The organism is Pseudomonas sp. MDT2-39-1 (genome assembly GCF_054898085.1).
This window is the reverse complement of sequence record NZ_CM142716.1, coordinates 2948291-3005511: the sequence shown is the minus strand read 5'-3', so window position 1 is coordinate 3005511 and position 57221 is coordinate 2948291. Positions and strand designations below refer to the sequence as shown.

General features: G+C 60.0%; 49 protein-coding genes and 1 pseudogene (2 of these 50 running past the window's edge). 22 read left to right on the top strand and 28 right to left on the bottom strand.

Annotated elements, in window-relative coordinates; translation table 11 throughout:
- Positions 1 to 531, top strand: the 3' portion of a protein-coding gene (gene radC, locus ACYZTM_RS14400) for a RadC family protein (protein WP_131060692.1). 144 nt of this gene lie to the left of the window's left edge; only the last 531 of its 675 coding nucleotides appear in the window; its start codon lies beyond the left edge, outside the window; it ends in the stop codon at positions 529 to 531.
- Between the two features lie 129 nt (positions 532 to 660).
- On the opposite strand, the gene ACYZTM_RS14395 is transcribed toward radC, so the two are convergent.
- Positions 661 to 2247: an ABC transporter substrate-binding protein gene (locus ACYZTM_RS14395; RefSeq protein ID WP_461989017.1), complete on the bottom strand. Its 1587-nt coding sequence runs from the start codon at positions 2245 to 2247 to the stop codon at positions 661 to 663.
- A 446-nt stretch (positions 2248 to 2693) separates the two neighbouring features.
- Here ACYZTM_RS14395 and rpmB point away from each other — a divergent pair, with 446 nt between their 5' ends.
- Complete coding sequence (rpmB, locus tag ACYZTM_RS14390) at positions 2694 to 2927, top strand: 50S ribosomal protein L28 (RefSeq protein ID WP_007894701.1); 234 nt, start codon at positions 2694 to 2696, stop codon at positions 2925 to 2927.
- Between the two features lie 11 nt (positions 2928 to 2938).
- Positions 2939 to 3094: a 50S ribosomal protein L33 gene (gene rpmG / locus ACYZTM_RS14385; RefSeq protein ID WP_007894709.1), complete on the top strand. Its 156-nt coding sequence runs from the start codon at positions 2939 to 2941 to the stop codon at positions 3092 to 3094.
- A gap of 191 nt (positions 3095 to 3285) precedes the next feature.
- Here the strand turns inward: rpmG and ACYZTM_RS14380 are convergent, their stop codons facing one another.
- Positions 3286 to 3648, bottom strand: a complete 363-nt coding sequence (locus tag ACYZTM_RS14380; RefSeq protein ID WP_131060694.1) for a cupin domain-containing protein — start codon at positions 3646 to 3648, stop codon at positions 3286 to 3288.
- Positions 3649 to 3885: 237 nt separating this feature from the next.
- On the opposite strand from ACYZTM_RS14380, the gene ACYZTM_RS14375 reads away from it, so the two are divergent.
- Entirely contained in the window at positions 3886 to 5379 is a 1494-nt protein-coding gene (locus ACYZTM_RS14375; protein WP_131060695.1) for an aldehyde dehydrogenase, read from the top strand.
- A 190-nt stretch (positions 5380 to 5569) separates the two neighbouring features.
- The gene (locus ACYZTM_RS14370; protein ID WP_461989016.1) at positions 5570 to 6715 is read left to right on the top strand and encodes an MFS transporter; all 1146 of its coding nucleotides are present in this window, start codon (positions 5570 to 5572) and stop codon (positions 6713 to 6715) included.
- Between the two features lie 136 nt (positions 6716 to 6851).
- Here ACYZTM_RS14370 and ACYZTM_RS14365 read toward each other — a convergent pair whose 3' ends face one another.
- Together ACYZTM_RS14365 and ACYZTM_RS14360 are read right to left on the bottom strand one after the other, a co-directional pair.
- Positions 6852 to 8420 carry a phospholipase D family protein gene (locus tag ACYZTM_RS14365; protein WP_461989015.1) on the bottom strand — a complete coding sequence of 523 codons (1569 nt, stop codon included), beginning with the start codon at positions 8418 to 8420 and terminating at the stop codon, positions 6852 to 6854.
- A 60-nt stretch (positions 8421 to 8480) separates the two neighbouring features.
- Positions 8481 to 9914 carry an aminotransferase-like domain-containing protein gene (locus tag ACYZTM_RS14360; protein ID WP_131060698.1) on the bottom strand — a complete coding sequence of 478 codons (1434 nt, stop codon included), beginning with the start codon at positions 9912 to 9914 and terminating at the stop codon, positions 8481 to 8483.
- 179 nt (positions 9915 to 10093) lie between these two features.
- Between ACYZTM_RS14360 and ACYZTM_RS14355 the strand changes: the two genes are divergently transcribed.
- Positions 10094 to 10339, top strand: coding sequence for a DUF1127 domain-containing protein (locus tag ACYZTM_RS14355; protein WP_131060699.1), 246 nt, complete (start codon positions 10094 to 10096; stop codon positions 10337 to 10339).
- Between the two features lie 144 nt (positions 10340 to 10483).
- Here ACYZTM_RS14355 and ACYZTM_RS14350 read toward each other — a convergent pair whose 3' ends face one another.
- Complete coding sequence (locus ACYZTM_RS14350) at positions 10484 to 11776, bottom strand: NAD(P)/FAD-dependent oxidoreductase (RefSeq protein WP_461989014.1); 1293 nt, start codon at positions 11774 to 11776, stop codon at positions 10484 to 10486.
- A 146-nt stretch (positions 11777 to 11922) separates the two neighbouring features.
- On the opposite strand from ACYZTM_RS14350, the gene ACYZTM_RS14345 reads away from it, so the two are divergent.
- Entirely contained in the window at positions 11923 to 12276 is a 354-nt protein-coding gene (locus tag ACYZTM_RS14345; RefSeq protein ID WP_131060700.1) for a YkgJ family cysteine cluster protein, read from the top strand.
- Between the two features lie 123 nt (positions 12277 to 12399).
- Here ACYZTM_RS14345 and ACYZTM_RS14340 read toward each other — a convergent pair whose 3' ends face one another.
- Positions 12400 to 12888: an Lrp/AsnC ligand binding domain-containing protein gene (locus ACYZTM_RS14340; protein WP_003177284.1), complete on the bottom strand. Its 489-nt coding sequence runs from the start codon at positions 12886 to 12888 to the stop codon at positions 12400 to 12402.
- Between the two features lie 157 nt (positions 12889 to 13045).
- Here ACYZTM_RS14340 and dadA point away from each other — a divergent pair, with 157 nt between their 5' ends.
- The 6 genes from dadA (at position 13046) to ACYZTM_RS14310 (ending at position 19175) form a co-directional block, all read left to right on the top strand.
- The gene (dadA, locus tag ACYZTM_RS14335) at positions 13046 to 14350 is read left to right on the top strand and encodes a D-amino acid dehydrogenase (RefSeq protein ID WP_131060701.1); all 1305 of its coding nucleotides are present in this window, start codon (positions 13046 to 13048) and stop codon (positions 14348 to 14350) included.
- Entirely contained in the window at positions 14322 to 14675 is a 354-nt protein-coding gene (locus ACYZTM_RS14330) for a RidA family protein (protein ID WP_131060702.1), read from the top strand. The genes dadA and ACYZTM_RS14330 overlap by 29 nt, the downstream gene beginning before the upstream one ends.
- A gap of 97 nt (positions 14676 to 14772) precedes the next feature.
- Positions 14773 to 15846, top strand: a complete 1074-nt coding sequence (gene alr, locus ACYZTM_RS14325) for an alanine racemase (RefSeq protein ID WP_131060703.1) — start codon at positions 14773 to 14775, stop codon at positions 15844 to 15846.
- A 126-nt stretch (positions 15847 to 15972) separates the two neighbouring features.
- Entirely contained in the window at positions 15973 to 16521 is a 549-nt protein-coding gene (locus tag ACYZTM_RS14320; RefSeq protein WP_007947433.1) for a cupin domain-containing protein, read from the top strand.
- 181 nt (positions 16522 to 16702) lie between these two features.
- On the top strand, positions 16703 to 17116 hold the full coding sequence (locus ACYZTM_RS14315) for a c-type cytochrome (RefSeq protein WP_461989013.1): 414 nt from the start codon (positions 16703 to 16705) through the stop codon (positions 17114 to 17116).
- Between the two features lie 136 nt (positions 17117 to 17252).
- Positions 17253 to 19175, top strand: a complete 1923-nt coding sequence (locus tag ACYZTM_RS14310; protein ID WP_131060705.1) for an acetyl-CoA hydrolase/transferase C-terminal domain-containing protein — start codon at positions 17253 to 17255, stop codon at positions 19173 to 19175.
- Between the two features lie 130 nt (positions 19176 to 19305).
- On the opposite strand, the gene ACYZTM_RS14305 is transcribed toward ACYZTM_RS14310, so the two are convergent.
- Together ACYZTM_RS14305 and rep are read right to left on the bottom strand one after the other, a co-directional pair.
- Complete coding sequence (locus ACYZTM_RS14305) at positions 19306 to 19878, bottom strand: xanthine phosphoribosyltransferase (protein WP_010465159.1); 573 nt, start codon at positions 19876 to 19878, stop codon at positions 19306 to 19308.
- A 69-nt stretch (positions 19879 to 19947) separates the two neighbouring features.
- Complete coding sequence (gene rep, locus ACYZTM_RS14300; protein ID WP_461989012.1) at positions 19948 to 21957, bottom strand: DNA helicase Rep; 2010 nt, start codon at positions 21955 to 21957, stop codon at positions 19948 to 19950.
- Positions 21958 to 22219: 262 nt separating this feature from the next.
- On the opposite strand from rep, the gene ACYZTM_RS14295 reads away from it, so the two are divergent.
- A complete protein-coding gene (locus ACYZTM_RS14295; protein ID WP_461989011.1) occupies positions 22220 to 23893 on the top strand; it encodes a putative bifunctional diguanylate cyclase/phosphodiesterase in 1674 nt (557 codons plus the stop codon).
- A gap of 110 nt (positions 23894 to 24003) precedes the next feature.
- On the opposite strand, the gene ACYZTM_RS14290 is transcribed toward ACYZTM_RS14295, so the two are convergent.
- A complete protein-coding gene (locus tag ACYZTM_RS14290) occupies positions 24004 to 25398 on the bottom strand; it encodes a NorM family multidrug efflux MATE transporter (RefSeq protein WP_461989010.1) in 1395 nt (464 codons plus the stop codon).
- 159 nt (positions 25399 to 25557) lie between these two features.
- On the opposite strand from ACYZTM_RS14290, the gene ACYZTM_RS14285 reads away from it, so the two are divergent.
- On the top strand, positions 25558 to 26478 hold the full coding sequence (locus ACYZTM_RS14285) for a LysR substrate-binding domain-containing protein (protein ID WP_461989009.1): 921 nt from the start codon (positions 25558 to 25560) through the stop codon (positions 26476 to 26478).
- 184 nt (positions 26479 to 26662) lie between these two features.
- The gene (locus tag ACYZTM_RS14280) at positions 26663 to 28639 is read left to right on the top strand and encodes a methyl-accepting chemotaxis protein (protein WP_461989008.1); all 1977 of its coding nucleotides are present in this window, start codon (positions 26663 to 26665) and stop codon (positions 28637 to 28639) included.
- A gap of 97 nt (positions 28640 to 28736) precedes the next feature.
- Here ACYZTM_RS14280 and ACYZTM_RS14275 read toward each other — a convergent pair whose 3' ends face one another.
- From ACYZTM_RS14275 to ACYZTM_RS14215, 13 genes are all read right to left on the bottom strand, one after another.
- Entirely contained in the window at positions 28737 to 29462 is a 726-nt protein-coding gene (locus tag ACYZTM_RS14275; protein WP_461989007.1) for a retron system putative HNH endonuclease, read from the bottom strand.
- A complete protein-coding gene (locus tag ACYZTM_RS14270; protein ID WP_461989006.1) occupies positions 29459 to 30835 on the bottom strand; it encodes an AAA family ATPase in 1377 nt (458 codons plus the stop codon). The genes ACYZTM_RS14275 and ACYZTM_RS14270 overlap by 4 nt, the downstream gene beginning before the upstream one ends.
- Before the next feature lie 206 nt (positions 30836 to 31041).
- The gene (locus ACYZTM_RS14265) at positions 31042 to 32454 is read right to left on the bottom strand and encodes a vWA domain-containing protein (RefSeq protein WP_461989005.1); all 1413 of its coding nucleotides are present in this window, start codon (positions 32452 to 32454) and stop codon (positions 31042 to 31044) included.
- Between the two features lie 57 nt (positions 32455 to 32511).
- A complete protein-coding gene (locus tag ACYZTM_RS14260; RefSeq protein ID WP_461989004.1) occupies positions 32512 to 33018 on the bottom strand; it encodes a hypothetical protein in 507 nt (168 codons plus the stop codon).
- A gap of 4 nt (positions 33019 to 33022) precedes the next feature.
- On the bottom strand, positions 33023 to 33754 hold the full coding sequence (locus ACYZTM_RS14255) for a hypothetical protein (protein WP_131060713.1): 732 nt from the start codon (positions 33752 to 33754) through the stop codon (positions 33023 to 33025).
- Between the two features lie 59 nt (positions 33755 to 33813).
- Entirely contained in the window at positions 33814 to 35358 is a 1545-nt protein-coding gene (locus ACYZTM_RS14250; protein WP_461989003.1) for an SUMF1/EgtB/PvdO family nonheme iron enzyme, read from the bottom strand.
- The gene (locus ACYZTM_RS14245) at positions 35348 to 36571 is read right to left on the bottom strand and encodes an ABC transporter permease (protein ID WP_461989002.1); all 1224 of its coding nucleotides are present in this window, start codon (positions 36569 to 36571) and stop codon (positions 35348 to 35350) included. The genes ACYZTM_RS14250 and ACYZTM_RS14245 overlap by 11 nt, the downstream gene beginning before the upstream one ends.
- Positions 36555 to 37256 carry an ABC transporter ATP-binding protein gene (locus tag ACYZTM_RS14240; RefSeq protein WP_461989001.1) on the bottom strand — a complete coding sequence of 234 codons (702 nt, stop codon included), beginning with the start codon at positions 37254 to 37256 and terminating at the stop codon, positions 36555 to 36557. Before ACYZTM_RS14240 ends, ACYZTM_RS14245 begins: the two co-directional genes overlap by 17 nt.
- A gap of 10 nt (positions 37257 to 37266) precedes the next feature.
- Positions 37267 to 39261 (bottom strand): vWA domain-containing protein, encoded by a 1995-nt coding sequence (locus ACYZTM_RS14235; protein ID WP_461989000.1) that lies wholly within the window; start codon positions 39259 to 39261, stop codon positions 37267 to 37269.
- Positions 39258 to 40274 (bottom strand): hypothetical protein, encoded by a 1017-nt coding sequence (locus ACYZTM_RS14230; RefSeq protein WP_461988999.1) that lies wholly within the window; start codon positions 40272 to 40274, stop codon positions 39258 to 39260. The genes ACYZTM_RS14235 and ACYZTM_RS14230 overlap by 4 nt, the downstream gene beginning before the upstream one ends.
- 3 nt (positions 40275 to 40277) lie before the next feature.
- Positions 40278 to 42989, bottom strand: coding sequence for a putative virulence factor (locus ACYZTM_RS14225; RefSeq protein ID WP_131060717.1), 2712 nt, complete (start codon positions 42987 to 42989; stop codon positions 40278 to 40280).
- Positions 42986 to 46051 carry a virulence factor SrfB gene (locus ACYZTM_RS14220; RefSeq protein ID WP_461988998.1) on the bottom strand — a complete coding sequence of 1022 codons (3066 nt, stop codon included), beginning with the start codon at positions 46049 to 46051 and terminating at the stop codon, positions 42986 to 42988. Before ACYZTM_RS14220 ends, ACYZTM_RS14225 begins: the two co-directional genes overlap by 4 nt.
- Before the next feature lie 17 nt (positions 46052 to 46068).
- Positions 46069 to 47442 (bottom strand): SrfA family protein, encoded by a 1374-nt coding sequence (locus ACYZTM_RS14215; RefSeq protein WP_461988997.1) that lies wholly within the window; start codon positions 47440 to 47442, stop codon positions 46069 to 46071.
- A 266-nt stretch (positions 47443 to 47708) separates the two neighbouring features.
- Here ACYZTM_RS14215 and ACYZTM_RS14210 point away from each other — a divergent pair, with 266 nt between their 5' ends.
- A complete protein-coding gene (locus tag ACYZTM_RS14210; RefSeq protein ID WP_461988996.1) occupies positions 47709 to 48923 on the top strand; it encodes an aldose 1-epimerase family protein in 1215 nt (404 codons plus the stop codon).
- A 52-nt stretch (positions 48924 to 48975) separates the two neighbouring features.
- Here the strand turns inward: ACYZTM_RS14210 and ACYZTM_RS14205 are convergent, their stop codons facing one another.
- The 3 genes and pseudogenes from ACYZTM_RS14205 to ACYZTM_RS14195 form a co-directional block, all read right to left on the bottom strand.
- A complete protein-coding gene (locus tag ACYZTM_RS14205) occupies positions 48976 to 49182 on the bottom strand; it encodes a hypothetical protein (RefSeq protein WP_178083835.1) in 207 nt (68 codons plus the stop codon).
- Positions 49183 to 49264: 82 nt separating this feature from the next.
- On the bottom strand, positions 49265 to 49843 hold the full coding sequence (locus ACYZTM_RS14200; protein ID WP_461988995.1) for a hypothetical protein: 579 nt from the start codon (positions 49841 to 49843) through the stop codon (positions 49265 to 49267).
- Positions 49844 to 49900: 57 nt separating this feature from the next.
- Positions 49901 to 51395 (bottom strand): annotated as a pseudogene (locus tag ACYZTM_RS14195) (YifB family Mg chelatase-like AAA ATPase).
- Between the two features lie 293 nt (positions 51396 to 51688).
- Between ACYZTM_RS14195 and ACYZTM_RS14190 the strand changes: the two are divergent.
- The gene (locus ACYZTM_RS14190; RefSeq protein ID WP_461988994.1) at positions 51689 to 51967 is read left to right on the top strand and encodes a HigA family addiction module antitoxin; all 279 of its coding nucleotides are present in this window, start codon (positions 51689 to 51691) and stop codon (positions 51965 to 51967) included.
- On the opposite strand, the gene ACYZTM_RS14185 is transcribed toward ACYZTM_RS14190, so the two are convergent.
- Complete coding sequence (locus ACYZTM_RS14185; RefSeq protein ID WP_461988993.1) at positions 51964 to 52491, bottom strand: BRO-N domain-containing protein; 528 nt, start codon at positions 52489 to 52491, stop codon at positions 51964 to 51966. The genes ACYZTM_RS14190 and ACYZTM_RS14185 overlap by 4 nt on opposite strands.
- A gap of 426 nt (positions 52492 to 52917) precedes the next feature.
- Positions 52918 to 53178: an accessory factor UbiK family protein gene (locus ACYZTM_RS14180; protein WP_461988992.1), complete on the bottom strand. Its 261-nt coding sequence runs from the start codon at positions 53176 to 53178 to the stop codon at positions 52918 to 52920.
- 419 nt (positions 53179 to 53597) lie between these two features.
- On the opposite strand from ACYZTM_RS14180, the gene glnK reads away from it, so the two are divergent.
- The 4 genes from glnK (at position 53598) to sutA (ending at position 56377) form a co-directional block, all read left to right on the top strand.
- Positions 53598 to 53936 carry a P-II family nitrogen regulator gene (gene glnK, locus ACYZTM_RS14175; protein WP_002555808.1) on the top strand — a complete coding sequence of 113 codons (339 nt, stop codon included), beginning with the start codon at positions 53598 to 53600 and terminating at the stop codon, positions 53934 to 53936.
- A 37-nt stretch (positions 53937 to 53973) separates the two neighbouring features.
- Complete coding sequence (locus ACYZTM_RS14170) at positions 53974 to 55311, top strand: ammonium transporter (RefSeq protein ID WP_131060727.1); 1338 nt, start codon at positions 53974 to 53976, stop codon at positions 55309 to 55311.
- A gap of 212 nt (positions 55312 to 55523) precedes the next feature.
- Entirely contained in the window at positions 55524 to 55949 is a 426-nt protein-coding gene (locus ACYZTM_RS14165) for a secondary thiamine-phosphate synthase enzyme YjbQ (protein ID WP_131060728.1), read from the top strand.
- Between the two features lie 101 nt (positions 55950 to 56050).
- The gene (gene sutA / locus ACYZTM_RS14160) at positions 56051 to 56377 is read left to right on the top strand and encodes a transcriptional regulator SutA (protein WP_131060729.1); all 327 of its coding nucleotides are present in this window, start codon (positions 56051 to 56053) and stop codon (positions 56375 to 56377) included.
- Positions 56378 to 56571: 194 nt separating this feature from the next.
- Here sutA and ACYZTM_RS14155 read toward each other — a convergent pair whose 3' ends face one another.
- Positions 56572 to 57221: the 3' portion of an HAD family hydrolase gene (locus tag ACYZTM_RS14155; RefSeq protein ID WP_461988991.1), read on the bottom strand. The gene runs 52 nt beyond the window's last position; only the last 650 of its 702 coding nucleotides appear in the window; its start codon lies beyond the right edge, outside the window; the stop codon is at positions 56572 to 56574.

Sequence of the window (57221 nt, the reverse complement as noted above, 5' to 3'; positions counted from 1 at the left end):
CACCTGTTGCAGCAATTTGGCAGCCTGCGCACGTTGCTCGAGGCCGACCTTCGGACCTTCAGCGGTGAGCTCGGGCTTGGACCGGCAAAGTTTGCGCAGTTGCAGGCGGTACTGGAAATGGCCCGCCGGCATCTGGCAGAACGGCTGCGGCGTGATTCGGTGATGGAGAGCCCGCTGGCGGTGCGTGACTATCTCAAGTCGATGCTGCGTCACGAGCCGCATGAGGTCTTCGGCTGCCTGTTTCTGGATTCCAAACACCGGGTGCTGACATTTGAGGTGCTGTTTCGCGGCTCCATCGACAACACCAGCGTGTACCCGCGACAGGTGGTCAAGCGCGCATTGGCCCACAACGCCGCCGCATTGATCCTCTGCCATAACCACCCGTCGGGCAATCCCGATCCCAGTCAGGCCGATCGGCTGCTGACCAAGCGTCTGCAAGAGGCGCTCGAGCTGGTTGATGTGCGGGTGCTCGACCATTTCATCATCGGCGACGGCGATCCGCTGTCGATGGCTGAGTATGGGTGGATGTAGCGGGGTAGCCAAAATCCCTGTGGGAGCGAGCTTGCTCGCGATTGCATTCTTTCAGTCACTGAATAGGTTGACTGACAGGACGCCTTCTCGCGAGCAAGCTCGCTCCCACAGTTTTTTGTGGTGTGGCTGTTATTTGAGGTTGACCTTCGAGTAATCCTGGCGGCCGAACGGGCTGACTGCATAACCCTCGACGTCCTTGCGCGTCAGGGCGAAAGCGGTTGGGTGCGCCAGCGGCAGCCACAGCGCCTGTTGCTGGATCTGCGCCTGAGCCTGTTCGTAAAGCTTGGTACGCACACCCTGCTCGCCGGTGGTCTTGCCGGCGCTGATCAGCTTGTCCAGGTCCTGGTTGCAGTAACGGGCGAAGTTGGTGCCGGATTTGACCGCGGCGCAGGAAAACTGCGGCGTGAGGAAGTTGTCCGGGTCACCGTTGTCGCCGGCCCAGCCCATGAACAGCAGGTCATGTTCACCTGCCTTGGCGCGGCGAATCAGTTCGCCCCATTCGATTACCCGAATCTCGGCCTGAATACCGATCTCAGCAAGGTCGGATTGCAGCATTTGAGCGCTGAGGCTCGGGTTCGGGTTGAGCAGGCTGCCGGAAGGTCGGGTCCAGATGGTGGTCTGGAAGCCATCCTTCAACCCGGCCTTGGCCATCAATGCCCGGGCCTTTTCGATGTCATGCGGGTAACCCGGCAAGCCTTTGGCGTAGCTCCAGGTGTTGGGCGGGTACGGGCCGTTTGCGCGCTCGGCGGTGTCTTCGAACACGGCTTTGACGTAGTTGGCCTTGTCGAACGCGAGGTTGATTGCCTGACGCACTTCAGGTTTATCCAGCGGTGGATGCTGGCTGTTGATGCCGACAAACGCGGTCATGAAGGCGTCAGTCTTTTCCACTTTCAATGTCGGTTCTTTCAGCGCGGCCTGTACGTCCAGTGGCTTGGGCGACAGGGCGATCTGGCACTCGTTGCGGCGCAGTTTCTGCAATCGCACGTTGGCATCCGGTGTGATGGCGAAGATCAGCGGGTCCACCGAAGGCTTGCCACGGAAGTAGTCCGGGTTGGCTTTGTAGCGAATCGAGGCATCTTTCTGAAAGCGCGTGAAGACGAATGGGCCGCTGCCGATCGGTTGGCTGTTGAGCTTCTCGGGCGTGCCGGCCTTCAGCAGTTTGTCGGCGTATTCGGCGGAATAGATCGAGGCAAAGCCCATGCTCAGGGTCGCGAGAAAGGTCGAGTCCGGGTGATCGAGGGTAAAACGCACGGTCAACGGGTCGAGTGCATCGATCTTCTTGATCAGCGCTGGCAACTGCATCGACTGGGCGTGCGGGAAGCCGCTCTGGGCAACTTTGTGCCAAGGGTTTGCCGGGTCGAGCATGCGGTCGAAGCTGAATTTCACGTCTTCGGCGGTCAGCTCGCGTGTCGGGCTGAAGTACTCGGTGCGGTGGAATTTCACCTGCGGGTGCAGTTTGAACACATACGTCAGGCCATCGGGGGTGACTTCCCAACTGTCCGCGAGGCTGGCGACCACTTTGCCGCTGGCGGTGTCGAAGTCCACCAGGCGGTTCATCAGTACGTCGGCCGAGGCATTGGTGGTGGTCAGCGAGTTGTATTGCACCACGTCGAACCCTTCCGGGCTTGCCTCGGTACACACGCTCAGGGCGGCGGCATGGGCCAATGGGCTCAGCAGAAGAGGGGCGAGCAGCAGCGGTAGGGCAGCGAGGCGCATGGTCGGATTCCTTTACAGATCGAAGGCCCATCTGCAAGTGCAGTCTGGAAAAGGCTTACCCTAGTGGGCTCTTTTGCAAATGACTATCCCCTTTTTCATTTTAAGGGGACTATGTGCGCTTGTTTTCGGTGCGTACTGCCTGTGCGATACCCTGAATTGGCCGGTTGGTCGATGTTCTGCGACGAGCGGTCTTTATCGACGATAGCCTTTATCCAAGGCGCTCGCAGCCTGAAAAACGGGGTTTTTATCAAGTCTGTTCACACGGAATGTTGTTGCACCTCAGTCTATCTGGTATAAAGCAGCGCTCTTTTCTAGGGGCCCGGTTCCTTCACTGTAGGTGTAGCCGGTAAGACCTCTAAAGAAACGCGGCGCCTGGCGCCAAATGACTGAGAGATTAAGCGGCCAACCCATGCCGGGTTGGGCATGTGGTTTTAGAGGGCTGAGGCATGTCGAGAGTATGTCAAGTTACCGGTAAGGGTCCGGTGACTGGGAATAACATTTCCCACGCAAACAACAAAACCCGTCGTCGTTTCCTGCCGAACCTGCAGCATCACCGCTTCTGGGTTGAAGAAGAGAAACGTTTCGTGCGTCTGCGCGTATCTGCCAAAGGCATGCGTATCATCGACAAGCGTGGCATCACTGTCGTGCTGGCCGAAATCCGCAAAGCTGGCAAGATCTAAGGGAGCTAATCATGCGTGAATTGATTCGTTTGATTTCGAGCGCCGGTACTGGTCACTTCTACACTACCGACAAGAACAAGCGCACTACTCCGGACAAAATCGAGATCAAGAAATTTGATCCGGTTGTTCGCAAGCACGTGATCTACAAAGAAGGCAAAATCAAGTAATTGATTTTTCCCTCTTACGAAAAAGGCCCGTATCGCGAGATACGGGCCTTTTTTGTTGCCTAAGGGTTTTGCGTTGGCTGTCAGGGCCTCTTCGCGAGCAAGCCCGCTCCCACATTAGATCTGCGCCGCTCACAAATCCAGTGTGGGAGCGGGCTTGCTCGCGAAGGCGTCAGCCCAGACAGCGCAAATCCTCAGGCCTTCTGTTCAAACGCCACGTAGATCTTGCGGCACGTTTCCAGCACTTCCCAAGTGCCGCGGAACCCGGCCGGGATCACAAAACGATCCCCCGCACGCACGGTTTTGCTGTTGCCGTCGTTGTCGCGCAGCACTGAAACGCCCTGAACGATCTCGCAGTATTCATGCTCGGTGAAGTTCACATGCCACTGGCCGACTGCGCCTTCCCAAACACCCGCATTCAACTGGCCGCAAGGGCTGTTGTAATGGTTGTAGACCGACTGCTCGGGGTCGCCCTTGAGGACTTTTGCCGGGTCGGGCCGGTAGCGTTCGGGTTGGGTGGTGGCCTGGCTGAAGTCGACGACATCCTGGATATTCATTGTTGTAATTCCCCGTGATTGCGGCGCGATGCCTGAAAAGACCCAAAGTCTATGTTTATTAAAATGAACATCGCAAGGCCGTTTGCCGGCCTTATGTCAAATATATTGAAACTTCACCTGCCGCTGGTTTAGGGTGGCGGTTGCCTTGGGCCGAAAAGCAGGCTGGCTGGGCAGAATTCCTGACAGCACCCGCGAAGACCGCGGGGCGCTCGTATTCAATAAGAGGAGGACACTCGTATGACCACCCTGACTCGTGCCGATTGGGAACAACGGGCTCGCGATCTGAAGATCGAAGGCCGCGCCTACATCAATGGCGAATACACCGATGCTGTCTCCGCCGAGACCTTCGAGTGCATCAGCCCGGTCGATGGCCGTCTGCTGGGCAAGATTGCCAGCTGTGACGCCGCCGATGCCCAGCGCGCTGTTGAAAATGCCCGCGCCACCTTCAATTCCGGCGTCTGGTCGCGTCTGGCGCCGACCAAACGCAAAGCCACCATGATTCGTTTTGCCGGCCTGCTGAAACAGCACGCCGAAGAGCTGGCCCTGCTTGAAACCCTGGACATGGGCAAGCCAATCAGCGATTCCCTGTACATCGACGTTCCCGGCGCGGCGCAAGCCCTGAGCTGGAGCGGTGAAGCCATCGACAAGATCTACGACGAAGTGGCCGCGACTCCCCATGACCAACTGGGTCTGGTGACTCGCGAACCCATCGGCGTCGTCGGCGCGATCGTGCCGTGGAACTTCCCGCTGATGATGGCCTGCTGGAAACTCGGCCCGGCGCTGTCCACCGGTAACTCGGTGATCCTCAAACCGTCCGAAAAATCGCCGCTGACGGCTATCCGCATTGCCGCGCTGGCCGTTGAAGCCGGTATCCCGAAAGGCGTGCTGAACGTCCTGCCAGGCTACGGTCACACCGTCGGCAAGGCCTTGGCCCTGCACAACGATGTCGACACCCTGGTGTTCACCGGTTCGACCAAGATCGCCAAGCAATTGCTGATCTACTCCGGCGAATCGAACATGAAGCGCGTCTGGCTCGAAGCCGGCGGCAAGAGCCCGAACATCGTGTTCGCCGATGCCCCGGACCTGCAAGCCGCAGCCGAGGCGGCGGCCGGTGCCATCGCCTTCAACCAGGGTGAAGTCTGCACCGCCGGTTCGCGTCTGCTGGTCGAACGTTCGATCAAGGACACCTTCCTGCCGCTGGTGATCGAAGCGCTGAAGACCTGGAAACCGGGCAACCCGCTGGACCCGGCGACCAACGTAGGCGCGCTGGTGGATACCCAGCAGATGAACACCGTGCTGTCCTACATCGAATCCGGCCACGCCGATGGCGCCAAACTGGTGGCTGGCGGTAAGCGCACGCTTCAGGAAAGCGGTGGCACCTACGTTGAACCAACGATTTTCGACGGTGTGAACAACGCGATGAAAATCGCTCAGGAAGAAATCTTTGGCCCAGTGTTGTCGGTGATCGCTTTCGATACCGCCGAAGAAGCCGTTGCGATTGCCAACGACACACCTTACGGCCTCGCCGCAGCGGTGTGGACCAAGGACATCTCCAAGGCTCACCTGACCGCCAAAGCGCTGCGTGCCGGTAGCGTTTGGGTCAATCAGTACGATGGCGGCGACATGACTGCCCCGTTTGGTGGCTTCAAGCAGTCGGGTAACGGCCGCGACAAGTCGCTGCACGCGTTCGACAAGTACACCGAGCTGAAGGCGACCTGGATCAAGTTGTAAGCCAGCGATGGAGCCCGATAGTCGATCGGGCTCCTGAGCGACGCAGATCCCTTGTGGGAGCGGGCTTGCTCGCGAAGGCGCCGTAACAGCCAACGATGATGTTGGATGTGATGGCCTCTTCGCGAGCAAGCCCGCTCCCACATTTGTTTTGTGTCGTCTGTGAAAAATAATATCCACAGGAGCGTGGGAAATGCGTTGGGCGACTTATTTCGCCGTGTTGGCGTCTGTCTTGAGTGTCGGCCTGGCCCTGGGTGTCAGCATGCCGCTGGTGTCGTTTCGCCTGGAAAGCTGGGGCTACGGCTCGTTCGCTATCGGCGTAATGGCGGCGATGCCGGCCATTGGCGTGCTGCTGGGGGCGAAGATCTCCAGCCATCTGGCCTCGCGCCTTGGCACTGCCAATCTGATGCGCCTGTGCCTGTGGGCCGGGGCGGTGTCCATCGGTTTGCTGGCGCTGTTGCCGAGTTATCCGGTCTGGTTGGTGTTGCGCCTGATGATCGGGGTGATCCTGACCCTGGTCTTCATCCTCGGTGAAAGCTGGATCAATCAACTGGTGGTCGAACAATGGCGCGGGCGATTGGTGGCGCTGTATGGCAGCAGCTATGCGCTGAGTCAGTTGGCCGGGCCTTTGCTGCTGGGCGTTCTGGGCACCGAACACGATTACGGATTCTGGGTCGGCGTCGGTTTGCTCACGGCGGCGCCGTTCCTGCTGCTGGGCCGCAGCGGCGCACCGACCAGCGAAGCCTGCAGCGTGACCTTCAGCGACTTGTGGGGCTTCTGCCGAGGTCTGCCGGCGATTGCCTGGGGAGTGGCGCTGTTCGCCGCGTTCGAAGCGATGATCCTGACCTTGCTGCCGGTTTATTGCCTGCGTCAGGGCTTCACCACGGAAATCGCGCTGGCGATGGTCAGCACCGTGGTGGTGGGTGATGCCTTGCTGCAACTGCCGATTGGCGCACTGGCGGATCGCCTGTCGCGACGCACGTTGTTCACCGGTTGCGCGGTGGTGCTGATGCTCTCGAGCCTGGCGATCCCGTTGCTGATCGACACGCTGCTGATCTGGCCGTTGTGGGTGCTGTTTGGCGCCAGCGCCGGGGGATTGTTCACGTTGTCGCTGATCTTGATCGGCGAACGCTATCGCGACGATGCGCTGGTGCGAGCCAATGCGCATATTGCGCAGCTGTGGGGCATTGGTTGCCTGATCGGACCGTTGGCCGCTGGTGCGGGCAGCCAGTGGATCAGCGGTCACGCCTTGCCGTTGTTGATGGCGGCGGGCGCGTTCGGGTTGGTGATTTTGCTGAGGCGCCAAGGCGCGTTTGGCACAGTTGCCGAGCCTGCCTGACGCCGAATTGCCAGGCAGCCACATCCCCATGTGGGAGCGGGCTTGCTCGCGAAAGCGGTGGGTCATCCGACGATGATGTCGACTGACCCACCGCTTTCGCGAGCAAGCCCGCTCCCACAGGGATGTTTATCGTCTGTCAGAGCATCCGCTCCAGGCCGACCGCCGTGCTGAACCAGGAATTGAACCGGCGCCACAGGCTCCCGGGTTCCTTGGTCAGCGTGTGCATCTTGCCGTCGTCTTCCGTCTCCCAGACGATCCGGTCGTTCTCCAGATTGACCTGATAACTCAAGGGCGGCGCCATACCCTCCATGGCTGCTTTGCGCACATGCGCGGCGAGTTCGGGGCTGTCCACCAACACCCCGACCTCGGTGTTCCACAGCACCGAGCGCGGGTCGAAGTTGAACGAGCCGATAAAGGATTTCTGCTGGTCGAAGATCATCGCCTTGCTGTGCAGGCTCGAATCGGAACCACGAAAGGATTTGCCGTAGAAAATATGCGGCCCGCTACCGCCACCTTCGCCGGGCTGACGGCGCAATTCGTACAACTTCACACCATGTTCCAGCAGCGCCCTGCGATAAGGCGCATAACCGCCGTGCACGGCCGGCACGTCCGTGGCTTCCAGCGAGTTGGTCAGCAAGCTGACGGAGACTCCGGCGTCGGCCCGACCGGTAAGGTAAACCAGCCCCGGCTGCCCCGGCACGAAGTAAGCCGAGATCATGATCAGTTCTTTGCTGACGCCTGTCAGCTCGGGCGCCAGTTGCGTGGTCAGCAGCAAATGCGGGTCAGGCTCGCCGTCTGACAGCACCTTGCTCGGTGCATCCCACAACGCCTGGTTCCACGCCCAGATCAGCTCCCGGCGCCAGATGTCCATGCGTGGCTGTGTGGTGTAAGTCATCAGCTGCTGATACAGCGCGTGATTCTGCTTGCGGGTTTCTTCCAGCGATTCTTCCAGGCGCGTGCGGGTATTTTGCAGGTCCTTTTGCGTCGGTTTGCTTGACAGGAATTCATCGATCGGTTTGCTCAGTGCGCTGTTCCAGTACTGGTCGAAGCTGTGGCCAAGCTGCTCGGCCACCGGTCCGACGCCGAGCATGTCGATGTCGGTGAAATTCAGGTTGGGCTTGGCGTCGAAGTATTCGTCTCCGAGGTTGCGCCCGCCGACGATGGCCGCGCTGTTGTCCGCCAGCCACAACTTGTTGTGCATGCGCCGGTGTTGCAGCGACAGGTTGAACAACCGGCCCATGGTTCGCGTCACGCCCGTGGCACGGCCCAGATGCAGCGGGTTGAACAGGCGGATCTGGATCTGCGGGTGCGCGGCAAGCGTGGCGATGATCCAGTCCAGGCCGTCGCTGGTGGTGTCATCGAGCAGGATTCTCACCCGCACGCCGCGGTCCGCCGCCTTGAGCAACTCGTCCACCAGCATCCGCGTGCTGATGCCGTCATGCACGATGTAGTACTGCAAGTCGAGGCTGCTTTGGGCGTTGCGAATCAGCTCGGCACGGGCCATGAAGGCTTCGCCGCTATTGGACAGCAAACGAAAACCGGACTTGCCCTCATGGGGCGCGGCCTGGGCCTGAATTGAACGGCCGAATGCCGAATCGCTGGCGGGCAGGGCCTGGCTCGGTTCGCGTTGAACGTCGAAGCTGGCGCAACCGCCCAGGAACGAGGCGAGTAACAGAAGAGCGAGCAGGGGCTGTCTGACTCTCACGTGGGATCGTTCCGATTGGCGGCAAATGTCGGCATATGGACGCCGGTTTCCTCAGAAAGGTCAGTCGGTGATGCGATCCGTTTCCGCCAGCAGTTTGATCGCTGCGGCGCCGACCTTTCGCACGGCCTCTTCGATCAGCGGTGTTGGCTTGGCAGCGTAGTTCATCCGCAGGCAATTGCGGTACTTGCCCGAGGCGGAAAAGATGCTGCCGACGGCAATCTGTACGCCTTGATCGTGCAGGGCGCGATTCAGTTTCAGGGTGTCGAAGCCTTCCGGCAGCTCAACCCACAACATGAAGCTGCCTTGCGGGCGACTGGCGCGGGTGCCGGCGGGAAAGTAACGTGTGACCCAGTCGATCATCATGTCGCGATTGCGCTGGTATTGCGTGCGCATCCGCCGCAAATGCGGTTCGAAGTGACCGGCCTTGAGGAATTCGGCGATGGCAATCTGCGGTTGCGGCGCAGTGGAGCCAGTGCTGATGTATTTCATGTGCAGCACCCGTTCCAGATAGCGGCCCGGCGCTACCCAGCCGATACGCAGACCGGGCGCCAGGGTCTTGGAAAAGGAACTGCACAGGAGGACGCGGCCGTCTTCGTCGAAGGATTTGATCGTGCGTGGACGCGGGTAGCTGTAGGAAAGCTCGCCATACACATCGTCTTCGATAATCGCCACATCGAAACGCTGTGCAAGCGTCAACAACGCGCGTTTGCGCGACTCCGGCATGATGTAGCCCAGTGGGTTGTTGCAGTTGGGGGTCAACTGTATGGCCTTGATCGGCCACTGCTCCAGGGCCAGTTCGAGCGCATCGAGGCTGATCCCGGTGAGCGGGTCGGTGGGGATTTCCAGGGCTTTCATGCCCAGGCCCTTGAGGGTCTGCATGGCGCCGTGAAAGCTCGGCGAGTCCACCGCCACAATATCCCCCGGCTCGCAGATGGCGCGAATGCTGGTGGACAGCGCTTCGTGGCAACCGGTGGTCACCACCAGGTCGTGGGCCGTCAATTGGCAACCGGAATCGAGCATCAGGCGGGCGATCTGTTCGCGCAGTTCGAGGGTGCCGTAGATGTTGTCGTAATACAGGCCGGGCATGTCCTGCCGACGGCTGATTCGCGCCAGGTTGCGCAGCAGCGGTTTCATAGTCGGCGTGGCGATGTCCGGCATGCCGCGACCCAGTTGCACGACATCCTTGCGGGGGACGGCGCGGATCAGTTCCAGCACCTGATCCCACTGCGAAATATCCACCGGGCGCTGGGCCGGGCGGCCAATGGCCGGCAGCTCCGGCAGTTCGCGACCCACCGGTACGAAGTAGCCGGACTTGGGTTTGGGTGTCGCCAGCCCGCTGTCTTCCAGCACGCGATAGGCCTGCTGCACCGTGCTCAGGCTGACCCCGTGCTCGACACTCAACGCCCGCACCGAGGGCAGCCGGTCACCGGGGCGATAGAAACCCTGTTCGATACGCATGCCGAGTAATTCGGCGAGGTTGACGTAAAGGGTCATGGCGCAGTCTCGGAGTGGGTGATTCGGTTAACCAATACAGATCGGGCGCAAATATAGGATTCAGACGCTAAATCGGTAAATCTGTATGGAGTTAATACAGATACTTTGAATCTGTAATGCTTTTCGCCGTCCGCGCATCATGAAAGCTCTGGCTACCCAAGTAAACAGGAGCAATCAAAATGAACGGCTTGAGCGATGTGCGGCTGACGATACACAGTCAGGAACTGGCGGCAGGGCAAATAAACGGTGCACGCGAGGCAGTGATGCGCAACGCACCGTCCGGCCTGAGTCGCTGGGGCCTGTTCTGGCATCGTCTGCACACGCGCAAGGCGTTGCTGGAGCTAACGCCGCCGCAGCTCAGGGATGTCGGGTTGAGTCGGGAGCAGGCGCGGGAGGAGGGGCTTAAGCCTTTCTGGCGGATCTGAGTTTTGTGGTGTTCGTTAGATCCATTCGCGAGCAAGCCCGCTCCCACATTAGGTCTTCAGCGAGCACAGATTTTGTGTTCGACGACGATCTAATGTGGGAGCGGGCTTGCTCGCGAAGGCGTCGTCACTGACGCCACAAATCTCTCAGACCAACTCTTTAAGCCGATGCCACAACATCCCCAACGCCAACAACGGCGAGCGCAAATGCTTCCCGCCCGGGAAGGTGATATGCGGCACCTTGGCAAACAAATCAAACCCACCACCCTGCTGCCCACTGATCGCCTCGGCCAACAACTTGCCCGCCAAATGCGTGGCATTCAACCCATGCCCGGAATACGCCTGGGCGTAATACACATTCGGCTGGTCCTTGAGTCGCCCGATCTGCGGCAGGCGGTTGGCGCCGATGCCGATCATCCCGCCCCATTGATAGTCGATCTTCACCCCGCCCAGTTGCGGGAAGACTTCCAGCATCTTCGGCCGCATGTACGCGCCGATGTCCTTCGGATCGCGACCTGAATAGTGGCAGGCACCGCCAAACAGCAAGCGGCGATCCGCCGAGAGTCGGTAGTAATCCAGCGCCACCCGTTGATCGCAGACCGCCATGTTCTGCGGCAGCAGTGAGTGCGCCAGTTCTTCACTCAATGGCTCGGTGGCAATGATGTAGCTGCCGGCGGGCAGCACTTTGCCGCTGAGCTCGGGATTGAGTTCGTTGAGGTAAGCGTTGCAGCCCAGCACCAGCGTCTTGGCGCGAACCGAGCCTTGGGCGGTATGGACCTTGACCTCGGGGCCGTAATCGATGCGGGTCACCGCCGATAGTTCGAACAGCTTCGCGCCCAACTGCTGCGCGGCGGCGGCTTCGCCCAGCGCCAGGTTAAGCGGGTGAAGATGGCCCGACCCCATGTCGATCAGGCCCCCGACGTAGCGATCCGAACCTACGACCGTGTGCATTTCATCGGCTTGCAGCAGCCGTGTTGCGTATCGGTAGCCGAGGCTGCGAAGCTCTTCGGCGTCTTCGGCGAACCCTTCGAGGTCGCGGGGTTTGTTCGCCAGGTCGCAGTAACCCCAGGTCAGGTCGCAAGGGATCTGAAAACGCTCGACGCGCTGGCGGACGATCTCCACCGCTTCCAGGCCCATGAGTTTCATCTGGCGCACGCCGTCCGCACCGATCACGTTGGTGAACTGCTCGAGGCCATGGCCGACGCCACGAATCAACTGCCCGCCATTGCGTCCACTGGCGCCCCAGCCGATCTTGTGCGCTTCCAGCAGCACCACACTGAACCCGCGTTCGGCCAGTTCGAGCGCCGTGTTCAGCCCGGAAAACCCGCCACCGACCACGCACACGTCCGCCACCAGGTCGCCTTGCAGTACCGGATGATCGGGTTGCGACAGGCTGCTGGCGGCGTAGTAAGAGGCGGTGTGCTGGGCACGGGCATTCATGTGAGCGTCCCTGATTCAGTGTCTAGAAAATTTGACGGAGCATAAGCCGGACCTTTCGGCACGGGCAACACTGGTCGCTTGTTGCTGTCTGGATCGCGACTTTTGCGTCAGAATCGCGCTCTATTCCGCTTTGGGTCACCGCTTCGATGAGTTGCAACACTCAGAAAATTCGCACGCTTCGGCAGCAGATTCCCTCGTTCGAGTGCGTGCCCGGCTGCCATGACTGCTGTGGGCCAGTGACGACCTCACCGGAAGAAATGTCTCGCCTGCCGCGCAAGACCCGGGCCGAGCAGGATTCGGCGATGGATGAACTCAACTGCGTGCACCTGGGGCCCAATGGCTGCACGGTGTATGACGAGCGACCGCTGATTTGCCGGTTGTTTGGCACCACCAAGACCTTGCCATGCCCGAATGGGCGGCGGCCGGTGGAGCTGATTCATCCGCGGGTCGAGAAGCAGATTCATGAGTACATGGCTTCTACCCGGCAGGTGTTGGTCTAGCCAGTTGAACCGAGTTGCGGCCTTCGCGAGCAAGCCCGCTCCCACATTGGATTTGTGAACGACACCAATCCAATGTGGGAGCGGGCTTGCTCGCGAAGGCGTCCGGACAGGCGCCAAAAAGTCTCAATCCGGGATCGGCAGGCTCAAACTCTCTTTCACCTCTTCCATCACGATATAGCTCTTCGACTCCCGCACATGCGGCAGCTTGAGCAGGATATCGCCCAGCAATTTGCGGTACGAAGCCATCTCGGAGATCCGCGCCTTCACCAGGTAGTCGAAATCCCCTGACACCAAATGGCACTCCAGCACGTGGGGCAGTTTCAGCACCGCACGTCTGAACTCTTCGAAAGTATCGCCGGATTTGTAGTCGAGGCTGATCTCGACGAACACCAGGAGACTACCCTTGAGGTGCTGCGGATTGAGCCGGGCGTTGTAGCCCATGATGATCCCTTCGCGCTCCAGCCGCCGGACGCGCTCTGTACACGGCGTGGTTGAGAGCCCGACCTTTTCCCCCAGCTCGGTGAAGGAGATGCGCCCGTCCGCTTGCAGGATCCGCAGAATGTTGCGGTCGATCTTGTCCAGCTCACGTTTCGTTTGAGTGTTGGTACGCATAGGGGATGCGCCTCCGTGAAAAGGGTTTTTGCCGAGAATTCTCGCCAAATATAGGCAGTTATATAGTGAAAAGCACTGCCTAATCTTTTTTACACTGCGCACATCAATGCTCTACAACTACGAACGTCAGCGGCGAGCCGCGATGAGGGATATGAAAATGCGCGTTATGGTCTTGGGTAGCGGCGTCATCGGTACCACCAGTGCTTATTATCTGGCGCGTGCCGGGTTCGAAGTGGTGGTGGTGGACCGTCAGCCGGCCGCTGCCATGGAGACCAGTTTCGCCAACGCCGGGCAGGTCTCGCCGGGTTATGCCTCGCCGTGGGCGGCGCCGGGCGTACCGCTCAAGGCCATCAAGTGGCTGTTGCAGCGCCACGCGCCGCTGGCGATCAAAGCCACTGCCGATATCGACCAATACCTGTGGATGGCGCAGATGCTGCGCAACTGCACCGCCAGCCGTTACGCGGTGAACAAAGAGCGCATGGTCCGTCTGTCCGAGTACAGCCGTGACTGCCTCGACGAATTGCGCGCTGAAACCGGTATTGCCTACGAAGGCCGCAGCCTTGGTACTACACAACTGTTCCGCACCCAGGCTCAGCTCGACGGCGCCGCGAAAGACATCGCCGTACTGAAAGAGTCCGGCGTGCCGTTCGAATTGCTCGACCGCGCCGGCATTGCCCGCGTTGAGCCGGCCCTGGCCAGCGTGACCGATATCCTCGCCGGTGCCCTGCGCCTGCCGAACGACCAGACCGGCGACTGCCAGATGTTCACCGTTCGACTGGCCGAAATGGCCGTGAAACTGGGCGTGGAATTCCGCTTCGGTCAGGACATTCAGAAGCTCGACTACGCCGGTGATCGCATCAACGGCGTGTGGATCGACGGCAAGCTGGAAACTGCTGACCGCTACGTGCTGGCACTCGGCAGCTACTCGCCGCAACTGCTCAAGCCTCTGGGCATCAAGGCCCCGGTGTATCCGCTCAAGGGTTACTCCCTGACCGTGCCGATCACCAACCCGGCGATGGCCCCGACGTCGACCATTCTCGACGAGACCTACAAGGTCGCGATCACCCGTTTCGACAACCGTATCCGCGTCGGCGGCATGGCTGAGATAGCCGGTTTTGACCTGTCCCTGAACCCGCGTCGGCGCGAAACCCTGGAGATGATTGTCAACGACCTTTATCCTCAGGGCGGTGATCTGGCCCAGGCGAGTTTCTGGACCGGTCTGCGTCCGACCACCCCGGACGGCACGCCAATCGTTGGCGCCACGCCGTTCAGCAACCTGTTCCTGAACACCGGCCACGGCACGCTCGGCTGGACCATGGCGTGCGGTTCCGGCCGTTTGCTGGCTGACCTGATGGCGAAGAAATCGCCGCAGATCAGCGCCGAAGGCCTCGATATTTCCCGTTACGGCACCAAACTTCAGGAGTCCGCAAAACATGTCAATCCAGCGCCAGCTCACCAATGAGCGCATGAGCCAGATCGTTGTCCACAGCGGCACCGTTTATCTGGCAGGGCAAGTCGGCGACGACATGAGTGCCGGGATTGAACAGCAGACCCGTGAAACCCTGGCCAATATCGAGCGTTTGCTCGATCTGGCAGGCACCGACAAGAGCCGTTTGCTGTCGGTGACGATTTTTCTGAAAGACATCGACGCGCATTTCGAAGGCATGAACGCAGTCTGGGACAAGTGGCTGCCAAAAGGCGTTGCCCCGGCCCGCGCGACTGTTGAATCGAAGCTGTGCGAACCGGAAATCCTGGTTGAGCTGTCGGTTGTTGCCGCTCTGCCGTAAGCCTGTCAGAAAGATCCCTCTCCCGGTGCTGTTTGGCGGTTTACGCCGTCAGCCAGCGCCGGTTTTTATTCCCATGACCGCCTAGAAGCCTGCCGCCATGCGTCCAGCCCGTGCCCTGATCGACCTTCAAGCCCTGCGCCACAACTTCCAGATCGCCCGTGAACTCACCGGGGCCAAGGCCCTCGCGGTGATCAAGGCCGATGCCTACGGCCATGGCGCGGTGCGTTGCGCCCAGGCGCTGGAAGCCGACGCGGACGGGTTTGCCGTGGCCTGCATCGAAGAAGCGTTGGAGCTGCGCGCGGCGGGCATTCGTGCGCCGGTATTGTTGCTGGAAGGTTTTTTCGAAACCGATGAGCTGTCGCTGATCGTCGAGCATGATTTCTGGTGCGTGGTGCATTCGTTGTGGCAGCTTGAAGCCATCGAGAACGCCGCGTTGAGCAAGCCGATCACGGTCTGGCTCAAACTCGATTCGGGCATGCACCGGGTTGGCCTGCATCCAAAGGATTATCAGGCGGGTTATCAACGGCTGCTGGCCAGCGGCAAGGTGGCGAAGATTGTCTTGATGAGCCACTTCGCCCGTGCCGATGAGTTGCATGAGCAGGCCAGCGCCGAACAGGTTGCGGTGTTTGAAGCGGCGCGTCAGGGGTTGTCCGCCGAGGTCAGCCTGCGCAATTCGCCGGCGGTGCTGGGTTGGCCGCAGATTCCGAGTGACTGGGTGCGCCCGGGCATCATGCTCTACGGCGCCACGCCGTTTGAAGAAGCCAACGCCGTGGCCTCCCGTCTGCAACCGGTGATGACCCTGGAATCGAAAGTGATTTGCGTGCGTGAACTGCCGGCCGGCGAGCCGATTGGTTACGGCGCCAAATTCATTACCCCCAAGCCAATGCGTGTTGGCGTGGTGGCCATGGGTTATGCCGATGGTTACCCGCGCCACGCACCGACCGGCACGCCGGTGATGGTCGCCGGGCAGCGCAGCCAGTTGATTGGCCGGGTGTCGATGGACATGCTTTGCATCGATCTGACCGATGTGCCGCAAGCCGGCCTGGGTTCGACCGTCGAGTTGTGGGGCAAAAACATCCTCGCCAGCGAAGTGGCCGCAGCCGCTGACACGATTCCCTATCAGATCTTCTGCAACCTGCGCCGCGTGCCAAAGCTCTATTCCGAGGGTTAGCGGTCAGCGGTCCGTACCGGAAGTCAACTGGCTGAACAGGATTCAGGCCAAAGTGTTGTAAATACTGAACGCTGTCGCCATGATAACGCTCAATATTTCTACAACCTGAATCTTGGAGGCGCAAGCTTGGACGTCGGTGAACGACTGCAATCCATCCGTAAGCTCAAAGGTCTTTCTCAGCGTGAGCTCGCCAAGCGCGCGGGTGTCACCAACAGCACGATTTCCATGATCGAGAAGAACAGCGTCAGTCCCTCGATCAGTTCGCTGAGGAAGGTACTGGGCGGGATTCCCATGTCCATGGTCGAGTTCTTTTCCGAAGAGATCCTGCAGGAAAAACCGACGCAGATCGTCTATAAAGCCAACGAGCTGATCGATATTTCCGATGGCGCAGTGACCATGAAGCTGGTCGGTCGGGCGCATCCGAGCCGGGCTATCGCATTCCTCAATGAAATCTACCCGCCTGGCGCCGACACCGGTGACGAGATGCTCACCCATGAGGGCGAGGAAACCGGCATTTTGGTGGAAGGGCGACTGGAGCTGGTGGTCGGTCTCGAAACTTTTGTGCTCGAAGCCGGCGACAGCTATTACTTTGAAAGTACCAAGCCGCACCGTTTCCGTAATCCGTTCGATGCGCCGGCGCGACTAATCAGCGCAGCTACTCCAGCGAATTTCTAAGAAAAGAGGCGTCCCGCCAGCATTGCGGAGGTGCCCGAGTTGTTTTTCCGCCACGCATAAGACCCCTTCGACTTTAGGGTTGTTTCAGTGCGGCGGGCTTACCGCTATACTTGCGCCCGCCTGCGAACCGTGGCCGTGGGCGTGACTAGCCACCATTGAGGGTGAACGCGTGAACCTAATTATGAAAATGCTGGCTGCACCAGCAACCGTATTGGCCCTATGGGCTGTCAGCGCTCAAGCTGCGACGAACGACGATATTGCAAAACGCCTTGAGCCCGTCGGCCAGGTTTGTGTGACGGGCAAAGAGTGCAAGGGGATGGAAGTCGCTGCTTCGGCGGGCGGCGGTGATCCCAAAACCCCTGACTCTGTGATTGCGAAACATTGCAACGCTTGCCACGGTACCGGCCTGTTGGGCGCGCCGAAAGTCGGTGATGCGACAGCCTGGGGCGACCGCGCCAAGAAAGAAGGCGGCCTTGACGGCTTGCTGGCGAAGGCGATCTCCGGCGTCAACGCGATGCCGCCTAAAGGTACCTGCGCCGACTGCTCTGATGCAGATCTCAAGGGCGCCATCCAGAAGATGTCCGGCTTGAAATAAGCCTCCGTCTTGAGCGAAAAAGCCGCTTGCGAGCGGCTTTTTTGTGCCTGCGATTTGTGTTCGGGGACTATTCTTTGCAGCAAAGGCCCGGCAAGCTCGGTCCAACCCCAATTCACGGAATGTTAGGGAGGATCAGATGGTGCAGCTGTGTTCTATCGAGCAGGCGGTCGATGATGTGTTGGCACGGTTGCCGGCGCATATTCACATGGGCCTGCCCCTCGGTCTGGGCAAACCCAACCACTTCGTCAACGCGCTGTTTCAGCGCATCGCGCAACTGCCAGAACGGCAGCTGACGATCTACACCGCCCTGTGCCTGGGCCGCCCGTCCTTGGGTGACGGTTTGCAAAAGCGCTTTCTCGAACCCTTCATCGAGCGAGTGTTCGGCGATTATCCGGAGCTGGATTTCCTCGCCGGCCTGCACAAAGACAGTCTGCCGGCGAATATCCATGTTCAGCAATTCTTCATGCAGCCCGGCAGCCTGCTCCATAGCGCGTCGGCCCAGCAGGATTACGTCAGCAGCAACTACAGCCACGCCGCGCGGGACATCAACGCGGCCGGTTTGAACCTGGTCGCGCAACTGGTGGCCAGCCATTGCGAGCATCCCGATCGCCTCAGCCTGAGCTGCAACCCGGACATCACCCTCGACCTGTTTCCGATGATCGCCAAACGCCGGGCGGCAGGGGAGACGATTCTGTTGGTGGGGCAAGTCCACAACGACTTGCCCTATATGCCCGGAGACGCCGAAATCGGCATCGACGCCTTCGACCTGCTGATCGACGAGAAGGACAACACCACGCTGTTCTCCACGCCGAACATGCCGGTGGGTTTCCAGGATCACTTCATCGGCCTGCACGCCAGTACGCTGGTGCGCGACGGCGGCACCTTGCAGATCGGCATCGGTGCCATGGGCGATGCCCTGACCGCTGCGTTGCTGGCGCGCCAGGCCGACAGTGACGGTTACAAGGCGTTGCTGGCGGATATCAATCTCAGCCAATGGGCGCAGTTGATCGAGCGCGAAGGCGGAATCGAACCTTTCGCCAAGGGCCTTTACGGTTGCAGCGAAATGTTTGTTAACGGCTTGCTGGTGCTGGCCGATGCCGGGATCGTGCGGCGCAAGGTCTACCCGGACGTGCCGACCCAGCAACAAGCCAATGCCGGCACCCTGGACGAGGCCGCGCAAACTGACGGCATCAGCGTGCATGGCGGGTTTTTCCTCGGGCCGCGCAGTTTCTACGAGCGCTTGCGCGAGCTACCGCAAAGCAAGCGGCTCGAATTCAATATGACCCGCATCAGCTACATCAACGAGCTTTACGGTCAGGAAGAGCTCAAGCGCCTGCAGCGCCTTGATGCGCGATTTATCAACACCGTGTTCACCATGACCTTGCTGGGTGCCGGTGTGGCGGATCAGCTCGAAGACGGGCGGGTGCTCAGCGGTGTTGGCGGGCAGTACAACTTCGTTGTCCAAGGTCATGCGCTGGAAGGCGCACGTTCGGTATTGCTCCTGCGCAGCTGGCGCGAATCGGGCGGTGAGGTGAGTTCGAACATCGTCTGGGAGTACGGCCATTGCACGATCCCGCGGCATTTGCGGGACATCGTGGTCACCGAGTACGGCATCGCCGATCTGCGGGGCAAGACCGACGCGGCAGTGATCGAGGCGTTGCTGAACATCAGCGACTCACGCTTCCAGTCGGGGTTGATCGAGCAGGCGCAAAACGTTGGCAAGTTGCCGAAGAATTTCCGTATCGATCCGCGATTTGCCGACAACAGCCCGGAGCGCTTGCAGGCAATTCAGGCGCAGCATCCGCAGCTGTTTCCGGAGTATCCGTTGGGCTGTGATTTCACGGCGCAGGAGAAGGATCTGTTGCGGGCGCTGAACTGGTTGAAGAGCAAGTTCAAGCTCACGGAGATTCTGGAGTTGGGCAAGGCTGCGCTGGATGCGCCGCAGGCGTCGGAGTTTCCCGAGCATCTGGAGCGGATGCAGCTGACCAATCCGGAAGGGCTGAAGGAGGATTTGTTTCAGCGGCTGCTGCTCACGGGCCTTAAAGCCACCGCGCAGTAACGGTTAACCGAAATCAAAATGTGGGAGCGGGCTTGCTCGCGAAGGGGTCGCGACAGTCGACATCATAGGTGACTGACACGGCCCCTTCGCGAGCAAGCCCGCTCCCACATTGGTTTTGAGGTGTTGCGGGTTACTCGATGAAGGTTACAACGCCGCCAGCCAGGGACTGAACCCGAGCCAACGACTCAACCCGATAACCCTGCGCATCAAGCTCCGCACGACCACCCTGGAACGACTTCTCGATCACGATCCCCAAACCCGCCACGGTCGCACCGGCCTGTTTGATGATCGAGATCAGCGCCTGGGACGCCTTACCGTTGGCCAGAAAGTCATCGATGATCAGCACGCGGTCGCTGCTGGTCAGGTGGCGCGGGGAGATGGCCACGGTGCTTTCGGTCTGCTTGGTGAACGAGTAAACGGTCGCCGACAGCAGGTTTTCGGTCAGGGTCAGGGATTGGTGCTTTCGAGCAAAAATCACCGGCACGCCAAGGTTCAGGCCAGTCATGATCGCCGGGGCAATGCCCGAGGCTTCGATGGTGACGATCTTGGTGATGCCCGAGTCCTTGAACAGCGCAGCGAACTCGTCGCCGATCAGCTTCATCAGGGCCGGGTCGATCTGGTGGTTCAAAAAGGCGTCGACCTTCAGGACCTGATCGGAAAGCACGATGCCTTGTTCGCGAATTTTCTGGTGCAGTGCTTCCATGAAGCGTTCCTCTACTGGCGCCGGGTGCGCCTAGCTTGTAAAAAGTGTTTGGTTAAAAAGTAGGCAATTCTAGCGCTTTAACATCGCGCGTATATCAGCCAATGCGGTATTTCCGCGAACCGCTTTGACTTCGACCGGCGTGTCATCGTTGCCTTCCCACGCCAGGTCGTCCGGCGGCAGTTCATCGAGGAAGCGGCTCGGCGCGCAATCGATGATCTCGCCGTATTGCTTGCGCTTGGCGGCGAAGGTGAACGCCAGGGTCTGACGGGCGCGGGTGATGCCCACGTAAGCCAGGCGGCGCTCTTCTTCGATGGTGTCGGCTTCGATGCTGGAACGGTGCGGGAGGATTTCCTCTTCCATGCCCATGATGAACACGTAAGGAAATTCCAGACCCTTGGAAGCGTGCAGGGTCATCATCTGCACACCTTCGGCGCCGTCTTCCTCTTCCTGCTGACGTTCCAGCATGTCGCGCAGGACGAGTTTGCCGATGGCGTCCTCGACGGTCATTTCGCCTTCTTCGTCTTTCTCCAGCGTGTTCTTCAGTGCCTCGATCAGGAACCAGACGTTACCCATGCGGTAATCGGCGGCCTTGTCGCTGGAGCTGTTGGTGCGCAGCCAGTTCTCGTAATCGATGTCCATGACCATGCTGCGCAGCGCCGAGATCGGGTCTTCACCGGCGCACTGCTCGCGGACCTTGTCCATGAAGCGCTTGAAGCGCGACAGGCGATCGGTGAAGCGCGCATCCAGGTGCTCGCCCAAACCGATTTCGTCGGTGGCGGTGTACATCGAGATTTTTCGCCCGGTGGCGTAGTTGCCAAGCTTCTCCAGCGTGGTCGAACCGATCTCCCGGCGTGGGACGTTGATCACTCGCAGGAAGGCGTTGTCGTCGTCCGGGTTCACGATCAGGCGGAAGTAGGCCATCAGGTCTTTCACTTCCTGACGTCCGAAAAAGCTGTTGCCGCCGGACAGGCGATACGGAATCTGGTGATGCTGCAGCTTCAGCTCGATCAGCTTGGCCTGGTAGTTGCCGCGATACAGAATCGCGAAATCGCTGTACGGCCGGTCCGTTCGCAAGTGCAGGGTCAGCAGTTCCACGGCCACGCGCTCGGCTTCGGCGTCTTCGTTGCGGCAGCGGATCACGCGGATCTCGTCGCCGTGGCCCATCTCGCTCCACAGCTGCTTTTCGAATTCGTGCGGGTTGTTCGAGATCAGCACGTTGGCGCAGCGCAGGATGCGGCTGGTGGAGCGGTAGTTTTGCTCCAGCATCACCACTTTCAGGGACGGGTAGTCGTCTTTGAGCAGCATCAGGTTTTCCGGGCGGGCGCCGCGCCAGGCGTAGATCGACTGGTCATCGTCGCCCACCACGGTGAACTGGTTGCGCGTGCCGATCAGCAGCTTCACCAGCAAATACTGGCTGGCGTTGGTGTCCTGGTATTCGTCCACCAGCAGGTAGCGGACCTTGTTCTGCCACTTTTCGAGAATGTCGGGGTGTTCCTGGAACAGCTTCACCGGTTGCAGGATCAGGTCGTCGAAGTCCACCGCGTTGAACGCCTTGAGCGTGCGCTGATAGTGGGTGTAGACGATGGCAGCGGTCTGCTCCTTGGGATTGCGCGCGTTTTCCAGGGCTTCGGGCGGCAGGATCAGGTCGTTCTTCCACGAGCCGATCATGTTCTTGATCTCGTCGACGCCGTCGTCGCCCGAGTATTCCTTCTGCATGATGTCGGTCATCAGGGCTTTGACGTCGGTTTCGTCAAAGATCGAAAAGCCCGGCTTATAGCCCAGGCGAACATGTTCCTTGCGGATGATGTTCAAGCCCAGGTTGTGGAAGGTGCACACCGTCAGGCCACGGCCTTCGCCGCCCTTGAGCAGGGTGCCGACCCGTTCCTTCATCTCGCGCGCGGCCTTGTTGGTGAAGGTCATGGCGACGATGTACTGGGCGCGGATGCCGCAGTTCTGGATCAGGTGCGCAATTTTGCGGGTGATCACGCTGGTCTTGCCGGAGCCTGCACCGGCGAGCACCAAAAGAGGGCCGCCGACGTAGCTCACGGCTTCTTGCTGCCGGGGATTGAGTCGGGACATACGAAATCAGGGAGTCATTTGCGAAATGGGCCGGCATTTTAACAGGCTCAGCGAATTGTGCTGCTCTCTCCGACTTGTGACGCAATACGCTATCTCTAATTGCCGGTTTTGATACTTTCAAGCAGGATGCGCGGTGTATTTGCGGCTAATGTTCGTATTCCAGCCACAAAGCCACGTTTGATAACTGATGTCATTTGGTCATTGGTTACCGGCGCGGCATAATGCCCGCCGCCTACATCTTTGCAGAGTCTAGGGAGCTAGCTTGTCTACGCCTGTCGAACCCTTGCGTTTGCTGTTACTGGCCGAAGAGCCGGCGTGGGCAGCGTTGTTGCGCGAGTGTCTGGCTCCGATGGGGAGCTCGGCCGTGCTCATCAGCGCGCCAAGCTGGGAGTCGGTCAGCAGTCTGTTCGATGACAACCGCAGCGCGGTGTTGTTGACGATTCCTGCGCTCCAGCCTCTTCCTGGCCGGTGCAGCTTGCCGACGGTGTTGCTGCTTGAGCACGAGCCACTGGCGCCGCCCGACGGTGTGAGCGACTGGCTGGTGCGCGATCATCTCGATCCCGGCATGCTGCGCCGCTGCCTGCGCCATGTGCGCGAACGCGGCTTGCTGGAAAACACCCTGCAACGCCTGGCCGAGCAAGACCCGCTGACCGGCATCGCCAACCGCCAGGGTTTCCAGACCTTGCTGGCCGCGCGTCTGGCGGAAAACGACGGCCGCGGCCTGGCCCTCGGTCACCTTGACCTCGACAACTTCCGTCACGCCAACGACGCCCTCGGCCACCAGGCCGGCGATAGGTTGATCCTGCAAGTGGTCGCGCGGCTGAAAAGCCAGCTTGAGGCCGGCGATCAACTGGCGCGGCTCGGCAGCGATGAATTCGCCTTGCTGATCGACACCCGCCGCGCGCCTCAGCGTGCCGAGTGGATGGCCGAGCGCATCACCGAAGCACTGGCCGAGCCTTACTGGGTCGACGGCGAAAGCCTGTTGATCGGTTCCAGCCTGGGCATCGCCCACGCCCGGGCCCAGGCCGGCGCCGACCCGCTGATGTGGCACGCGCACATCGCCATGCAGCAAGCCAAGAGCACTCAAGGCTGCACCTTTCATATTTTCAACGAACGCATCAACCGCAATGCCCGCAGCATGGCCGACCTCGAAAGCGAGCTGCGCCGGGCCTTGCGCCGTGACGAGCTGGAGTTGCATTACCAGCCACGCATGAACCTTGAGGACGGCCAGATCGTCGGCCTCGAAGCCCTGGTGCGCTGGCGGCATGCCGAGCGCGGGTTGCTGGCGCCCAGCGAGTTCGTGCCGCTGGCCGAGCAAAGCGGTTTGATCGTGCCGCTGGGTTACTGGGTGATTTCCCGGGCCCTGCGGGACATGCAGGCGCTGCGCGAACGTGGTTTGCCGGCGCTGCACATGGCGATCAACCTGTCGTTCCGGCAGTTTCAGGACAGCCAATTGCTGTCGACCCTGAGCCGGCTGATCGCCGAGCGCGGCGTCGAGGCGCAATGGCTGGAATTCGAGCTGACCGAAACCGCGGTCATGCGCCGCAGCGATCTGGTCAAGCAGACCATGGATGCGCTCGGGCGCCTGGGCGTGCGCTTCTCGCTGGATGACTTCGGCACCGGGTTCTCATCCTTCGTACACCTCAACAGCCTGCCGATTGCCTTGCTGAAGGTCGACAAGAGCTTTGTCGGCGGCATGGAGGAGCGCGAAGAGAATCGCAAACTGGTCCACGCCATGATCAACCTGGCGCACAACCTCAATCTTGAAGTGGTTGCCGAAGGCGTGGAAACGGCGGAGCAACTGGATTTGTTGCGCGGGTTTGGGTGCGATCAGGTGCAGGGGTATTTGATCAGCAAGCCGTTGCCGTTGGCTGAGCTCGTTGAATATCTGACGTTTGGCTCCAGCCAGCAGCTCGCCCTGGAAGTCGTGGTTTAAACACGGACCCAATGTGGGAGCGAGCCTGCTCGCGATAGCGGTGTGTCAGTCGACATCAATGTTTACTGACACTCCGCTATCGCGAGAAGGCTCGCTCCCACCAGGGATCTTCATTCAGTCTGAACGGCCTCGAAACGCTCTGACGACGGCTCGCGCCGAATCATCCGCTTCATCTTCCACTCAAACGCCAGCGTCAAACTCACCGCCGCGCACGCCAATCCCAGCGCCAACCCCCACCAGACGCCCGTCGGGCCCCAGTTCAGGTTGAACGCCATCCACCACGCTGCGGGCGCACCAATCAGCCAATAGCAGCCCAGCCCGACCAGGAACGTGGTCTTGGCGTCCTTGAGCCCGCGAATGCAGCCCATGGCGATGGTTTGCGTACCGTCGAACAGCTCGAACCACGCCGCCACAGCCAGCAGGCTTACAGCCAGATTGATGACGTCTCGGAACGCCGGGTCGTTGTGGTCCAGGAACAAGCCGATCAACTGATTCGGCAGAAACCAGAAGACCATGGCAAAACCGAGCATCGAAGCCGCGCCAAAGGCGATCCCGACCCGTCCGGCGAGCCGTGCATCCAGCAACTGCCCGGCGCCGTAATGCTGGCCGATGCGCATGGTGATCGCATAGGAAATGCCCGCCGGGATCATGAACGCCACCGAAACGATTTGCAGGGCGATCTGGTGCGCCGCCAATTGCGTGCTGCCCATGGTGCCCATGCACAGCGCGGCGAACGCGAACAAGCCTACTTCTACCGCGTAGGTGCCACCGATGGGCAGGCCGAGGCGCCACAGCTCTTTCAGATACTGCCGGTTAGGTCGCGACAGCCCCTGACGCAGCGGATACGCGTCGTAAGCCGGATGCCGACGGATGTGCAGCGCCAGCGCCACGGCCATCAGGTTGGCGACAATCGCGGTAACAAGCCCGATGCCCACCAGGCCCATTTTCGGCAGACCGAACATCCCGGTGATCAACGCATAGTTGAGCAGGAAGTTGGCCACGGTGCCGCCGAGGCTGATGACCATCACCGGCGTTGCCCGGCCGATGGCGCTGGTGAAACCGCGCAGGGCCATGAAACTCAGGTAGCCGGGCAGGGCGAACGGCAGTATCAGCAGAAACTGCCCGGCGGCCTGGACGTTGGTTTCGGTCTGGCCGAACAGCAGCAGCACCGGTTTTAGGTTCCACAGCAGCAGACCCGCCACCAACGCCATCAACCACGCCAGCCACAATCCGGCCTGGGTCAGTCGCGCGGCGCCGACGATGTCGCCCGCGCCCTGACGGATCGCCACCAATGTGCCGACCGCCGCGATCACGCCGATGCAGAAGATCGACACAAACGAATAGGTCGCCGCGCCTAAACCGCCACCGGCTAGCGCTTCCGGACTCATGCGCGCCATCATCAAGGTGTCGGTGAGGACCATCAGCATGTGCGCCAACTGCGAGGCAATCAACGGCCCCGCCAGCCGCAGGATGGCCCAGAGTTCGGTACGTGCTGGATGCTGCATGGTCATCACGCCTCGATTATCAGAGAGAACAGGAGAGAGCCGATTCTCGGCGCTCTACGGGCTTTTCACAAAGGGATAAAAAGGATGGGTGGCATGAGTCAGACTCATGCTGACAAGTTTCTGCTAACGTGGCCTAACCGCGCTATAGGAGCTTTCCGAATGTCCCGTCGTCTTCCTCCCTTGTATGCCCTGCGCGCATTCGAAGCGGCGGCGCGGCATAGCTCGTTTACCCGCGCCGCGGAAGAACTGTCGATCACCCAAAGCGCGGTCAGTCGACACATTCGTACACTCGAAGAGCATTTTGCCTGCCGGCTGTTTCATCGCAGCGGACGCAACCTGCAACTGACCGAGTCGGCGCGGCTGATCCTGCCCGGCATTCGTGAAGGTTTTACCGCGCTTGAACGCGCCTGCAATACCTTGCGCGCCGAGGATGACATCCTGCGCATGAAGGCCCCGTCGACGTTGACCATGCGCTGGCTGTTGGCGCGCCTGAGTCGCTTCCGGCACTTGCAACCGGGCAACGAAGTGCAATTGACCAGCGCCTGGATGGACATCGACACCGTGGACTTCAACCACGAACCCTTCGACTGCGCCGTCATCCTCAGCACCGGGAATTTCCCACCGGACTGGGAGGCGACGCTGCTGTTCCCGGAAGAATTGATCCCGGTCGGTGCGCCGAACCTGATGGACGATCAGCCGTGGGATGTCGCACGTCTGGCCAGCACTGAACTGCTGCACCCCGCTCCGGACCGGCGTGACTGGCGCACATGGCTTTCGCGCATGGGCCTGGCCGATCAGGTGTCGCTCAAGGGCGGGCAGGTGTTCGACACGCTGGAGCTGGGCATGATTGCTGCGGCGCGGGGTTACGGCGTGTCCATGGGCGATTTGCTGATGGTGGCGGAGGATGTCGCGCAGGGTCGTCTGAGTTTGCCGTGGCCGACGGCCGTCGCCAGCGGTGAGAATTATTATCTTGTCTGGCCGAAAACCCGTCCTGGAGGTGAACGTTTGCGCAGGCTCAGCGATTTCCTCCAAGGCGAGGTCCGGGCCATGGATTTACCGGATGTCGAGCGCTTGAGCTGAATCGATAGAGCCCCTGCAATAGAGGCCTTGCGCCATATCCCGGCTAATTACTCAAGTATTCAGGTTTGCCGCCGAAAATCTGCAGGTTGGACCTTCGTGCAGGTTCGCCGTAATTCCCCCAATTAGAATTTTGCCGAGCGCGCGTCGTGATCAGGATGATCCAGTCACTCGGCCAGGAGCTGTCATGTCTCAACCTCGTGCCCGGATCGCCTCACAGCTTGGTCTTGCGCTTGCCGTGATACTGGCGATTGTCATCACTGGCAGTACCGTGTTCGCCCTGCGTTCGCTGGACACCGCCAACCTCGCCACCCGCGAAGAGCACCTGGCCAGTGAAGCCCGATTGCTGGCCGATCAGTTGAGTACCTTTCACGGCACGTTGCGTGAGAGCACCCAGCGTCTGGCCGGTCTGTTCGAGAAGCGCTTCAGCGCGGGTCTGAGCGTGCACCCGGACGAACCGGTGGCTGTGGCGGGCACCCAGACCCCGGGCCTGCACCTGGGCAGCGAAGTGTTGAACAACAACTTCAAGGAAGTGGACGAGTTCAAGCAAATGACGGCGGGTGTCGCGACAGTGTTCGTGCGCAGTGGCGAAGACTTCGTCCGGGTCAGTACCTCCCTGACCAAGCAGGACGGCAACCGGGCCATCGGCACCTTGCTGGATCACGCTAACCCGGCCTATGCGCGCTTGATGGCAGGGCAGAGCTATGTTGGTCGCGCCTTGCTCTTCGATCGCTCCTACATGACGCAATACACGCCCGTGCGCGACAGCGCCGGCAAGGTGATTGCCGTGCTGTTCGTAGGATTCGATTACACCGACGCGCAGAACGCGCAGTTCGAGAATCTCAAACGCTTCCGCATCGGCCAGACCGGCTCACTTGCGCTGCTCGATGAGCAGAAAAAGTGGCTGGTGCCGATCGCTGGCGTGCAAGCGCTGGATCAGGCAGTCCCGGCCATCGTCGACCTGGCGAAAACCCCGGGCAAGGCCGATTTCTGGAGCGACAAGTCCGAGGAATTCTACAGCGTGGCCGTGCCGTTTGAAGGCGGTCCGTGGTCGGTCGTGGCGAGCATGCCGCAGGACGAAATCAGCGCCGTGACCTGGAATGTCGGCATTCAATTGGCGATTGGCAGTCTGCTGGCGATGTTGATCGCAGTCGGCTCGGCGGTCTGGCTGCTGCGCAGCAAACTCGCGCCGCTGGGTGATCTGGTGCGTCAGGCAGAAGCCCTGGGCGCCGGTGATTTGAGCGTGCGCCTGAGCGTGTCGAGCAATGACGAAATCGGTCAGTTGGCCCGTGCCTTCAACCAGATGAGCCAGGCCTTGTCGACCATGGTCGAGCACATCCGCAAGGCTTCCGGCGAGGTCAACAGCCGTGCCCAGGCCTTGTCCGGCCTGTCCGGTGGTGCCTATGAAGGGATGGAGCAGCAGTCGGGCGAAATCACCAGCATGGCCGGCGCCGTGGAAGAGTTCAGCGCGACGTCCCTGAACATCGCCGACAACATGGGCAACACCCAGCGTCTGGCGCAGGAAAACGCACAACAAACGCAGATCGGTCGTACGTCGATGGATGAAGCGTCTTCGTCGCTGGAGCAAATCGCTGGCGCGTTGAACAGTACCGCGACGGTGATCAACACCCTCGGCCAGCGCTCCCAGGAAATCGGCGGCATCGTCGGGGTGATTACCTCGATTGCTGATCAAACCAACCTGCTGGCGCTGAACGCGGCCATCGAAGCGGCCCGTGCCGGTGAGCAGGGTCGCGGTTTTGCGGTGGTGGCCGACGAGGTGCGCAACCTGGCTTCGCGTACGCGCCAGGCTACTGATGAAATTTCCGGGATGATTCAAAGCATCCAGCAGGAAACCGGCAACGCGATCAGCACCATGGAGCAAGGCAATGTGCTGATGCAGGAAGGCCTGTCACGTAACGCCAATGTGGCCTCGGCCCTGGCGCGGATCGATGAGCAAAGCCGCTCGGCGGGCCAGCAGTTTGCGGCGATCACCACTGCGACCCAGGAGCAGAGCAGCACGGCGACGTTGCTCAGCAGCAACCTGCAAAGCATTGCGCTGGCGAACAGTGAGCAGCGCGAAGTGGTGTCGAACCTTGCCGTGACCGCCAAAGAGCTGGAGAAGCTGGCGGCGGACTTGCGTCATGAGGTTGACCGGTTTCGTTGAATTCAGCCAGGGTGTCGGTCCCAGACAGGCACCCTTTGCGGCTTTTCAATTGGATGTTTCAGGATGCCGCTTCGGCGGCTTAACTGATTGGATCTTGTCAGCGTAAATGAGGGGCGTCACGTTCAAGTACTTCCTCGGCAACGCTTCCAAAAAACTTGCGCGTGAGACTGAAAAACGGACTTAGATTTCCTCTGATAGGTACCAAGTCGATCCCGGCGAGACAATGCAGGTTCATATCCTGATCAATATGCTCTTCGAAAAGCGATTCCAGCTCGCTCCACCAGCGCTGACGCAGAACCTGAAGGTAAGGGCTGTTCAGATTAAGCAAGTCGATGGTATACCGGGCGCGGTCATCATCCTGCGGTGACAGTCTATCAGCAGGTACCACACGTCCATCGGACAGGTAAGCGAAGTAGCGCGGACTATCAGGCTGATGGCACGAGACGAAGCGGGCAATGTCGACCCCTTTCGATTTGCCGAGCGCGTGGCCACCAAATATTTCAGCTTGCTGCGCCTTGAATGCCTTCAAGTCTGTTTCGCTGTCCAGTGCGCAGGCCGCCAGGTTGCTGTAGTCAAAGGTGCGTCGAGGATGCTGGCTTTTGTTTTCGACATGCTCGATGTGGAAGCCTACGCCGACCTGGTCCGGTCTGATTTCGCTGTAGCAACACAAGCCGTATTGTTCTTCCAATAAATAGTCGAAAACCCGCGTCTTATGGACAAAGCTCTTCCATCTGCTGGTGGCGGTACCGTCTGTGGTTGGTGGATTTTCATGTGCGTTGGCCAGCTGAAAAGGACCTTCTCCGCGCTTGCGAACAGCCTTCATCTTTTAAGCGCCTCTTGCCGCTTGATGCTGCGTTGCAGGCGTTGAAGCTGAGGATGCTGTTCACCCAGCATTTCGGTCAAATGCTCCATCAGATCAATGGCTGACCGTTCGGCATAGCGGCCCTTGTCCACCCACTCGGTAAGTTGCAGCAAGTCCGGTTTCTCATCAACAGGAGGCTGCGGATCGACCTGCATTACGCTGTGGAGCACGCTGTTGCTCGGTTCGCCGTAGGTCATGGCAAGGGGCTGCGAGGCAACTATCTGGCCCTGTGCATCCCTGCCGATTACCCGGATATTCTCGCGCCGCACTGTGCTGAGCACCTGTGGGCTATGGGTAGTGACAATGAATTGCATGGCAGGAAAAGCTGCTCGTAATCCCCCGATGATTGTCTGCTGCCAGTGGGGGTGCAGGAACATGTCCACTTCATCGATCAATGCAATACCCGGGGTTTCCAGCGCTGCTCGCTCACCGAGATGCGGGTTGAGTTTGCAAGCACGAAAGGCGAGATCGGCAACCATTGCAATGGTGTTTCTCAGTCCATCGCTGAGCATATCTACAGGCAACACTCCCTGTTCAGGGTGGTGCATGACTAGCTGTTGGTGATGGCTGGCGCTGTACTCCAGGCTGTGCCAGCCAGTGGGCGCTTTTATCAATAGATCGATGGCATTTTTAATGGCTGCGATGACCCGCTCAAAGCGTTGCCCGATATCAGATACCTCAATGCTGCGCTCCAGAGCTATCAGTTGCGCTTCACGATAGCTGCGATAGATCCAGCCGTACCAAACAGTGAAAGTTTTGAAGCTGGACGAATAGGACAGGCAATTCAGGTATCCGGAGGTTCGGGAATACTCGCTTTTGTCGAGCGTGGTCTGGGCGGCCACCGAGGTGAAACGCCCTTCGAACCAAAGCCGGGAGGTCCCGAGGTAGGTCACCATTGGTAGCGTCACTGGCGTATCGCCACGAACCTGCTCCTGAAGCGATTTGCCGTATAAAGTCAGAGCCTTGGACCCCGCGTCGCCGAGGGTATTGGTGGACTTTTTCAAGCTCACGCGCTGTTGCAACCAGCGATCTGAGTCGGGTATGTCGCCCCAGACGCCATAGGCTTCGATAGCGCTGGGGGACTGAGGCTCCATGTTCCCACTGCTGAACTGCGCGAGTCGCACATCTTCGATCTGGATGGTGGCAGATTTGCCGGTCTGGCTGCCAAGATCGAACCCTCTTACAAAAGGCCATAACGCCACCCGGGCAGCATCCAGAATGGTTGTTTTACCACCGCCATTGGAAGCAATCAGTACGGTCAGATGCGGATCGAAATCGATTTCGAATTCTGCGAAGCAGCGATAGTTCTGCACACGCAACTTCTCAAGCCTCACAGGATTTTCTCCGATTTCGTTATCTGGCCAAGCATAGGGTGTACACCTTTGCGTTGCGGTTGGAACAGCATACTAATGCAAACCATGAGAACGCTAAACAAAGCTTGTCCGCAAATATGACCGCTTAGTTATCGGGGCGCCGAAGCGGCCCCGCTTGAAGTGCCTGAGGTCGCCGCGTTGTTACTGAGCTTCGCCCCGGCAGACGATCAATCGCACTTGGCGTTGCTCGACACTTCCTTGCTCGCCAGTTTCAACTGCTTGCCCAGTTCAGCCGCGTTGGTGCTGCTGTAAACCCGGCCTCCGGTGTTTTCAGCGATGCAACGTGACGGGCCACCGGCTCCGATTTTCACCACGTTGACCCGCAGGCGCGGTTGTTCCCTGGCGATTTGGCGGGAGACCGCGCAAACGTCTTTCTGGCAACCGTCCTCACCGTCGACGAACATCACGATCACGGCATCGTTATTGCGCCCGTCCACGGTGTTTGCTGCGTGGGCCAGGCTGTCGGCCAGCGGTGTGCCGTCGTTGGGCACCAGGCCTCGAATCCCGTTGATCAGCCGCTGGCGGTCGCCAAACTTGAACACGCCCTGGTCCGGTGTGCTTTCGCAGCCGGCGAAGGTGATGAGGCGCGTGTCGATCTTCGGGTCCAGCCCGTTGATCATGCCGGCCAGCGAGTCCTTGGCGACGTCCATGCGGCTGGGCTTGGCGAAAATCTGCGTGGTGCGGTTCACATCCAGGTACTTGTTCAGCTCATTGCCGAAGAACCAGTCCTCGTCGGCTTTCACGGACTTGATGTTCAGGTCCATCGAGCCCGAGGTGTCGAGCACCACCACGAATTGCGGAATCTCTGCGTTTGGCGCTTTTTTGCGGCAAGCGAAGTTGTCCAGCGTCGGTGCCGGTGGCGGGGCGACCACCACAGGTTTTGGGGGCGGAACGGGCTTGGGTACCGGTACCGGTTCTGGCACGGGTGCGGGTTCGGGCTCGGGTTCCGGAACAGGTTCCGGCTCCACGACAGGCTCGGGAACAGGCTCAACCGGTTTCTCGACCGGTGTCACCACGGGCGCTACAGGTGGGACCACGACGACGGGTTCACGGTGCATAAACCACCAGTAAGCCCAGAGCGCCAGGAGCAGCAACAGCAGCGCCAGCAAGGCCGCCGCGATCCACCAGCCACGGCGCGACGGCGGCACGACCGGCACCACCGGAACAACCGGCGGCACAATTGGTTTGGGCGGACGCTGGTTCCAGCGCACCACCAGCGGCTCGCCGTTGAGGCTGTAGAGTTTGTCCAGCTCGGGCGTGCCGAGCAGGCTGCGCAGGTCATCCGCTACCGTGGGCTGACCGCGTTTTTGCAGTTCGTCCGCCAGCTGTCCAAGGGACGTCTGACGCACTTCATAGGTTTCCAGCAATCGTCGTTGCGCGTCCTCGTTGAGGTCGGCATAGGGTGTGGGTTGGCCACCTAGTTCGGTCCACCATTCCAGCGCCTCGCCGCTGCCCATTCGCGGGATGGCGAAGAGGCTGGCGACGGTCGGCGGAAAGTGTTTCTGGATGAGGGCGACTTTGGCTTGCAGCGCACTCATCCCCTCCGGTGTGGCTTGCGCATCCCTGATGACCCGCTGCATGACGACGATTCCTGAAAAGGGTGCAGGCCTCCATCGGGAGGCCTGCGGGGCAAAAAGTTACTCTTCGTAACCGAGGCTGAATTGCAGCTGATTCACTTTCTTCTGCAAGGCCTTCAGTTGTTCCTGCTTGGCGGCCAGCGTCGCGGGTGAGGCCTTGGTCACGGGCGCCGCCTGCGAGGCCTTGAGCTGCTGCTCAAGCCCGGCAATCTGCTTCTGCACCTGGCTTTTATTGCCATGCCGGGCCTTGAGCGAGGTCAGCAACTGGCCCAGCGACTGGTTCAGCGCCGCCTGGGATTTCTGCTGGCTGGTCAGGTCGGTCTTGGTGCTGAGCTGCTGGGCCTGAATGTTCTCGTACACCTGGCGGAACATCGCGTTTTCCTGACGGGACGCGGTCAGGGCCTGTTCCTTCTGCGTGACCTGATCGCTGTAACCACCAGAGTAGTCGCAGTTCATCTTGGTCAGCATGCTGCTGTCGCCATTGGTCGCGTCGCATTCGCCCGGCTTGGTCGCGCAACCGCTCAAGGCCAGGACGGCGGTGAGGACCGCCAGCTGTCGTAGAGTCATGTCATTAGCCCAGGGTGATTGCGGAGCGCTGGTTGTAAAGACCGTCGACTTCCTTTTGCAGGGCGGCGACTTTCTGGTTCATTTTCATAATGCTCACGTCCACCTGCTTGATCTCGGTGCTGGCGCCTTGTGCACGCTCGGCGTCTGCCACTTTGGTGTACTCGGTGACTTTGTTGCGCATGTTGCCGAGGTCTTTACGCAGACGCGCGATGTTCTGGTCGATCTCGGCGATCTGCGCCTGAGCCTTGGTCTTGTCGACCTTCTTGCTGGCGATGTCTTTTTTGATCTGGGCGATGCGCGCCTGGTCATCCTGGATCACTTGCTGAGCGGTCGCGGTACGGGCGATCACGTTCTGGGTGTCTTGTTCGACGTCGCTGTTCATCTTCGCCAGACGGGTGGTGGTGTCGGAGTATTCGCTACGACGCTGATCCAGGTAGTAGTTCGCGCCCATGGCCACGCCACACGCGGTAATACCGGCGGCGATGGCGCAGACCGCTTTGTTGCTGCTATTGGACAGTGCGCAACCGAGGATGCCGACACCGGCGCCGACCGCGCAGGCCTGGTAGCCGGACTTGCTGAAGAACTGTGCGTCGTTGCCCTGGGTCAGGCGTGGGTCTGCGCCTTCGCTGCCACCGAGCATCGAGCTGCCGGTGTTGGCGCAACCGGTCAACAGCAGGCTGCCGGTGAGGACGAAAGCGATCTGAAGCTTGAAGCGAGTCCAAAGGCTGCGCGACATGGTGAAACTCCTTGGTGCCGGTGTTGGCTGTTTTTGTTGAGGTTAGTTATTGAGGTGAGTTATTGAGTGACGGTTTTGCAGCTGGTCAGCCAGGCTTCAGTGTCGATCTTCTGCTTTTGCAGGAAGGTCTTCTGATTGGCCCAGTGGGTGCGCAAATAGGGTTTGAGTTCTTGCAGCTGTTTGTTGCGGGTGATGATTTCTTCCATTACCGGCACCTGTGCTTCCAGCAGCGGCTGGCCGTACAAGGTCGCCGATTCCACCAGGCTGCTGGCGTAGTAACGGCTGAGTTTGTGTAGGCGATCCTTCTGCTCGTCGAGTTTGCCTTTGCGCATGTCGCAACTGGCATCTTTGTCCGCGGATTCGCAATTGAGCTTGTAGTTCTTTTGCAGGAAGTCCACGTACTGGCCGTCGTCGAGCATCTTGGTGCAGAGGAACGCACCGAGGTTGAGACTGGCGCGGATCGCCTGGTCGCGGGTTTCTTCCTGCTGCTGATTGCTGGCGCGCAATTGGTTTTCCAACGCCTGAAGCTTTTCCTTGAGCGCCTTGTCTTCCACGCCCGAGGCCAGGCTGTTCAGGGATTGAACCGTGCCTTTGTCGGCGGATTCGGTTTCCTTGCTGCCGGTACCGAGTTTCTTCCAGCTGCTTTCAATGCTGGCGACACGCTCGCGGGAAGTCAGGGTTGGCGAGACCAATACCAGGCGCATACCGGTGGTTTTGTTTTTCACCTGACCTTCGGCGTTGTAGTACGGCTCTTCCTTGCGCAACCCGGTGCGCAGGTCGGCCTGAGCGGTCAGGTAGTTGCCGCCACGGACCACGTAGCCGCCGGCCTGACCGTGCTGGCGGTCGAGTTTGTTCAGGCGAAACGGCTCGAACATCATCTCGTCGACGTTGCCGAGCATGTCGTGCAGGCCCAATGGATTGGGTTTTTGCAGACCCGACAATTGCAGTTTGCCGTTGGACGATTGCGCCCCGGCGAACCACTCGTAAGCGTTGATGCCGTCGGGCATCGGGTAACGCGTGTCGCGAAATTCCGCCGCGCCGACCTCCAGGCCACCGCGCGCCGCGAACTCCCACTCGACTTCCGTCGGCAGGCGCAGGAAGCCCAGCACGCCGTCTTCTTTGGGCAGCTTGTCAGCGGCGTTTTTGCGCAGCCACAGGTTGTATTTGTCCGACGCTTCGACGGCTTGCACCCAGCTCACGGACACTTGCGGCAGGCGCATTTTGGTGGCGGCGGTGGGGCAGGTTGCGTCGGTCAATGCCGCGTATTGGAGCTGACTCATCTCGTACTTGGCCATCAGGTAGTAGCGGGATTTATCGTTTTTCGCGCCGGTGAAACTGCCCGCGATGAAGGTCGGTCGAGTCTGTTCGACATAGCCGTATTCCGCGCCGTCCTGACCGATGTTGATCGGGTAGTCGTCAAGCGGTCCGGCAACCGGAATGAACACCTTGCGAAACACCATCGAACCTTCGCACGGCATCGGCAACACGACGTCGCTGGCCTCGGGCATCGGGTTGTAATACTTCTCTTCCCAGCCAGCCGCCGAAGCATCGAGCAGGTAGCCGAGGCTCAGGGGCAACAGCAAGCCCAAACGTTTATAGCTCACGCAGACTCTCCGCAGGTTGGATGTTGATCGCTCGCACGGCGCCGATCAGGGCCACCAGTGCAGCGACCAGAAAGGTCAGGAGCAGGGCGGCGAGGCCGTGCCAGAGTGTGATGTGACAGACAAAGGTGCCGGTGGCCTGGCTGCTGCCGAGCAAGGTGTCGAACAAATGGCTGCCGACGGCGTAAAACCCCAATCCGCCGAGGTAGCCGGCAAGGCTCAGCACCAGCGCTTGCAGGACCACGAAACCGCCTACAGCCGTGCGTTTGAAACCCAGCAGGCGCAAGACCGCGAGGCTTTTGCGCTTGCGGTCGATGTTGGCCAGAAAAGCGCCGACCATCGACGCCACACAACCGATCAACGCCGCCAGAGCGATAACCCCGAAGATCAACCCCAGCACATGATTGATGGCTTTGACGTTGTCGATGTCGGCCAGTCGGCTCGAGGTTTCGATGTGTTGTTCGTTGAGCCAGCGTTCCAGCGGCGCAACCTGGTCGATGTCACGGGCGTAGAGGCGGGCGCGGGCGTACAGCGGTTGCAGATCGCCCAGAGGTTTGCCGGTTTCGATGCCGAATGCGCTGACCTGATATCCATCGCGAAAGCGCTCCAGATTCAGCAACAACGGCGGGGCGACGAATCCGGCCGCGCGGCCGAACCGAGCACCGTCGAGCACCGCCAGCACCGTCAGCGTCATCTCTCCGCGCTCGTTGACGCCTTCCAGACGGCGCAATACGCGCAGTTGCACGCGGTCGCCGACCTTGGCCTGCAAGCGTTGCGCGGCGCGGGCGCTGAGGATCACTTGATCGCCAGTTGGGTTGAGTTGCGGCAGGTTCAGCTGCGGGTCGCCGGGTTCGGTGGCGATGATTTCCGCGCCTTCGACAAACCGTTGCATGCCGATCAGCAAGTCCGCCTGGGTGTTGAGCGAGCGGGTCTGGCCGAGGGCAAAACCGGTCTCGGGACGCTGGCGCACACGCTCGATCCAGGCGCTGTCGTAGTTGCCGTTGCTGAGCATTTTTACTTCAAGGTTGCGCGGGTCGCGCAGCAATTCGTCCTGCAACTGGCTGACCACGCCGTGTTTGAGGCCGAACAGCAGCAACAGCGGCGCGATCACCGCCACCAATGACGCGGCGATGCACAGCGACACCTTGCGGTCATGCCACAGGTCTTGCAGGGCCAGCGTGCCCAGCAGGCGCAGTCGGTCAGTCCATCGGTTCAAACAGTGTTTCTCCCTGACGGCTGGTAGCGCCGAGTCGCGGCAAACCGAAATCCTTCAGCAAGGCCCAGTCATGGGAAACCACCAGGGCACTCAGGCCCATGCTCGATACCAGACTCAGCAGCAATTCGAACAAACGCCGGGCGCTGTGCGGGTCGAGCGCGGCGGTCGGCTCGTCGGCCAACAGCAGCAGCGGTTCATGGGCAATCGCACGAACGCAGGCAACGCGCTGGCGTTCACCGATCGATAGCGCCTGCGGCTGTTTATCCAGCAACCCTTGCAGACGCAATACCTCAACCGCGTGATCGATGTGCGCGCTCTTTACCGACATACCGAGCAAGCGGCGCGGCAGGCTGATGTTGTCGCGCACGCTAAGAAATGGCAGCAAGCCGCCGTTCTGCAAAATGAATCCCAGATGACGCGAACGCACGGCCGCCAAGGCTGGCTGGTCGTCGCTGGCCAGCAAATGGGCGATGTCCTGATCGTGTGCTGCACCCAGCCGAAAGCGCTCGAGCTCGACCGGCGCCAGCAACAGGCCGATGGCTTCAAGCAATGTGCTTTTACCACTGCCGCTCTCGCCGGTGATGGCGAGGATTTCCCCGGCACCGACCTGCAAGTGCGGCAGGCGCACGTGATGGGCCAGCGCGCCTTCACCACGGCGCACCAGCAGGTTCTTGATATCGAGCATCGGCGTCTCGTTAAGGCATCATTTCCAGGGGCACGGGGTACACGTTGTCCCGTGCATCGCTGTCCTTGGCTAACGCCACCCAACGGTCGACGTCAGCGTTGTAACGCTGGTAGTGCCGCAGTTTGGTATTGAGCGTGCGGATGAATTTCTCCTGCGCCAGACCATCCCAGCTCTTCCAGGTTTCTTCGTCCAGGTTCAGCACTTCGCTCTGGTACGGCAGGTCTTCGAGGTACTCGCCGAGGACGCCCATGTCCGCCAGTTTGGCGTTGCTGTTCTGCTTGAGCTGGTTCGGGTCGGCGCCCATGGTTGCGGCCACCGAGCGCAGGCGATCGAACATTTCCGTCGGCGAAATCAGGCCTTCGTTGGCGGCGTCGAGGATCTGCTTCATCACGTCGCTCAAGTCACTGAGCTGGGACTTGGTCAGCAACACCCGCACGTCGGTGGTGGGGATGTTCTGCTTGATCAAGTCGCGGTCAGTGATCCACGCCTTGAATACCGGAGGCGCCTTGCTGTTGGTCTTTTCGCCGAGATAGGCGAGCTGCATGGCGTGGCCGATCAGCGCCGCGTCCTCGAGCATTTTCTTCTCGGCCGGGTCCTGCTTGGCGTTCACCGCGCTACCGATGGCGTCTTCGCCCATGTAGGCGGCTTTCACCTGGGAGGTAATCGCGGTGGCCAGTGCGTCGACCTTGCGGCCGAACTCCTGAATGTCGCCGGCGTTCACCGGGTAGTACAGCGAGGTGTTGGTGCCCGGGTAAGTCGACAGATTCTGGTACTGCGCCTCGGCCTTGGCGTGATCCTTGATCCCGGCCGGGGTTTTCAGGTGCAGCGTGTAGATCGCCACGCCCGGGTTGGCCGCTTCGAGGCGAACCTGGGAAGCGCTCAAACCGGTTTTCGACAGTTTGTCGTCGCCTTCGATGGCGCCCGCGTCGGTGATCAACACCACGTAGCGCGCACCGAACTGGCTCCAGTCGACCTTGTCGATGCTGTGCATGACACCCGCGAAGGAGTCTTCGTCGTAACTGCTGCTCGACACCTTGGCTTGCTTGAGGTCGGCGACTTTGGCGAGGAAGTCGGAACTGTCCTTCACCTGAGTCGGGTCGGCGTACATCTTGGTGGTGTATTCCAGGCCTGGCACCGCTTGGGTGTTGGAGCGGAACGCGACCAGACCGAACTTGACCTGCTTACCGAGGTTCTGCGCTTCGATCTGCTGGTAGACCTTGCGGATCGCCTCGCGGGTGCGGTCGATGTACGGGTCCATCGAGATCGTCGAGTCGATGACAAACACCACCGCCGCGCTGAATTCCTTCAGTTGGCTGGCCGCTTTGTCCTCAGCTTCCTTGCCACCGGCCGCGCTGTTGGCAGCACCACCCTTGGCGTCTTTCTCATCGGGCTTGCTGACCGACGCCACATTAAGCAGGCGCGTGCGGAAACCGCCTTCGGTCATGACTTCTTCGCCGCTGAGTACCGGCAGCAGGTAGAACTGCTTTTGCAGGTCGACGAAGTATTCAGGTTCTTCAGCCAGCACGCCCGGGGCTTGCTTGCCCTTTTTCAGCGTGGCCCGCAGCGGGGCGACTTTGCTTACCGGGTCCGGCGCATCGAGGATGCCTTCGACGGTGGCGCGTTCTTTGAAGAACAGCAGCCGGTCGCGATTGGCCGGGTTGGTGAAGGCCAGTGTCAGCTGCATTTTCCAGTCGGTGGTGCAACTCGCCGGCAACCAGCCAATGGTTTTGCCATAGCTGTCGGGGCCGACTTTCAGCCATTCGGCGTTGGCCGCTTGCGCACGTTCGTACACATAGAAACGGCTGAACACCGGTTGCTCATCGCCCGCAGCACCGCCCGCCGTCGGGCTGATTTTGCAGCCCGGGGTGGTCAGCACGCGCTGGAACAAGGTCTTTTTACCGGTCTGGATCAGCGGTTTGTCATCGGCCTGGGACAACGGGCTGATGCAGAGTGCCAACAGCGCGGCGCTGCTCAGCAGGAAACGACTCAGGGGCGAACGGATCACTTCTGCAACTCCTCGAAACGCTGCTTGGCTTCGGCGTTGTTCGGGTCCTGGGTCAGGATCGTTTCATACCAATAGGCGGCGGTGGCGTTGTCCGCGGCCGGGAAGCACTCGCTGGCCTTCAGGTATTTCGGGTCGTATTCGCGGGCATAGGCGTTGGCAATCAAAGAGTCGCCGGCCTGGGCACGGTTGGCGTACAGACGCTGGGCAACGCCGCAGTGTTTGCCGGCCTTGGCTTCGTTGATGATCTGCAGCAACTTGGCGCTGTCGGGCGCAGCCTTGATGCAGGTCTGGACGAAGGTCAGCTCGGGCAGGCTGTTCATGCTGTCCAGGGTGCAGGCTTGTACGTCGGCACCGGCCGGTGCGGCGGCTGCGATGGCAGGGGCGGGTGCCGGAGTGCGTTTGTAAAACCAGAATCCGGCCGCTGCGGCCACCAGCAACAGCACGACGAGCGCGAGGCCGATAAGGCCTTTGTTGCTTTTCTTCACCGGGGGCGGAGGAGGGGTGTAGGCGGGTTCGTTGGGCACCGATTCCAGTTCGATTTCTGGCTCGGCGGTGAGCAGGACCAGTTCCGGCAGCTCCGGAACTTCCGGTTCTGGCGCACTTGGCGCTGTCAGGTCTGCGCCGCCATAAGTCGAGCGTGTCTGGCCACCCGCAGTAGACGGCAACAGGCCCACGCCGGGGCGAACCACGCCTTTATCGCTATGATCGAGGCTTTGCTCACGCAGTTCGATCTGGAATTGCGAGTGGGCGCCGCCTTCGAGCAGCGGATCGACCACTTCCGGGCCGACTTGGGCTTCAAGGACTTCGCCACTGGCCGTAACGCTGAAGCGCGAGACCTTGAACCAGAACGGATTGTTGCTCCAGGCCTTCTGATCCTGGAGGTAGAAACCGTCCTGGTTACGCTGAATGGAGAACTCCAGCTGTTCTTCGCCACCCTGCCATTTCTTCACAGTGAGGCACGCCTGGCCAGGCACGTTGGGTTCTAAGGCGAGCAGGTCGACACGAATTGGCATTGCTTATCTCGCTGTGAAGGCTGTGAGCACATGGCCCAGCCGTTCATTCTGTTCAGGGGTGATTTCGCGACCGGCACCATGGCCGGCGTTGTCCTGTGTGATGTAGGCCAGGCCCGAGAGCCAGTCGCCCAGATACCGCTGCGCCTGGTTTGCCGGTTGTGGCGGCAGCACCGGCACTTGTCCCGGACCGATGTCGGTGTAGAACGAGAACAACGGCGCCTTGGCACCGGCGCGGCTGTTCGGGCGTTCGTTGACCGGTTTCTGCAGGTAGCCGAACCAGGACACGAAATCGCGCAGCACGCGTTGCACTTCCAGCACTTGGCGCTCGACCAGTTGATCGCGCCGTGCGCCGCTTTGCGCACGCTTGAGCACCGCACGGCTCAGTTGCCCCGGCAAGTCCTGGCGGTAACCGGCGGTGATCAGTTCGTCGACCACGGCTTCGATCAAGGCCTTTTCCAGCCCCAACAGGTTGAGCAGGCTTTGTCGGGTGGTCAGCTCGCGCAGGTGCGCAATCCAGGCCTTGAACGCGGCTTTGGCAAAACGGTGTTCGTTGCTTTGCAGTTCCGGCGTCGGGGTGTTGGTTTTGCTGCTGACCGGCGCTTCGTGACTCAGGTCGTCGCCGAAATCGAAGTCGAAACCGGCGTCGTTGCCGTACAGGCTCTGGCTCGGTGTCGGGGCGGCCGGCTCATCGCTGGCGGTGGGCGCGTCATCGGTTTCGTACACACCGCTGAGGTACAGGTCGCGCACCTCTTCGCTTGGCATGTCGAGTTCTTCGATCAACTCGCCGAGCACGGCAGGGCGACGGCCCAGGCCCGACAGAATCATCTGTGCCTGGGCTTTCTTGGCGGCTGCGGCGCCGTCGCCATCGGCGTGATACCAGGTGCTCAGGCCGTGAGTGGTCAGGCCTTCGAGGCATTCGTTCAGCTGCTCGCGGATGCGTTGCAGTTTGAATTCGATGTTGGCCACGCCCTTGAAACTGCCGCTGAAGTGGCTGATGCCACCGTCATCGTTGCGCAGCATTTCTTTCCAGGCGTTGGCAGGATTGTTGATGTGTTTGCACACCAGCTCGTTGCCGGCAAAGCTTGTGCCCAGAGCGTCGACGCGTTCCTGGTAGCTGGCATTGAGGCCTGTTTCGGCGCCGCTGGCGTCCTGGACGATGAACGCCGCATCCATGCGCGGTTTGCGCACCAGGAAGGTGTTCTGGAACGGCGTGCCGGCCCAGTCGTTCATCCAGCTCAGGCTGCCGAAGCGCTCGAGCATGGTCAGCTTGACCATGCCATTCCAGCTCTCGTCGTACTGATCAGGCGTCAGGCTCAGGGAGTTGGTGATGCGAAGGTCGAGCATGGTCAGCGCCCAGATCAGGCCGGTGTCGCGTTTGCTGCGGGCGGCCGCGTCGGCGCCCTGGGTTTTCTCGATCCAGCGCGTCAGCACCGGGCCGACGTCGTTGACGTCGCTCTGTTTGGTCGAGCCGGTGCAGACCACCAGCGCGTTCATTTCCTGGTTGTCGGTGTAGCGTTCGAACAGGTAAGCAACCTTGCCGCGCAGGATCAGCTGCGAGACGGAATTGTCCTTGGTGGCGGACTCCGGGTCGTTGGAGTTGGCGATCTCGTGCAGCTTCTTGCGCCCGCGATAACCGGGGAAGTCCAGCAGATCGACCTGGTTGACGATGTCGTCCGCCGGGGCTTCGATCAGGCCGAAGGTCATCTCGGCGGTCAGTGCCGCCAGTTGCGCGACCGGGATGCCCTGGCTGTTTTGCAGTCGTCCGTCGACCAGGGGCCGCACGTCGATCGGCAAGTCCAGTGAGCTGCCGAAGCGCTCGAGGATGTCGACGTTCATGATGCTGTCGCGCTGGCTGTAGGTGTCGTTTTCGAAACTCACCAAGGCCTTTAATGGCGCGAACACAGTCTCGGGCAGGCCCAGCTTGTGCAGCGCGCCGGCCAGTTGCTGGTACACGCGCGTCAGTTCGCTTTGCTCACCCCACAGGATCGAAAACAGCTCGGCGCGTTCCTGGAAATTCAGGCGTGGCGCCAGTTGCAACGCCGTGGGCCAATACAGGTGCTCAAGCTTCTTCACCGAGTTGCGGAAGTTGTCCCGCAGGTAATCCCACAGCGACACCAGATCATCGGCGCTGACGCCCGGTTGCATCGGCCCGGTCTCGCGGCCTTCAAACGGTTTCAGCACGCGCTGGATGCGCTCTTCGTCGATCTCGTAGGAGATCCGCTCAAGGTCGAAGTCCTTGAACCATGAGTTGGCGAGAATCTTCGCCAGCTCGATTTCCTTGAACAGCGTCAGCTCGACCGGGAATTGCGGATCCTGGCTCGGCGTGGCGCGGCGGCTGAAGCGTGTCACCAGGCCGGTGGCTTCCTTACCGCCACCCACCGGGTTGATGTGCTTGATGAAGTCCAGGCGCTGGCCACCGAAATCGGTTTCCAGTTTGCCGTTCTGACCGGCCGCAAGCGCCGAAATCAGGTAGGACTTGCCGGCCTGGGACAAGCCGAAAAAGCCAATGGTCATCGGCGTGCAGGCCACGCGACCGAGGCTGTGAGCCAGGTTGCGGGCGCGGTGCAGGCGGATGTTCAGGTTGTCGGCTTCGCTGTCCAGACGTGGCGCGTTGCCGCGCGTCTGGCCAATCCATTCCAGCGCCTGACCGGCACCTTCATAAACAGCGGCCCAACTGGCAGAGAGCTGATGTTGATCGGGGGTCAGGTCATTCATTTGCGTTTCACACTTCCACTGTCGAGCCAGTACTTGGTCTCGCTCAGGCCGGCGTCGAGCATGGTGTTGAGTTCCAGCTCGAGGTCGCTGCGCGGGTTGAAGTTGACGTTGTTACTGTTGGATTCGATGTCGCGGACCGAGAGGCGGTCGCTGACCAGGTCCTGCTTGCGCGTGTACTTGTCGGCCGCTTTGACCTCGAAGCGCACCTTGAGCAGCGGCGCGCTGCCGTTCTCACCGATCGCGCGGGAGAACTTCTCCCGACCGGCCTTGGTGAAACGCAAGGTGTACAGCGGCGAAGCGGCCCAGCGATCGGCGGCCAACTGGCGGAAACCGAGGCGCAGATCGCCGCGCATTTCCAGCTGCGGCGTGTCGGCGTCATCGCCCGTGCCGATTTCCGGCAACTTGATTTTGTAGTCTTCGGACTGGATGTCGCGGTACAGCACGTCGGCATCCTTGATCACGTTGTTCAGGTCGATGACGCCGATGTGCTTGACCGTCGAATACGGCTTGAGCGCCGAAGAACGGAAGTAGAAGTTCGGCACGCTGTGGTTGGCGCACAACAGGCACAGCATCGCGCCCACCGAAGCGGTACTTTTCGGGTCGTCGATGCGGCCGTTCTTGTGGAACGGATACCAGCCGCCAGTGCGGTAGTTTTGCAGCGCCAAAATGCGCCCCGGTGGCAGCGGCAGCACCTTGCGAATAAAGGCCTGGATGCCGGGCAGACGCGAAGGGCGGCCGGTCAGCAGCAGGACGTCGCACGGGTAATGCGCGACCACTTCACAGAGCGCGCCGAGGATCTTGGTGATGTTGATTTGATCGTTGAGGAACGCGGCGTGGAGCTTTTGCAGGTCGAAGCCGATCAGCGATTCGTACAGGTCGAAACCGCTCTGGCCACCGACATCGCGGCGCACGGCGGCGTTGACATAGTCGAGCACGGTCTGGCTGATCGCGTTGTCGCCGAGCAACTGGCGGTAACTTTGCGGGCTGACTTCCTGCGGAACTTGCGGGTCGTAATGCTCGTAAGCCTTGAGCAACGCCAGGCCCAGCGGCGCGAACACCTGCAGGTTCAATTGCTGGCGCAGGATCATGTCCTGGGCGCTGACCGATTCATCACCGCACAGCCGTGACATCAGCGAATCCGGGGCTCTGACGCCGGCATTCTGCAAAGCCTTCTCGAAGCTCGGCAGGATGAAGTCCTGAATCACGTCCAGCAGGATGTCGTCGCCAGCCACTTTGAAACCATCGCGAAAACGCTGCTCGGGCACGATGTGCACGTTGCTGCCGCTGCCCGTGTTGCCGGCGCGGTCGAGGCGATAGTCGGTGATGACCAGGTCGGTGGTGCCGCCGCCGATGTCGATGGTCGCCAGGGTGATGCGTTCACGGTCGGTCTTGTCCGGCCGGGCGATGGTGTCGAAAAACTCTTCCGGGTGACCGGCGAAGTTCTCGTTGACCTCGGTGTACAGGTACACCAACTGGCCGCAGGAGGCTTCGTCCCATTCCACGCGGATGCTCGGGATCGGCGTGCGCGGGCTGACGGCCTGATCCTGATGCGGGTCTTCCTCGCCGGCATGCCAGCCGAGGCTTTTCCACACCAGGCCGATGGCTTGCTGCATGCGTTCGTTGAGAATGCTGCGCTCGGCCTGGGGCATGCCCGGCGGCACGGTCAGGGTGATGCTGTTGAGCTGGCGCGGTACGCGGGTGTGACCCTGGCGCGAGCGCTGGGCCGGGCTGTTGATTTGCGACAGCGCCTGGGCCAGCACTTCGGCGAGCATGAACGTCATCAGCGAGCTGCGCGAGTAACGTGGCATGAACACCGGCAGGCGATCGTCTTCTTCGAGGCTGTAAAGCGCCTCGCCGGTTTCGTTGATCAGGTGCGAGAACGGCGCGGCCGTGGCGTACGGCTCGTTGTCGGTCTTGATGTACGAGCAGTTGAAACGCCAGCCGTGGCCGTAGGCGTTTTCGTCCCACAGGTAACGTTTCGGGCTGGACAGGCCTGTCGAGCCTTCGGTGCCGCGACGGCGGCTGGCCAGACGGCTGGCCTCATTGCCGACGCGGGCGATCGTCGCCCACTGGAACGCATCGTGACGGCCGCTCTTGACCGAGCAGTGGTCCTTGCCGAAATACGCCTGGGCGAACTCGACGCGGCTTTCGAACGGTAGGTTATAGGTGTGTTCGGGGGTGATCAGGTCGCGCAGTTCCAGCACGTAATTCTGCTTCAGCCCGGAACCGGCCTGGCCGTGATTCTCGATCAGGATGCCGCAGGTGCGCGAGTTGCCGACGTCTAGCACCAGGTCCACCGGAATCGGTTTGACCAGACCATTGCTGTCGTTGGCGACCACTTTCAGTTCAGGGATTTCCAGCTTCGGCCTGGCGGTCGATTGCGCCGCCGCTGACGGCGTGCTCAACAGGCTCAGCAGGTTGAGGTAGTGCGCCAGGTGATGGTTGGCGCGGATGTCGATGTCGAGCTCTTCGCGCGAACGATGGGCGTTGCCCTCGTTGAACACTTCCAGCAGCCATTCGTTGACCCACGGCTGGGCCAGGAACCAACGGGTTTCGCTGGCCTTGGTCGCCAGTTTGAAGGACACGCCGGAGCTGATGTCTTCTTCGTTCGGCGCCAGGTAGGCGGTGCCGTCACGCTTGGGCATGACGCGGCTGTCGAACGCCATCGTCAGGCGGTGGGTGTTGCCGTCGATGTCTGGCGTGGCCAATTTCACCAGGCGCATCCGCGACCAGTTGGTCGGGCCTTCGTCAAAGCGGTGCGGCGGCATGAAACGGAAAAACGGCGTCGGCAGCCAGACACCGTCCAGCAGATCGAGGCTGCTTTTCATGTCGACGCTGAACGCCGGTTTGGCCTTCTCGACCTTCTCCGGTTCAGGCTCGTAGAAGTAGAAGTCTTTCTCTTCGTTGTACATCAGGCGGCAGATCAGCCCGCTGATCATCGGCGCGAACTCGCCCGCCGGTTCCTTGCGAGGATCCAGGCGCAAAGCGAAATCCATGAACTGGATACCGGTGTCACTGACGAGCGTGACGGTGTCTTCGAATTGTGTGACTTCAGGCAACATGTCGGGTTATTCCAGTCTTATTCGCCCATCTGCCGCATGGACATGGGGAATTGATCTTTTCCGTAACCGCCGGTGCAGTCCGCGACCGTGGTCGCCCCTTTGCGGCAGTTGACCTTGGGCATGTCGTAAGTGCTGCCATCGCCGCACACGGCCTGGCCCTGGCTGTCGATGGCGAGGCTGCCACCCTTCATGGTGGCGGTGACCGGGCCGCTGCATTTCGAGCCGTCGGCCTGATGCACAGTGACTTCGCCTTTACCGTCCTTTAACTGGTATTCCAGACGCAGCGGCTTGCCGGTCCGGCGATCCTGAATGCCGGCACCGGCGCGGTACTGACCGTCGAGGAACTTGGCAGCGCCGTCGGCGGCGTCAGGCGGAATGCTCAGGGCCGGACCCGGTTTTGTGGTTGCGGCTGCGGCGGCGGATTTTTGCGCGTCGGGCGGAGTGACGGCAGACGGCGCCTCGGTTTTGGCTTCGGGTGGCGCGGTTGGCGTGGTTGGTGATTCGGCGGCCGGGTCTTGGGTTGCGTCGGCGGTCGCGGCGTCAGCTTCATTACCCGCGACGGCTGGAGCTTCTACGCCATGAGTGCCGGTCACGGCTGTGCCTGTGGTGGAGCCCGCGACGGTGCCGGTTACCGGAACGCCATTCAGCGTTGTCACGTTGCCGGTCAGTTGCGGCTCTTCCAGCTGTTTTTCCACCGGCACGATGCCCTCAGGCAGCAAGTCCACCGCCACCAACGGAATCGGCACGCAACCGCGCAAGCCGAGCAACAGCCACAACAGCAGCAACAAGAACGGTAGCAGCAACAGCCACCACCAGCGACGCCACCACGGACGAGGCACTACCGCCACGACAGGCGCCACAACCGGTTCTTCAACCACGGGTGGCAGCGTGAAAACGGGTGGAACCTGATAAAGGCAGTGCAGGGGATCGCGATTGCCGGTACCGGCATGCTCGAAACCCCAGAAGGTCAGCACCGGTTTGCCTTGCACCAGGTAGACGAAGTTTTCGTCAGGGAAATGAATGACACGCTTGAGCAACTTGCCGAACACGGCTTTGTCGCCTTGCTGCTGTTCGGCCGGATCTGTGCCCAGGAAACGCTGGCTCAATTCATCGAGCGCAGTCTTTAGAGCTTCAAGTTGGCGGCGGGCCGGTGCGCGTTCTTCTTCGGTCGCGCTGCTCCACGGGATTACATCGCCGTCGAGGCCGCTGTACCAATCGATCTGGTTGCCGAGTTCGTCGCTTTGAGGGATGGCCAGGTGATCGACCATGTCGGGGTTCTTGCGGCGAATAGCTTCGCGCAGTTGCAGGGCTGCCCGGTAGACCGGTTGACCTGTTTCGCCGAGGGCTGTGAATGACCCGCTCTTACCGCTGCGTAATAGTGCCCCGCGCATTCAAACTCCATATGTTCCGTTGCGCAAAAATGACAGACAAAGGTGCCTGTTCTTGCTCCTGCAATTAGCTGGCGACCTTAATGTCATAATGATGTCGCCGTCAATCAGAGGAGGTCCAAAACCGTATGAGACTAGCGTAAGTGTGCGGAGGTTGCATGAGGTCAATGTGAATTGATTTTGTAAGGCTCGGACGTTCGCTTTTTTAAGCTGGCTGAAACGTTTCATCAGCGCTATAAAAATGCACACCTCCAAGAAAGGCTTTCCTCATGACCCCGCTCAAACTCGTCGTCGCCCTCGGCGCGCTGACCACTGCCTCCCACGCCTTCGCCTGGGATTACGTGCTGCTCGACACCGACAAGGCTGCCCAAAACTGGCAGATCACCAGCCAGCAACTCGGCGTAAAAACCGACAAACCGTTCTCCGTGACCCTGCGCACCTTGCACGGCGGCCGGCAGGAGGGCGTCAGCATCGTCGACATCGATAACGGCACGATGAAACTCTCGGTGGTGCCGACTCGCGGGATGAACGTCTTGCAGGCGTCGGTCGGTGATGTGCGCATGGGTTGGGATTCGCCGGTCAAGGACGTGGTCAATCCGTCCTTCATCGAACTCAACGGCCGCGGCGGACTGGGCTGGCTCGAAGGCTTCAACGAACTGGTCGCCCGCTGCGGCTACGAATGGGTCGGCCATCCCGGTATGGACAACGGTAAACTGCTGACCCTGCATGGCAGAGCAGCCAACATTCCGGCCAGCAAAGTTTCCCTGCATATAGATGAAAAACCGCCGTACGCCATCAGCCTGCGCGGCGAGCTTAAAGAGCAGGCGTTCAAGAAAGTCGACTTTTCGGTGACGACCGAGCTGGTCACTGAGCCCGGCAGCGTAGCGTTTGCCCTGAACGATACATTGACCAATAACGGTGATTATCCGAAGGAATACCAGGCGCTGTACCACAGCAACTTCAGTACGCCATTCCTGGAACAGGGCGCGCGGTTTGCTGCGCCGGTTAAACAGGTGTCGCCGTTTAACGACAAGGCCAAAGGGGATTTGCCGGATTGGCAGACTTACCGTGCGCCGACCAAGGACTATGACGAGACGGTTTACAACGTTGTGCCGTATGGCGATGCCGAGGGTGACACGCTGACCGTTTTGCATAACAAGGCGGGCAGTCTGGGTGTTTCGGTCGGCTTTAACACTCAGCAGTTGCCGGTATTTTCGTTGTGGAAAAACACCGATACGCAAGGGCAGGGGTATGTGACCGGGTTGGAGCCGGGGACGAGTTTTTCCTACAACCGTCGGTATCAGCGGCCGATTGGTTTGGTGCCGATGATTGGGGTTAAAGAGCAGAAGCAGTTCCAGATCCATTACAGCTTGTTGGCGGATAAAGGGGCTGTGGATAAAGCGTTGGAGCGGGTGAATGAGATTCAGGGTGGGCGGGCGACTGAGGTAAGGCAGGCGCCGTTGGTGGATTTGACCAAAGAGTAAGCGGCCTTGCGAGATGAGCAGTGGAAGTCTGTGTTCACCGCTCATCAAAAGGCTAAAAAGGAAGTCTCATTTCTGACGCTTGTGCCGCATCAAACAGACGCCGGATGAAATCGAAGTCGTTCCAGGTTTGGTTGGTATAAAACCGATGCTCCTTATTTCCGATCTCATCGATGTAATAGATAACGTACTCCGCATATTTCTCGTCGGCGTTGAAGCTGTAACGCAATGAAAGAGAAAAGTCATTTTCCTTGAGTTTCACAAACGAGTTGTTGTCGTCATAACTCCAGGAGAATTCGCCTCTCTCCGTTCTCGTGGTGAGGGCTTTGATGAAATCGAGAAATCTAGGCGGTAGCATATTGACGCCCTCTGGCCGGGTTAACCTTTTCGAGGTTTTCTTTGATGTTTTCAAGATTGTGGTGAAGAAGGTTTCTGATCGGCTTTTCGAGCGGAGCGTTTGCCGTCGCGAAAACCCCTTTTCTGATGGTGATTTCAGTTTCTCCAAGGATATTGTCAATCCTTTCGAACTCCTGACCTGTACCGGGTATTTTGGCAAACAGAATCCTGAAATGCTGATAGCACTTCAACGCCAATGGATAGTTTTCGGTGTCCACATAACCTGCTGCTTCATTGCGCGTCGCAATGCATTCACTGACGGCTGAGGCGCCCTCTACAGCTTTTGCGTCCTTGAGTATTCTGTTGGCTTCTGCACTGATGCTGCGTGAGTAACGAACACTGTGCAGAACTTCGGATATTGAAATGATGAGCGCTACAATGGTTATTACCGTGCCGACGTAGGAAAAGTTGTTCAGGGATGTCGGAGAGCCGACAACAATTTCCTGCTGCAATAGCGCCGCCCATACGATAGCAATGCTTATCAGGCAATAGACGAATCTGATCCAATGACTTCTTAGTAACTTCATGTATTACTGACGCTCTCTCTGAATATTATCTGAATGATTTGCTGTGATGGCCATCGATTACGCTGAGGCAGGTCGGTATTGCAGCGCTTCCGCCAAATGCTCGCGTGTAATTGCATTTACCTGTTCAAGGTCTGCCAATGTACGGGCTACCTTGAGCAGGCGGTGGGCCGACCGGAGTGACAAGGTCAAACGTTCGCAAGCAGTTTCCAGCCAGGCTTCATCGGTTGCGGATAAGTTGCAGTGTTTGCGCAGGCCTGGCAGATCGAGGAATGCATTGGCGCAGCCTTGGCGCTTGTTTTGACGCTCCCGGGCGTCGGCGACCAGCTCCGCAGCAGTGGCAGTGTCATCACCAGGTTTGAGCGCAGGATTCAACGCCGTGGCTTCGCGCGCGACGGTCAGGTGCAGGTCGATCCGATCCAGCAGCGGCCCCGACAATTTGTTGCGGTAGCGCTGAACCATGTCCGGCGTACAACTGCATTTGCCGCTGGGTTCGCCAAGATATCCACAGGGGCATGGATTCATCGCGGCCACCAATTGAAAGCGTGCCGGAAACCTCACGCGATCCTTGGCGCGGGAAATCACGATATGACCGGATTCCAGCGGCTCCCTTAAAACCTCCAACACCTTACGATCGAATTCCGGAAGTTCGTCGAGGAACAGCACACCGTGGTGGGCGAGGGTGATTTCGCCGGGTTGTGGCTTCGATCCGCCACCCACCAATGCAGGGCCGGAAGCCGAGTGATGGGGCTGGCGGAACGGTCGTTGCGGCCAATGGCTCAAGGGCACGCAACTGGTGACGGATTGAATGGCTGCGACTTCCAGCGCCTCGTTTTCGGCGAGCGGTGGAAGCAAACCCGGCAAACGACTCGCCAACAACGTTTTCCCAGTCCCCGGCGGTCCGCTAAACAGCAGGTTATGAGCCCCAGCCGCCGCAATCAGCAATGCGCGCTTGGCCGAAAGTTGTCCCTGCACCTCATTCAGGTCCGGATAGGGTTTACTTGCGTAGAGCAACCCGTTGGAAACGTAGGGCTCGACAGGCGTATGTCCATTGAAGTGCGCAACGGCTTCCAGTAGGTGATCCACGGCAAACACCTTCAACCCCGACGCGAGGCACGCTTCCTCGGCGTTCGCCCTTGGCACCATCAACGAGCGTCCGGCCTTGCGTGCAGCTAACGCAGCCGGCAACACACCTCTCACGGCACGTACCGCGCCTGACAGCGCCAATTCTCCCAAGCATTCAATGTCATCCAGCGTCAACGTCGGTACCTGTACGCTGGCGGACAGAATCCCCAACGCAATCGCCAGATCAAACCGTCCGCCATCCTTCGGTAAGTCCGCAGGCGCGAGATTCAGCGTGATGCGCCGCGCCGGAAATTGCAGGCCTGAATTGATGATCGCGCTGCGTACCCGGTCCTTGCTTTCCTTTACGGCAGCTTCGGCTAAAACCGACCATCGTCAGCGACGGCAAACCGTTGGCCAGATGGACTTCTACGGTTACAGCGGGCGCATCTACACCAATCTGGGCGCGGCTGTGGACGATGGAGAGGGACATGGTCGTTCCTTGATCTTTACGGGAACCGCTTCCTGCGGTTTTTGAAGGGTAGTCGGGGTGTTGTTCTTCGGCGTTACGAATGAGGCGACAAACTTTCACTGGATGTTGCGAGTGTCTTTCTGGTGATGAAGCGTAAGCGAGCGTGGAGTGCCAACGTAATCAGTCGCGGGATGATGTTTTTGTAGGACCTTGCCTAGATCAATGACGGACGTCGGTGAAAGTGTGTGAGCGCTCTTCTCTGTTTGGCAGGGCTGCTTATGATCATCAATTGATCACTGACTTCGGAGAGAAATATGAACAGTAATGGAATGCGGCCGGTTCATCCTGGCTTAATTCTTCAGGACGAATTTCTTGAACCGTTGGGCATTTCAGAGTCAGCTTTCGCCAGTTCGTTGAACGAACCGTTAAAAGTGGTTAACGAAATCGTGATGCAGCAGCGTTGTGTCAGTGCTGATCTAGCGAGGAAGCTATCTGGCTACTTGAACACCACGCCCGAGTTCTGGCTTAACTTGCAATTGACTTACGATCTGCGTAAAGCCGAAATCGAACGTGGATGCGCTTTAAGTACTTAAAGCGATTGCAGCATCCGCGAAGCACGCCTCCACCACGATACATTGACCGCACGTCGCGGCCGTTCACCATCCGCCAGCATGTGCGGAACATCCTGCAACCGAATCCACGGCTGATTATTCCAGTGCAGCAGGCTCAGCGACATTTCTGGCCAGTTCAGCAGGCTAAGAATCGGGCGTTCGATGGAAGTTGCTTGTTGGGCATCTCTGAGGGCTGGCACTACGTCGTGGGTCAGCCATTCGCGCAGGCCTCGGTATTCGGGGCAGTAGTGGTAGACGAGCAGGGCGTAGACGCCGGATTCGCTGATTAGCAGGGTGTTTTCGAGGGTGCCGTGGATGACGACTCGCGCGGATTGGTGTTGATCGGGATCGAGCTTTCGGACGGCGCGTTCGTCGAGGAAAAGGCGAAGCAGACGGCCGAGGTCTCGGGCGCTGAACCAAGGCTGGTTTTCGATCAAAAGCGCGTGGAGGTGAAGTTTGTGGCGGATGAAGACGTGGGGAATTAGATAAGAGTCATCGCTATTCATTGATACAGCTCCTTTTGCTAAAGGGGCTGCCGTCAATCGTCGCCAAACGATTGGGTGGCAGCTGTACGCGGGTTGGCGAACCGGAGCAAAAGGAACCCGGCAGACCCGAAGGTCTCCCACGCACAGCCGCCATGACTCGAGAGATGGTCGCCGTGCGCCTTAAGCTTCCGGGTCGCCAAACCCAGTGCTGAATATTCAGCTGAGAATGAGCTTAGGAACCTGGGCTTCGCGGCGCTATCGGACGGCGGTGGTGATCTTTGTAGGATGTTGCCGAGATTGTGGCGGGGCGGAAGATCAAAAGATCGCAGCCCTTGGCAACTCCTACAGATAAATCTGAAGGTCGTTCCGACCTTATCGCGAGCAGGTTCGCTCCCACAGTGGATTGGGTTTCAAAGTGGATCGGGCTTCACGGTGGGCGCGGTGGGGTTACTCGGCCGGCGGACTCAGCTTCGCTTCCATCTCCGCAACCTTCGCCTCAAGGCTCTCCAACCGTGCCCGGGTCCGTGCGAGCACGACCATCTGGCTATCAAACTCTTCCCGGCTCACCAGGTCCAGCTTGCTGAAGCCGCTCTGCAACAGTGCCTTGAACTGGCTTTCGATTTCGCTTTTCGGCAACGGGGTTTCGCCGCTGAAGAGGCGCGAAGCGGTGCCGGTCAGGGCGTCGAGGAAGTCTTTGGGTGCGAGCATGGGAAATGTCCTGTCAACAATGGCGGGCAGTGTATCACGCAGTGTCTATAGTCAATTCCGACCGCAGGGATGCACGCTTTTCGCGCATGCGGACGGGCGGCCGCGCACTGTTGTTGTGCGTATCCGCCGGGCTGTTTGGGTGAAGCGGCGGTCGGAAGCTGTCAAGGGATTGAATTCAGTGGGTTTTGGCGAGATGGCAAGCTTTCTGCTTAGTCGGTAGTGACCCATGCACTGATGCAGTCGCTGTGACGAATGCAGTGCGCCAAGCGGAACGGGGGAAGTGTTTCGCGCGGAGTGGTTAGCAGGCGTCGGACGGGCAATCAAAGGCCGACGATGCGTTACAAAGCCAGGCACTGCGCTTAGACTTGAGTCGGGTTTGTTTTCCTGGGGCAAGTCCACCAATTCGGGAGAGAGTTTTCATGAAGCTAGTCACTGCCATCATCAAGCCGTTCAAGTTGGACGACGTGCGCGAGTCGCTGTCCGAGATCGGCGTGCAGGGCATTACCGTTACTGAAGTCAAAGGCTTCGGTCGGCAGAAGGGACACACCGAGCTGTATCGCGGCGCGGAATATGTGGTCGATTTTCTGCCCAAGGTGAAGATCGATGTCGCCATTGACGACAAGGACCTGGACCGGGTTATCGAGGCGATAACCAAGGCTGCCAACACCGGCAAGATCGGTGACGGCAAGATCTTCGTGGTCAATCTGGAACAGGCGATTCGCATCCGTACCGGCGAAACCGATACCGACGCGATTTAAACGCCGCCACACACCCAACGCCCCAGGAGAAAACAATATGACTCTGCGTAAATTCGCAGGGCTAGGAGCCCTGTTGTCCCTCGTAATGCCCGGCCTGGCTATGGCGGCAGACGAAGTGGCGGCCCCAGTCCTCAACTCCGGCGACACCGCCTGGATGATGACCTCGACAGCCCTCGTGCTGTTCATGACCATTCCCGGCCTCGCGCTGTTCTACGGCGGCATGGTTCGGTCGAAAAATATTCTTTCCGTGATGATGCAGTGCTTCGCCATTACCGGTCTGATCAGCATTCTGTGGGTCATTTATGGCTACAGCATCGCGTTCGATACCACCGGCATGGAACAGGGCGTCGTCAACTTCAACTCGTTCTTCGGCGGCATGGGCAAGGCATTCCTTGCCGGTGTCACGCCATCGAGCCTGACCGGTCCTGCGGCGTTGTTCCCTGAGGCGGTGTTCATCACCTTCCAGATGACCTTCGCCATCATCACCCCTGCGCTGATCGTCGGTGCCTTCGCCGAGCGGATGAAGTTCTCCGCCATGCTGATCTTCATGGGCGTGTGGTTCACCCTGGTTTACGCACCGATTGCGCACATGGTCTGGTCCGGCAACGGCGGCCTGATGTGGGACTGGGGCGTGCTCGACTTCGCCGGCGGCACCGTGGTGCACATCAACGCCGGTGTGGCCGGTCTGATTGCCTGCCTGGTACTGGGCAAGCGCAAAGGCTTCCCGACCACTCCGATGGCGCCGCACAACCTTGGTTACACCCTGATGGGCGCCGCCATGCTATGGGTCGGCTGGTTCGGCTTCAACGCCGGTTCCGCTGCTGCGGCCAACGGCACTGCCGGTATGGCGATGCTGGTGACCCAGATCGCAACCGCCGCTGCTGCATTGGGTTGGATGTTCGCCGAGTGGGTCACTCACGGCAAACCAAGTGCGCTGGGTATCGCTTCGGGTGTTGTGGCCGGTCTGGTTGCCATCACCCCGGCCGCTGGCACCGTGGGCCCGATGGGCGCTCTGGTCATCGGCCTGGCAGCGGGCGTGGTGTGCTTCTTCTGTGCAACCACCCTGAAACGCAAACTCGGCTATGACGATTCCCTGGACGCCTTCGGTGTGCACGGTATCGGCGGTATCCTCGGTGCGATCCTGACCGGTGTCTTCGCTGCACCGGCCCTGGGTGGCTTCGGCACTGTCACCGACATCGGTGCACAAGTCTGGATTCAGTTGAAAGGCGTGGGCTTCACGGTGATCTACACCGCGATCGTCACCTACATCATTCTCAAAGTCCTGGACGCTGTCATGGGCCTGCGTATCACTGAAGAAGAAGAGGCTGTCGGCATCGACCTGGCACTCCACAACGAACGCGGCTACAACTTGTAGTACGCGCATAAAAAATTGCCCGGCTTGCCGGGCATTTTTTTGTCTGGAGTTTGTCAGTGAAGGAACTGCTGAAAGGTTTTTTCGTACACGTTTAGTGGCGTTTACGACGAGCGTTTTTCTGCGGCCAATGGCTTACATGATTGAAGGAATATTAGGGCCTTTGTTTTTTCCCAGAGCGCGCTAGAATGCGCCCCGAACGAGCGGAGAACTGTATGTGGCAACAGACTCTGATTACCCTGCGGGCACGGCCCCGGGGCTTTCATCTGGTAACGGACGAGTTACTCGCCGGCCTGCCTGAAATCAAGGCGTGTCGGGTCGGTCTGTTGCACTTGTTGCTGCAGCATACCTCGGCGTCGTTGACTATCAACGAGAACGCCGATCCGGCGGTACGTCTCGACTTCGAACGATTTTTCAATCGTCTGATCCCACAAGGAGCAGACGGCTATGAGCATAACGACGAAGGCCTGGACGACCTCCCGGCGCACTTCAAGGCCAGTGTGCTTGGCTGTCAGCTCAGTTTGCCGATTTCGGCAGGCCGACTGGCGCTGGGGACCTGGCAAGGCGTTTATCTGGGCGAGCACCGTGATTTTGGCGGTGCCCGTAAAGTCCTCGCCACCGTGCACGGTGAAGAGGCATGAACCGCTGGTCACCAGTGGTTATTGAATTTTTCCGGCGGCTGTCGACAGACGGTGAAGCTGGGCTATAACTAATCTGCTTTTCGCAAGTCATGAGGTAGAACATGAGCGACGATGATCTGGAAAACGACGACCTGGAAGTAGGCGACGAAGACGAAACCGAAGAAGGTCTGGAAGCAGCGGCGGAAGACGTCGCTGAAGACGACGGTGGCGAAGATACGCCGGCCCCTACTGCCAAAGGCAAAGCCAAGGCTGCGGTATCGGTCGATGAACTGCCGAGCGTTGAAGCCAAGAACAAGGAACGCGATGCTCTCGCGCGGGCCATGGAAGAGTTTTTGGCCAAAGGCGGCAAGGTGCAGGAAGTGGAGGCCAATGTGGTCGCCGATCCTCCCAAGAAGCCTGACAACAAGTACGGCAGCCGGCCTATCTAAGCGTCTGCCCTTGCTTGCTGAAAAAGCCCGCCGTCGCTGCGGGCTTTTTCATGGGTGACCGTCAGGTAGACCGCGTTATCGTTCTTCGCGGGCAAGCCTCGCTCCTACAGGATTTGTGTCGCTTGCCAATTATGTGAGCGACGCAAAACCTGTAGGAGCGAGGCTTGCCCGCGAAGGCGATCTTGAAGGTACTACTAAGCCACATTCCACCGAGCCAACAACGCCGGCAACTCGGTCAGGCTGCCAATCTCCGCATCCGGGGCCTTCTCGGCTTCCCATGCCTTACCCGCCGGGTTAAACCAGATCGCTCGCAACCCCGCCTGCTGCGCTCCGGCAATGTCGTCCCCCGGATGATCGCCGATATGCACCGCCGTCTTCGCCGTTGCACCACCACGCTGCAACGCCTCATGGAACAGTCGCGCATCGGGCTTGGCGATGCCGATGTCTTCGGCGCACAACGCAAACTTGAAGTAATCCGCCAGCCCTAACCGGCGCACATCGGCGTTGCCGTTGGTGACTACGCCCAAGGCGTAATGCCTGGCCAGCGTCTCCAGCGTCGGCTCGACGTCGGGGAACACCTCAATCTGATGCCGGGCATGCAGAAACACTTCAAAACCCTTGTCAGCCAGGTCCGAAGCCTCACCGTGGTCGTAACCGGCCTCTTCCAGCGCATGGAACAGCACCCGGCGCCGCAGCGCACTGATGCGGTGTTTGAGGCTCGGTTCGCTGCTCAGGATCCGCTCACGAATCGCCCACAAGTGTTCCACCGGCACTGCGCCCAGATTCGGTGCGTGCTCGGTCAGCCATTCACGCAGTACGGCTTCGGCGCTGACGATCACCGGGG

Excerpts from the sequence above, each read along its gene's own strand:
- ACYZTM_RS14170 (WP_131060727.1), top strand. The coding sequence starts at position 53,974 with ATGACTCTGCGTAAATTCGCAGGGCTAGGAGCCCTGTTGTCCCTCGTA.
- dadA (WP_131060701.1), top strand. The coding sequence starts at position 13,046 with ATGCGCGTTATGGTCTTGGGTAGCGGCGTCATCGGTACCACCAGTGCT.
- ACYZTM_RS14210 (WP_461988996.1), top strand. The coding sequence starts at position 47,709 with ATGACCCCGCTCAAACTCGTCGTCGCCCTCGGCGCGCTGACCACTGCC.
- ACYZTM_RS14330 (WP_131060702.1), top strand. The coding sequence starts at position 14,322 with ATGTCAATCCAGCGCCAGCTCACCAATGAGCGCATGAGCCAGATCGTT.
- sutA (WP_131060729.1), top strand. The coding sequence starts at position 56,051 with ATGAGCGACGATGATCTGGAAAACGACGACCTGGAAGTAGGCGACGAA.
- ACYZTM_RS14350 (WP_461989014.1), bottom strand. The coding sequence starts at position 11,776 with ATGAATGCCCGTGCCCAGCACACCGCCTCTTACTACGCCGCCAGCAGC.
- ACYZTM_RS14375 (WP_131060695.1), top strand. The coding sequence starts at position 3,886 with ATGACCACCCTGACTCGTGCCGATTGGGAACAACGGGCTCGCGATCTG.
- ACYZTM_RS14230 (WP_461988999.1), bottom strand. The coding sequence starts at position 40,274 with ATGCCAATTCGTGTCGACCTGCTCGCCTTAGAACCCAACGTGCCTGGC.
- ACYZTM_RS14285 (WP_461989009.1), top strand. The coding sequence starts at position 25,558 with ATGTCCCGTCGTCTTCCTCCCTTGTATGCCCTGCGCGCATTCGAAGCG.
- ACYZTM_RS14360 (WP_131060698.1), bottom strand. The coding sequence starts at position 9,914 with ATGACCCTTTACGTCAACCTCGCCGAATTACTCGGCATGCGTATCGAA.
- glnK (WP_002555808.1), top strand. The coding sequence starts at position 53,598 with ATGAAGCTAGTCACTGCCATCATCAAGCCGTTCAAGTTGGACGACGTG.
- ACYZTM_RS14255 (WP_131060713.1), bottom strand. The coding sequence starts at position 33,754 with ATGTCGCGCAGCCTTTGGACTCGCTTCAAGCTTCAGATCGCTTTCGTC.
- ACYZTM_RS14220 (WP_461988998.1), bottom strand. The coding sequence starts at position 46,051 with ATGTTGCCTGAAGTCACACAATTCGAAGACACCGTCACGCTCGTCAGT.
- ACYZTM_RS14370 (WP_461989016.1), top strand. The coding sequence starts at position 5,570 with ATGCGTTGGGCGACTTATTTCGCCGTGTTGGCGTCTGTCTTGAGTGTC.
- ACYZTM_RS14395 (WP_461989017.1), bottom strand. The coding sequence starts at position 2,247 with ATGCGCCTCGCTGCCCTACCGCTGCTGCTCGCCCCTCTTCTGCTGAGC.
- ACYZTM_RS14185 (WP_461988993.1), bottom strand. The coding sequence starts at position 52,491 with ATGAATAGCGATGACTCTTATCTAATTCCCCACGTCTTCATCCGCCAC.
- ACYZTM_RS14340 (WP_003177284.1), bottom strand. The coding sequence starts at position 12,888 with ATGCGTACCAACACTCAAACGAAACGTGAGCTGGACAAGATCGACCGC.
- ACYZTM_RS14215 (WP_461988997.1), bottom strand. The coding sequence starts at position 47,442 with ATGCGCGGGGCACTATTACGCAGCGGTAAGAGCGGGTCATTCACAGCC.
- ACYZTM_RS14345 (WP_131060700.1), top strand. The coding sequence starts at position 11,923 with ATGAGTTGCAACACTCAGAAAATTCGCACGCTTCGGCAGCAGATTCCC.
- ACYZTM_RS14240 (WP_461989001.1), bottom strand. The coding sequence starts at position 37,256 with ATGCTCGATATCAAGAACCTGCTGGTGCGCCGTGGTGAAGGCGCGCTG.
- ACYZTM_RS14355 (WP_131060699.1), top strand. The coding sequence starts at position 10,094 with ATGAACGGCTTGAGCGATGTGCGGCTGACGATACACAGTCAGGAACTG.
- ACYZTM_RS14180 (WP_461988992.1), bottom strand. The coding sequence starts at position 53,178 with ATGCTCGCACCCAAAGACTTCCTCGACGCCCTGACCGGCACCGCTTCG.
- ACYZTM_RS14290 (WP_461989010.1), bottom strand. The coding sequence starts at position 25,398 with ATGCAGCATCCAGCACGTACCGAACTCTGGGCCATCCTGCGGCTGGCG.
- ACYZTM_RS14190 (WP_461988994.1), top strand. The coding sequence starts at position 51,689 with ATGAACAGTAATGGAATGCGGCCGGTTCATCCTGGCTTAATTCTTCAG.
- ACYZTM_RS14310 (WP_131060705.1), top strand. The coding sequence starts at position 17,253 with ATGGTGCAGCTGTGTTCTATCGAGCAGGCGGTCGATGATGTGTTGGCA.
- ACYZTM_RS14200 (WP_461988995.1), bottom strand. The coding sequence starts at position 49,843 with ATGAAGTTACTAAGAAGTCATTGGATCAGATTCGTCTATTGCCTGATA.
- ACYZTM_RS14380 (WP_131060694.1), bottom strand. The coding sequence starts at position 3,648 with ATGAATATCCAGGATGTCGTCGACTTCAGCCAGGCCACCACCCAACCC.
- ACYZTM_RS14275 (WP_461989007.1), bottom strand. The coding sequence starts at position 29,462 with ATGAAGGCTGTTCGCAAGCGCGGAGAAGGTCCTTTTCAGCTGGCCAAC.
- ACYZTM_RS14315 (WP_461989013.1), top strand. The coding sequence starts at position 16,703 with ATGAAAATGCTGGCTGCACCAGCAACCGTATTGGCCCTATGGGCTGTC.
- rpmG (WP_007894709.1), top strand. The coding sequence starts at position 2,939 with ATGCGTGAATTGATTCGTTTGATTTCGAGCGCCGGTACTGGTCACTTC.
- ACYZTM_RS14165 (WP_131060728.1), top strand. The coding sequence starts at position 55,524 with ATGTGGCAACAGACTCTGATTACCCTGCGGGCACGGCCCCGGGGCTTT.
- rpmB (WP_007894701.1), top strand. The coding sequence starts at position 2,694 with ATGTCGAGAGTATGTCAAGTTACCGGTAAGGGTCCGGTGACTGGGAAT.
- ACYZTM_RS14280 (WP_461989008.1), top strand. The coding sequence starts at position 26,663 with ATGTCTCAACCTCGTGCCCGGATCGCCTCACAGCTTGGTCTTGCGCTT.
- rep (WP_461989012.1), bottom strand. The coding sequence starts at position 21,957 with ATGTCCCGACTCAATCCCCGGCAGCAAGAAGCCGTGAGCTACGTCGGC.
- alr (WP_131060703.1), top strand. The coding sequence starts at position 14,773 with ATGCGTCCAGCCCGTGCCCTGATCGACCTTCAAGCCCTGCGCCACAAC.
- ACYZTM_RS14260 (WP_461989004.1), bottom strand. The coding sequence starts at position 33,018 with ATGACTCTACGACAGCTGGCGGTCCTCACCGCCGTCCTGGCCTTGAGC.
- ACYZTM_RS14225 (WP_131060717.1), bottom strand. The coding sequence starts at position 42,989 with ATGAATGACCTGACCCCCGATCAACATCAGCTCTCTGCCAGTTGGGCC.
- ACYZTM_RS14305 (WP_010465159.1), bottom strand. The coding sequence starts at position 19,878 with ATGGAAGCACTGCACCAGAAAATTCGCGAACAAGGCATCGTGCTTTCC.
- ACYZTM_RS14265 (WP_461989005.1), bottom strand. The coding sequence starts at position 32,454 with ATGCAGCGGGTCATCAGGGATGCGCAAGCCACACCGGAGGGGATGAGT.